The organism is Paenibacillus athensensis (assembly GCF_004514475.2).
In the GTDB taxonomy this organism is placed as follows: Bacteria; Bacillota; Bacilli; order Paenibacillales; family NBRC-103111; genus Paenibacillus_AL; species Paenibacillus_AL athensensis.
Map to the genome: position 1 here is coordinate 115,344 of NZ_MYFO02000015.1, position 57,671 is coordinate 173,014.

Sequence of the window (57,671 nt, forward strand, 5' to 3'; positions counted from 1 at the left end):
CCGTCCCACTACCTTCTCCTATAATGTCATCCAAGAGGGGATGGAACAATACTGAAGCAAATTGTTTTACTAAAGCCGTCTTTCCAGATGCTGTCGGCCCAATAGCGAGCAGACTCTTAACATACGGTGCCAGAAGCAACCCTTTTTCATTTACAACGTCCATTTCAGTTTTTTGCATTTTAATACCTCTTTCCACGTTTTTTAAACTGAAAAACCGCCCATACATTAAAAGTAGGGCGGTATAACGCGTGGAAATAAACTTCTGTATATTAAACCTTGAAGTTATTTTTCTCATCGTTGGCGCCTCCCCGACTGGTAAGTGACATTTCTGTCACCTACAGCGATGCTGTAGCGGACGATTATTCAGTTACCTTGATTATCCATAAAGCAGAAATGGATGTCAATATCTTTTTTTGTTGATTATCTGGACTCAAGGGCATCTAAGTATGCACTTCTTTCTTGTGATACTTCAAATATAAGTTTGCGATCACGAACTTATTTGTTGTGTTCACTTACATCTAGAATTATACTTAAGAGAAATGCCTATCCTGTGAGATTTTTTATTCTGGAGCTGATAAATAATGGGTGTTAGCTATAAGAGGCTTTGGAAGCTACTTATTGATAAAGACATTAAAAAAACGCAGTTAAGAGAAATGTCGGGAATTAGCGCAAGCACCTTTGCGAAGCTTGGTCGAAATGAGAATGTAACTACCGATGTTCTTGTTAAGGTATGTAGAGCATTAAGCTGCGATATTGGCGATATTATGGAAGTTACAGATGAAGATAACTAATACAAATGAAATAAGGCGATTTAAATGAGCAACTTCGTTAGAGGGGTTTTTATTGAAGAATGTAAGAATAGATTCCTATGCTTAGTGAAAATAAAAAAAGAAGAGCATCTTTGTTATGTTGCTAGTTCTGCAAGGTTATCTAATTTCGTTGATTTAGCTAACAAGAAGGTCTTACTAATTAAAAATAAGGGAATTAAAACAAGAACAGCATATACCTTATATGCAGTAAAGGGCGAGTTTGGCTATATTGTTCTTAATTTAAGTGAAGCTAATACTCTATTGCTTGAGGTTATTCGTAAAGAATACTCCTCAAATATATCGATTCAAAAGGAAAAATTTACGCTGGAGGGCTACAAAGCAGATCATTTGGTGGTGTCGGTTCCTCCAACGATAGTTGAGGTTAAAAGTATACTTGCGGATAAAACAGCTGTGAGGTTTCCGTCAGTAAATGGAGAACGCTCAATCAGGCAACTTGAAGCACTAGAAGAAGCCTTATTAAATGGCTACCAGGTACGTTACTGCTTGGTATTGCTCTCCTCTTACATAGATAATTTAACGTTGGATGTGTCTGCTGCGGATTTTAATACAAGGCTAAAAAAATGTGTTGATTTAGGCATGAGTTTAGAGACCTATAGATTGAAGGTAACTCGGAAGCTGCGTTTTTTTATAGAGCGTGATAGTCAACTAGAGAATAGCATTTTGAGAAACGAGGTCTTATTGAATGTTGAATAGAACAATTTCTTTCAGGCCCAAGATCGAAGGTCAGTTCAGAATGAGATTTTATAATGCTGTATCCCTTATTAATGAAAATACATCTGTTGCGAATATTGAGCAAATCGTGAACAACGAAATATCGTGGGTTGAGAATGAGTGCTTTGTTAATACGGCCCAGAGAAAAAAATATCGTGCTGTTTGGTTATTATTTAGAGATTTAATTCGGGCTTCGTGGAAGGCCTGCTACAGGGAAGGCGTTTTAGAAATGCGCCTTCCTAATCTGGACCAAAGTGAAATTCAGGATGCCTCCACTCCTGAAATAAAAGGTTTGCTTAGAAGTTGGATGCAAGAGAGTCGTCTTGATCGCTTGCTTTCTTATGTGGATTTTATTACCCGAATGGAGTCACCTTCATCGGGAAAAAGGGAGATTTCTTGCCTAATAGCTGATGGGAGCTACCTAGCAGACAAACTTGAGGATGTACTTAAACACAAGATTTCTATTGAGGATGCTGTTAGCCCTTACTTACAACTTGTAAAAGAAAATGAAAGGGATACCTTCACGGGGTTGAAGCTATCAGACATCTGGAGATATTTCAGATTAACTTGGTCTACTCCTGCGGAAACCACACCCGGTCGTACAATGCAGTATCTCATTCGAGATGCGGCTCATCCGATGCACGCTGTGATGGGTATAGCTTCACTTGAGAACAGCGCAATGCAAATAACCTGCAGGGATGATGATATTGGGTGGACGCCGAATTCATTTACAAGAAAGCTTAAGACATTAAAAGAAATGAAGGAAGTTCATAGGGAGTTTGAGAGGCTGCTATCTTTTCTAGAGGAAGGCATTCAAGGGATCGACTACCAGGATCTATGTTCTGAAGCAGAAATATTAAATCCCTCTGAGGAAACTATCAAAGCATTGCAATACAAGGCCGCAGCTGCGGAGGAAGAGCGTCAGTACTTACTGAAGCTTTCCCAAAGTGAGCAACGAAATGAATTAGAAGAAAAGAGCGAATTAGGTAGTATTTCTCGAGAAACAGAAAATGCTCTGTATCTTAGAAAAAGAGCGGAACAGTTATCTAAACTACTTCAATCCAAGAAGCAATTGAACGAACTGATACTCGGCTCAAATTTCGAGCGTATATGGCTTTCCTTTGCCGAAAGTGAGGCTGGTTATTCAGCAATTCGAACCGCATTAATTGCTCAAAAAGGGAAGCATATCGGCTCAAGCATGATGGAGCTAAATATATGTGGAGCTGTTCCACCGTACAATGAAATCTTGGGAGGCAAGCTAGTAGCTCTACTGGCAACCTCTCCTCAGGTAATATATGACTATTATAAGCGCTATGATTCACGCAGAAGTGAGATTGCAAGTCGCCTTAAGGGTGAGGATGTACGTCGATCTGCTGAATTGGTTTACGTTGGTACTACATCTCTCTATTATGTTGGCTCTAGTCAGTATAATAGATTAAAGATTCCCAAGGAGATACTAGAAACTGATTTTGATATTCAGTGGCGTAGGTTAGGTAAAACCTATGGATTTGGAACAATGCATATCAGCAAGGCCACTACAATGAGCTTGACAGAAGCAACCAGTGATGTTGGATTTACACGCATCAATCACGTTTTTGGCGAAGGTGCAAGCCCAAAAATGCGCCTGATGAATATGTCCATTCGTGAATTGCTTGAAACTAACCAAGATGAAGCAAGGGAACTTTCTAAGCATGCTATGTCGCGTATTGTTTATGGCGCTGCGTTAGCAAAGAATACTAAGGAATACCTTTTAGGTCTTGATGAGAAACCAATTTATGGCTTTGACATAGAGGATTACGAATCGGGGACCCAAAAAATAATTAAATATTGGCAGCGGAGATGGGTTTTAAGCCGATTGAGGTTTTCTCCCATTTTTGACCGGCTGCGGTCCTTTGATAAGTCTGCCTTCTTAGTCAGTAGTGATGTTAAAAAGCAGTCGGATTGGAAATTTGAAAGGCTAAAGGAGGCTTTGATTATGCACTACCCAGATAGTGATCGGTCTGTCTTCAATTTCATTAGTGGATTTTACCGCGGCAGCAGTGCATATGCAGATAATATAGATAACAAGTATCTTTCCCAAATCCATGTTGTTACTGAACTTGATGCTGCCATAGTAAATGCAGTTTCTGAGGGCAAGGACGTAGTGCTAACCGGTAATCCTGGAGACGGCAAGACTCATATTATTCGTATGCTTTTACCCAAGCTATCTGAGCTTCCGAGACCACCGATAATTGAAATTGATGCTAGCACTTTATCCAATGAAGAGATTTTCGAACGCTGGAATGCAGCTAAGCAATCTGGTGTTCCTTTCGTTATTGCAATTAATGCAGCTGTTCTTTTTTCTATTTCACTAGAATACCCAAATTTTAGACCGATTGCTGAAGCGAAAAAACAGATGATCAATTCAACCATTTTTCATAATGAAAGCTATGATTTTAAAGAAGCAGTTGTTTTTGATCTTAGTAAGCGAGAGGCGTTATCTCCTAATATTATTAAACGTGTTATTGACAATTTAACAGATAAAAAAAATTTCGAAGGATGTGGTATTTGTCAATTCACCTCATCCTGTGAGGTATTAAGGAATGCAGAACTCTTACAAAATCCATTGTTCCAAGATAGACTTTCAAGGATATTAACTAGAGTCGCACTCAAGGGGCATCATGCTACCTTACGAGAGTTACTCGGGTTTATATCATATCTCCTGTTTGGTAACCGGACATGTGAAAAAATGCATGCAACCTTCGGAGAAAATGAATTTGATTTGACAAATTTGATCTATAGCGGAAAGGGCGCTTTGTTTGACGCTATTCGTCAATCCTTTGATCCATCGCAAGTTTCGCATCCTATTTGGGATGAAAAGTTGCTCCAGAATACAATAGATAAGGATACATGGGCAGAAGGGATATCGATTTCTTCTGAGGCAATTGATGTAAATAATATAGAATTGTTCAAATTGAGAAAACGGCAGTTTTACTTTTTTAATGTACACGGCGAGGCATTATTAAACATTAGCGATGATGACGTATCAAAATTTCAAGCTTTCTTAGGGCAAGACAATAAACGAACTATCAAAGAACTCATTAAAAAATTAAATGCCTTTTTTGGAATTACAAAACCTGGAACGGAACTGGAAATATGGTCAGGGCATCGCTTTAATAATTCTTCTCGTCGTATACTTATTTCCTTAGGAAAGCTTTCAGGCTCACAGTTGTGCATTGGACGCCCTCAACTTAATTCCGCTATGAGTCAAGGAATAGAAATGACGCAGAATTATTTGAGGCTTGAAAAGATTAATATGCCTTCTGTTTATTTAAAGGTTGATTTCTCTCTCTATTGTTTACTCTTAGAGGCTGAACGAGGAGTGCCTGTTCTTTTTATGGAAAATGATAACGTAAAAAAGGTTTGGCGGTTCATTGAGCAACTACAAGCAAATGATAAAATTAAAGAAGAGGACGAGATTAAAGTTACTCTTTTAGATGTCCAAGGAAAAAAAGAGATTAGCGTTACAATTGATATGGACAGCAAAAAATATCTGTCCATTCAGAGTAGTGGCAAGCATTAAATAGGGGGCCGGTTATAAATGGAAAAGCTCTATTTAAAGAAATTAAGAGATACAGTGGACAAAAGGTTTGTTGGGTTTAAACCAAATGGCTCTAGTATTAAGCCAGTACATGTATTTAGCGGTGCAACCCGTGTTATATATGGGAAATCGGCAGATACCAGCGGAATTAAAAGGCTTTCTTATGTGGCAAATGCTAAAGGGAAAACACCAGCAGCAAATACTCCTGAGAAGGTACTTAGCTTTTTAAAAGAAATGAATGCTATTGAGGAAGAGGATATTCGAATTGAAGAATTAACCACCTTCAGAAATTTGCTTCAAAAGCTTCTTGCTGCCGATGACGGGGTGTTTTCAGGAACTGATGATAGTATGGTCTCATATAGTTCAGGCTCTAGGTATTTTATTACACGCTTCGCAATGTATGAAGATGCGGGGGAATTCATTGGTGGAATTATTAAAGAGTATTGTCCAGAGTTATCACAGTATATTTCCAAACTGCTTGAGGATAATAATGATCCCATTACGCTTCTTTTTACTCCAGTTTTGATTGAAGAGCCGGATCGACTGTATGCGGATAGCAGACATACTGATATTGAGGCCTTTGCCCAACAGTCCGTGGCATTAAAAAAATATTTGAGGGAGCTCAAGGTGTCGGGTGAATGTCTACTAGCACATTTTAAACAACATCCCAACACACTGACTCAACTCAGGCTGTTTAATTTCTTCTGTATATTTAATCTAGTCCGCTACTTGTCGCTTCTTGAAGCATTCTATTGTGGGGAAAGCATCCGACCATTCCTATTGGATTTTTCGGATGATAGTCAGTCTAGTATCGCTCGTGCTTCTGTGATGTCCTATACTCAGGTTCATCGATCTATATCGAGATTTTATGCTTGGGGATATGCACAAGAATTAAAGGCTTTTAGTAAAGAGGAACTACTTTCTTCAGAAACACCTGAATATGAACCAAATAAAAAATCAAAGGCTGATGAGAGGGAGTTAGCTCGAATTTGGGAACTGGCAAAGAATGATGCTGCGGCAGTTGAGGAAGATGAAGCTAGACTTATTTTTGGTACTACTATATATGATATGCTGGCTTTGCAGGCCTCTTCCCATCCAGTAAATTATCTTAGAGCAATTGGTATTTTGTCGGGAATTTTGTATCCTCCAACTAATTTTCATGTTAACAAGCGATTTGCGCTTTCTCAGGATGTACTTGAGATGGTAATCAGGACTTGTGTGGCTCCTTCTGAGACACTTTCCGGCACTGAATTGAGAGAACGTCTATGGGAACGAATGGGTGTTCTAATAGGTGGAAGTGATTTTGAAATGAGAAAGCTGCATGAGTCTGGGAGTATTCTTCAAGCAGACTCGGATTCGTTGAATCAAAATTTTGATCGCTTTGCGGATACTTTAGAAGCAATGAACTTTGCAGAAATTATGGCTGATGGGATATTGCAGATTAGATTGGGAGGGACTACCGAATGAAAAACAAGCAGGAGCTATTAATAGAACTGCTAATAAATAGACTCTCCGAGACAAAGGTTGGCATATTAGTCAAAGGTATTAACGATATTTCTCCCGATGCTATTTCAGGGGCCGTTGCTAAAACTCTTAATAAAAAATTATTTATAACGGCAGTTGGTTACGAAAATACACAAGAAATAGAAACTAACGATTTAATTGTAGCCACAAGAATAGAGAAAGCTGTTATGTGGAGAAGTGAATCTGATAAGGCGGGGGCAATTATCACCTTTGTAAGGACAGATAGTGATAAACTGCATTCTTTAGCAGAGTTTGACCTTGTTTCTCCACGAGATCTTTCAAAGTATTTACTTGAGAGTTGTATGAGACAGGAAACTAACACACCAACAATGAATTTTTGGAAGGCCTTGCTCGAAACCTCCTCATATTACTCCTACGAAACACTTTATGAGTTCGTTGAGGCAGTCTCTGCTGAACCGGATTTAAATGCTGCCATCCCTAGTAACATGTGGATATTAGGCCTTTTGTGTGATTTTGACATTTTAAGCACGAGTATTAAGCCTGCAGAGCGGCTTCAGCGAAACAGAGAACTAATTGTGGCGATCGGCCAAATGAGCGAGGAGTCGCGAAAGAAACTAAGCCGTTCCTTAGTGAAGGCGACCAAGGATGATAAAGATAACCTGCAGGCGGCATACAAGCATCTACAGAATTTTTACAAGTACGGTCGTAAGGATACCCTCAGATTACTAAGCTTTGAAATTGTGCAAAGACTTTTTGCGGCAACAAAATCAGAAAAGAAGTCCATAGACAACCCTGAGGGAGACCACCCAAAGGAGGAAAGCAATTCTATAATTAACGGTAGAGAGTTAGAAAGCTTAATTACAAATTCAATTATAACGCCCACTGAGGAAGAACTTGATGACTTAAAGGAACTTTTGGGGGATATCAAAAAGCATTTTGATGATAAGCCTGATGATAGTAAGAGCGCCTATACTAGCATAGGGGGCATATTTGAGGATCGAAAGATTGTTTTTGAGGCATATAACCCTGCATTGCGAAAACTTGTCGGAAGGGCTTGCAATGAAACTAATTGGGGGGGAATTCTTGAAACCTCTGAAATTGTTTTAAGAGATGTGGTTGCTGCAGAGATTGAAAATTTTATACCTTTTGTTCCAGACAGCATCGACATGAAGACTAGCTTTGATAATTCCTCACTCTTCTCATTTATGTCTAGATTTGATGATCAATTTTCCGAGAAGAAGTTGGATTCGGCAGAGTTTTTTATGCCAATTATAAAAAATCTAATAGAGTCAAGGAAGGTGCTTCTCGATAACATTGATTTAATAATGTATTACCCTGTTTTGTCATTCGGGGTGGACCTTACTCTTCAAGAAGCCTTGAAAAAGTATGTAGAGGCTTGGGCTAGCTTACTGCGCGCCTATTGCAATAATGAGCTTTCAATGCATGAAATAAGTCAAAAGGGTAGCAACTTTGTAGCTCGAGCTCTTTTGCTTTTAGATGTATTGTACATAAAAACACCGGTAGAATGGAAAGGAATGCTTATGCCCCTGCATCCGCTCTACCTCTGGAGATATTATGAGGTGTTCAAGGAGCTTACAAATAACAGGGAGCAAATGAGTGAGGAAGATGCAAAGAATTTAACTGCGGTTTTCTCATCTCTACCTCAAATAGTAAATTTTTTGGTAGTCGATAAGCTAATAACAAATTCAATTAGTACTGAGTTACCGTGCTCTGGAAGCATTGAGATGCTACCCACCTTTGAAAACAAAACAAACCGCTATTTAGGCTATGATGGGACTCAATCTGTTGAAGAGATACTGTCGCGTTGGGTAGCCTTTGCTCCATACACTAGGAGTGAAGTTAGAATATGTACAGTGGATGCTCCTGATTTACCAAGCATCTTAAAGTCGTTAAAATATTTTATTGATAATAACGGCTGCGAGCGAATAGTGTACTTTGCCTATTTAACACGAAATCAAAATGGGAATAGTGAACTTGCCAAGTTAGATTATTCATCTAAGGATTACGAAATTGGCGATTTGATTAAAAGTGGTAGGATTTCAATTAGTATTAAAAATGTAGCTTCGTCTAATGATGTAAAGCAAGAGCTGCAAAAAAAGCCGGTGCATCTTGCCTTCTATTTCGATCAGGCTGCCTATTCAATCGAATATGGTCCGAGCACGAAAAGTCTTTATATTAATCCATTAGTTGTAACCTATGATTATGAGTTCGACGACATAACCCATCGTGGAGACATTTTCCCTTCATCGGATATGGATTCAGGCTTGATTGGAGACTATCACAAGGTTATGCGTCATGCTGAAATAGTAACCGCGAATAGAAATCCGAGGCCTACGTATAATCCAGATGCCGACATTAGTAGTGTTGTTTCTACTATTGAGAATGGGGAAACACAGTGGTTAATCGCTGCGGATAGAACGACTAATAATTACTTACCACGTAACACAATTCCAATTGGAGAAAAGCAATATGGTAGACGGATGGTAAGTATATGGGCTTCTAAGGATTCTAGAATTATTGGGCAATATTTAAGTCTTTTGCGGCAATATAACCTATATCCAGATAAAGAGGTGTTAATTAATATTCTCTCTCAGTTTGGGCATATTTCATCTGAGGGGTTAATCAGCATCCCGCGATCTGGAGCAGATGCCCAAGCAATTGCCAATAGAAAAAAAGGGCTTATCGGTACCGTCTTTGCTGCCGCGTGGTATACAAAAAAATATCAGAATTCTTTGGTAGCCTCATTGGATACACCAGATGCTCGTCTTTGGCTAAACGACAGCAGCATTGGAAATGAACGAGCCGACCTTATTGGTCTGCGCTTTGATGAGAGCACTAATTCATTGTATGTTCAGCCTATTGAGGTGAAAACAAGAGATGACTCACCGGATGCTAGGCTTTCCGTCGATGAACATACAGGCATTAAGTTAGTTACAGGACACGCAGCAGATCAGATTGCTTCTGTTGTTGGAATGCTAAAAGAAATCTTCAATTTGGTTGAAACAGACACCCTTAACATGTTTGTAGCTGCGCGGCGAGAGGTTCTTAAGTACCAGGTGGTTTCGGAGTGTTTTAGACATATTCATGAGAGCAAATGGCAAAAGCAATGGAGTCAGGTATTGAAAAAAGCTTTTGGTACGGGGAAAACAGGTAATATAAATATTTATGTATCTGGCATGCTTCTTCATATCAAACTTAGTGAATCAAATGGTGGGAGAACAGTACATGCTGTACACCCAGAATTTGATGATTGTCCAATTGAATTTGTCGAGCTAACCGCTAAGGAGATACAGGTTGATATTTTCGGAGGACCATCCTCGGTGACTAGATCAGCAAAGGAGATTGATTTTGACGAAACCACAGAGGACACTACTGAGCCGGAAATCGAAATTGATAACGATGGCGTTAAAGAGTATGAGACAACTGGAGATAATCAACAATCGTTAGAAACAGAGCCGATTGAATACAACCAGTCTCCTGATAATGTCATTGAAGTAAATGAGGCGGCTGCTTCAAAGGAATATGAATCGAACATTACTAAGACTGAGTCAAATGCTTTGAAAGCCCCTGTAGATGAGATTTCAAGGGAAGAGATTGAACAACTTGCTCGGGACTTTACGAGGTCGTGTTCAGATTACCATATAAATTTAAAAGAGTGCGATCCAAGTAAGGCAGTAGTTGGCCCAAGTATAATTAGGCTTTATTTCAAGCTTTCAAGAGGACAAAGTCTTCAATCAGTTGAAAATCATCTAGAGGATATCGGGCGTGAAATGAAGCGAACAGGAATTTTAATTCAAGTAATTCATAATTCCGATGAGATTATTTTGGATATTCCGCGCCTTCACAGAGAACAAGTACTGTATTCAGAGGTTGTCAGCAAACTTCCAGTTACAGCATCACCTGAGAAGTTATATTTTCCAATTGGAAGAACTCCAGATGGAAGAGATATTATAAAGGACTTGGGGGAAATGCCTCATATTCTAATTGGTGGAAGCACGGGTTCTGGAAAAACGGTGTTTTTATTTACGATGCTCGCATCGCTTATAAAAACTCATCCGACTGAAAAAGAGCTACAATTAGTGCTTTCTTCCTCAGGTTTAGAGGACTTTGTCCATTTTGAAGGAATACCACACCTTGTTGGAGGAAAGATCATCTCAGACGCCCAAGAGGCAACCGAGGTAATTAAAAATGTAGTATTTACTGAGTTTGAAAGAAGAGAAAAGATTCTTGCTGATGCACGAGTTGCAAACATTATTCAATACAATCAGAAATTTGACGAAAAGCTAGCTCCGATGGTGGTTGTTATTGATGAGTTCGCTGACTTATCTGACCAACTTGAAAAGAAAAAGGATAAGGAGGCATTCTTCACTCCAGTAAAGCGAATCGCACAGATTGGAAGAAAGAGAGGCATCCACTTAGTACTGTGTACACAGCGCCCAGCAGCCAATCTGGTTCCTTCCAATATTAAATCGCAGTTGAATGGAAGACTTGCACTGAGAGTAAATGATGCCAATTCATCACGCATGATATTAGAAGAAGCAGGTGCACAGCATTTACAAAAGCACGGGGATTTAATATATAAAAATAGCTCGGAGATTGAACGTGCGCAAGGATATTATATTTCAATTGAAGAGTTGGATGAAATAGTGAGCCAGGTTGTCTCAAAAACAAAAATATAGTACTCAAAAGAAATTTATTGGAATAATGGGTTTGTCTAGGAAGTCATTTTTTGATTTTTAGGCCGCCACTTTGATATGAGTTTGTATGCAAACCCAGTTAATGTTTGACAAGTGTTCGGCTTGGTTGAATTTGAAAATGCTGATATATACTTTCTAGGTTACACAAAAACCTTTATTAGCGCGATTTTTTGGATAAATATGGGTTTTGTGGTTTGGAGGGCTGATCTCTACTCAGGATGGGGTAGATGTGATTGAGGAACTTGTTGGCGCAAGCGATCACGACCACCTTGTAGGGCTCACCCTCTTTTCTTTTCAAAGTAATCCCGAATCCTGACGAGGGTACTTCTCTGGATTCCATATTGTGCGGTCAGATACAAAGAACTTCGCAACCTCTTGGAACCTCGTTTGGTAATCCGCGAACTTGTCGCTTTAAACCTCCCCCGAGCTAAAAACCCCGGGATCTAGACCCGCGTAAGCCACAAACTGCTTGACATCTCCAAGTTCCGCCACAATTCGCTGCAGTAAGCTTGTCTCCAATTCTCGGGATGCTTTTCAGCAGTTCTACCTCACGCAGGCTGGACACCAAACTCCTTCATTTGCATTTCCAACTCACTTAGTTATTCCATGAACGTCAGCAACAACGACACCATGCCTCATAACGCTGCCGTTTGAGATCGGCCTCCCTGGATGTTCCCTCCAGCCCAACAGACTTTTCTCCAAATTTTCCGCTTCGTTCTCCACCCACTTTCTCGAATGGGGTTCCCCCCCCTTCTTGAAATGTTTCCCGAACGTCATTGACGCTGCCATCAACAACGCAGCAGCACCTCCAGAGATGTGCTGTCTATCGTAAAGTAAAAGTACCCCGAAAAATCGTCGTACCGTACCCCAAAAAATCGCGCAAAATTACCCATCATGATCGACCGAGGTAAACCGAACGACGATTGAAAAACCGATACCTTTCGTAGTGAAACAACGAAGGGTGCGGGGACGGGAGATGCTGAAGATGAGCCAGATTGAGACGATTAAAGAATTGCAGGCGAAGGGGCTAGGGCCGGTGGCGGTCGCCGAGCGCCTGAACCTTACACGGAAGACAGTTAGCAAGTATATGGCGGCAGAGGGTTTTCAGGAAAAACCGAAAGAGCCCAAGGAAGCGTTGCCTTCCAAGCTGGATCCGTTCAAGCCGCTCATCCAGCAGTGGCTGGAGGAAGATCGCAAAAACCGGTACAAGCAGCGGCACACCGCCATGCGGATTCACAACCGCCTCAAAGCGGAGTGTGAAGGTTATGACGCTTCGTATCCGATCGTCCAGCGCTACGTGAAAAGCCTCCGGGAGCACCGATACCAGGAAGGGACGCTGGAGCTCGACTGGCAGCCGGGCGAAGCACAGGTGGATTTCGGCGAAGCCGACTTCTACGACGCCAGCGGCGAGAAGCGGATGTACAAGTACCTATGCGTGAGCTTTCCCTACAGTAATGCCGGCTACGCGCAGCTATTCGGTGGAGAAACGGCAGAGTGTGTCGCGCACGGCCTGCAGGATATCTTCCACCGGATCGGAGGCGTGCCGACACGCCTCATCTTCGATAACGCCAGTGGCGTGGGCCGCCGCGTCAGTGAGCAGGTACGGCTTGCCGAAGTCTTCCTGCGCTTCAAAGCGCATTACGGCTTCCAGCTCACCTTCTGCAATCCGTACGCCGGCCATGAGAAAGGAAACGTCGAGAACAAGGTCGGCTACATGCGGCGCAACTTCTTTGTTCCCCTTCCGACGGTCACCGACGTGCAGGCGTTTAACCGCGAGCTGCTGGACCGCTGCGAAGCCGACTGGCATCGTGAGCACTACAAGAAAGGCGCTCCCCTTCATCTGCTGTTTGAAGACGACAAGCAAGCGTTTCTTTACCTTCCGAAGCAGTCGTTTTCCGCCTGCCGGTACACACGTGTGAAGACCGACGGCTACGGCAAGTTTCTGGTCGACGGCAAGCATTTCTACTCATCCGCTCCGGAATGGGCCGGTCGCGAGCTGGTCGTCCGAATCGGTGCTCATACCGTAGAGCCGCTCGCGCCGAGCGGCGAGCCGATCAGCATCCATATCCGCATGTTCGGCAAGCAGCGGACGGATAGCGTCGATGTCCGGACCACGCTGAGCCGCTTGCTGCAAAGCCCGGGCGCCTGGCGGAACAGCCTGATCCGCAAAGCGCTTCCCGAACGGCTGCGGGAAGAAATGGACGGGCTTGATCGTGTCGAACTGAAGGAAGCGCTGCGCACCATGCAGAACCTCTCCAGCCGCTATGATTTGGAGACGGCGCTCACGGCGATGGAGCAGGCGACGCAACTGGCGCGGCTGACCAGTGCGAACAGTGTGGTGCTCGCAGCGCGACTGGCCACGTTTGAACCGGAGGAAGCGAGTCGGGTTGATCTGGGTGTCTATGACCAGCTGCTGCAAACGACGGGCGGTGCGCTACAGTGAGCCTGACACGTGAACGCGACACGCTCCGCGGGGAAATCTCCGTCTTCTGCAAAAAGCTTGTGCTCAGCCAGCGAGCGGTGCAGCTCTGCGAAACCGAGGCCACCCCCAAGCAAGAGGAGTTTCTCCACCGCGTCCTCGCCGAGGAGATGGAGAGCCGGGAGCGCAGCCGTCGGGCGAGACTGCTCAGCCGCGCCGGATTCCCCGTCTACAAAACGTTGGATGGTTACGACCGACATGGCGTGAAACTGCCGTCGTCGCTAGCGTGGAGCGACCTGACCGAGGGTACGTTTATTCAGGGCCGACGCAACCTTGTGCTTTACGGCCCGGTGGGTACCGGCAAGACGCACCTGGCGATTGCGACGGGGCTTCGCGCTTGTGAGCTCGGCATGACAGTGAAGTTCTACACGGTCGCTGATCTGGTCATGCGATTAGCCCAAGCCCGTCGTGGCGGCACGCTCGAACGGCTCATGAGCGAGATCCAGCGCTGCCAGCTCCTCATTCTGGATGAGTGGGGGTACATCCCCGTTGACAAGGAAGGTTCGCAGCTTTTATTCCGCGTTATTGCTGATAGCTACGAGAGCCGCAGTCTTGTGATTACGACGAATCTGGAATTCTCCAAATGGGGCTCTGTGTTTACGGACGACCAGATGGCGGCCGCGATGATTGACCGACTCGCGCACCACGGGCACCTGCTTGTTTTCGAGGGAGAAAGCTACCGAATGAAGCACGCACTGATGAAGGAGCGCTGAGAAAATTACCCCTGACGATGAGGGGTAAAAATGCACGATTTTTTGGGGTAATTTTGCTTGACGAAATACAATGTGCCTGAAAATACGTCATAAAGGATGTTCTCATAGGCCGGAAACACTTGATCCAACAACGTTCTCGCGTTCCACAAACTCGGGCTGCCTCATCACATACTGCAGTTTCCTAACCCCCTCGTCCCCGTGTACGATTCTCATGGGCGTCTCAGCGGTATAGTACATGTACAATAAGTGCCATGCATCCGGCATCCGTTTTCACTTTGCGCAATTGCGTCCCTTCGCCCGTTCGACTGCAAGGGTTCACAAAGAAGCGTCCATCCGCCGCGTTCCAAGTAGAATACCAATTCCTGATGGTAATGTCCGGTTTCTTCTACTACCACCACCGGAGCCGTCTTGGTTTTTGCCTGTAGTTCCGCCAGGATTTCTCCTAATCGTTCAAATTCGCTTTTTCCATGAGCAATACTCTCCCACTTCTCATAGGACTCATTCCTCCCTAAAACGCTTGGAGAGTGATGCATCCTTATGCCACACTTACGCCTACGACTGGCTCCTTGACTACCTCCCACCCACCTACATATTGCCGGCGTTTCTACAATTATTCTAAACCCGTAGCTTTGCTTGTGATGCGAGATCTACCCCACTACTAGCTCAAACATGCTCATTGAAGATAGTGAGAGAATTGTTTTTGCAACGGGGTCGTGCCCCTAAGACGCTTACGTTCTCCCGGCTACCACCATCATAAAATGATTAGAAAAAGGCCAACCAGTAATTTCCGGTTAACCTAATAATACAAAGGACGCTTCCAGACCCATTGTCATGGTGGTTATGGAAGTGTCTTTGCACATAATTGGAGTTGTTCTACTCGTTGCTATCCTTTTTGGACAACTCCACTATTTTTTTCTTCAATGTAAAAATTGGGTCCGAAATGATCCCGAAAATGTAACGGATAGTAGAGAGACAAAATCGTCGCTCTACAACTCCTTGACAACCGCATACAAACTTATCCGGTACGTTCCCCGCATGCACATGAAGGATAGCCACGATGCAGGCGCGCCACGACCATTTTGCCGGTTCTTGCTTTTGCATGCCTTGTTAGCAGAACCGGAGAAATGCGAGCGATTTTTCCATGCAATCAATGAATGGCGGTTCCATTTAAGGCGAGGACCCATGCGGAGGGATAATGATACTTCCGTCCAGCCATAGCTCATCGCAATGGGGGCGGCTTGCAGCGATCCTGGGAGAGGCTTGAAGCCTATGAGGACGGCCAACCACCGTCCGCCGGATAAGTTTTTTAGTTATGCAACCCAAACAGAGGCGGAAATGGAGATGCGTTCGTGGTATTTCGCGCATTGCGCATCTCTGCTTTTCGTTATATCAAAATAATTGGGAGGTCTGTTATGAATGAAAAGCTGATCCGGTATAGCATGCAAATTGCGATGATCAAGCAGTTGCTTACACTCTCGTTAATCACCGAAAGCGAGTTCCAGCAGATCAAGAACAAAACCATGCGAGAGTACGGCATCATTTCGGACCTGACTTCTTAATTTGCACATTTGTCGGTCCGACCAACTCTTATTATACTGATGGCAAGTTAATAAGAATGGAGGACATATCTATGGCGCTTGCAGTAGAAGTGATAAAAGCAAGTCGAAAAATGATTGATCGGAAGGGCGGAAAATTATCGGATGTTCTTCGCGTTGCCCCCTATGCTCGCGTAAGTACGGACTCTGAAGACCAGTTGAATAGCTACAAATCGCAGGTTTCCTATTACACCGATCTCGTCAACAATCGCAGCGACTGGGTGCTGGTTGACATGTATGCGGACGAAGCGATTACCGGTACACAGGTGACGAAGCGCGAGGATTTTCAGCGGATGATTAACGACTGCATGGACGGGAAAATCGACATGATCATCACGAAATCCATCTCTCGCTTTGCCAGAAATACGCTTGATACCCTTAAATACGTCCGTATGTTGAAGGAAAAGAACATCGCTGTATTTTTTGAAGACGAGAATATCAATACGCTGACGATGGACGGCGAGCTACTGCTCGTTATCCTAAGTTCCGTAGCACAGCAAGAGGTCGAGAATATATCCGCCAACGTCAAGAAGGGTTTGAAAATGAAGATGAAGCGCGGCGAGCTGGTCGGCTTCAAAAGCTGCTTGGGATATGTTTATGATCTGAGCACGAAGGAGATTTCCATCAATCAACAAGAAGCGGAGCTTGTCCGCTATATTTTTCAGCGCTATGTGGACGGGATGGGCGCTTACGTGATTGCTAAGGAGTTAACCGAAGCAGGCATTAGAACCCCAAACGGAAAAATCGAATGGCAGGACACGACCATTCTTGGTATCATCAAAAATGAGAAATACAAAGGCGACCTGCTGCAGGGTAAGACATTTACCGTTGATCCGATCTCCAAAAGAAGACTTGAAAATTATGGAGAGGAAGATCAGTTTTATGTCAAAAATCACCATGAACCGATTGTCAGCGAAGAAATCTTTGAGCGGGCGCAGGCCATCTTGCATAGACGGGGCGAAAATCGCCGCCGCGGTATAAAAGGTAAGCGTGACAAATACAGCAGGAAATTTGCATTCAGCAGCATGCTGGAATGCGTGTTTTGTAAAAGTAACTTCTCGCGGCGGAACTGGCACAGTGGAACCCCACACGAAAAGGCGGTTTGGCAGTGCGTCACTTCCACAAAAAAAGGAAAGAAGCTCTGCCCTCACAGCAAGGGATTGGATGAGAAAATCATCGAGGACGCTTTTGTGGAATCGTACAGGTTGGTTTGCCGCAATCATACGGACATTATTGATGAGCTGATTAAAAGAATGGAATCCATGTTCAGCGACCAGAACAGTCAACGACGACTCAATAAATTGACCAACGATATTCAAGTATTGGAACAAAAACGCTGCAAGCTGATCGATTTGTGTCTGGATGAAAAAATCGACCGGGCCACTTACGAACAGAAGTATGCGGAACTGGATACGTCGCTTACTGCATTGCTCGAAGAAAAGGAACAGTTGGAGCAATCCGCACAAGAAGAAATTGACTTGGGCAAGCGTCTGGAGCATTTTCGTAAAGTGCTCCGAACGAACGAGCTGCTGCCATCTTTTGATCGTAGCGTATTTGAAAGCATCGTCGATAAAATCATTATCGGTACGGATGCCGATTCCGGGAACCCCAACCCGTACAAGCTTACCTTCGTATATAAAACGGGTTTTCATAATACCGTCCAAAGTAAGATACACAAACAAATCCAAAAAAAGTCGTTGAAAAATGAAAGGGGTGAATTGTGTTCCTATTCCGCATACGACACATAACAGGTTTGATGTAAAGCTGATGTAAAAATCGAACAGAAATCAACCCAAATGAACCGAAGACGCCAGGAAACTCCTTGGCGTCTTCGTGTTGTCTTTGTGCAGCTCTAGAATGTAAAGAATGATTCGAATTTATCAGCAGCAGCTTGGTCGGCAGTCCGGAGAGCGCGAGCAAAAATGTTCGTTGTTGTGGTAATGCTTACGTGTCCAAGCCGCTCAGAAATGATTTTGGCATGAACACCTTGGATAATCGGAATTGTAGCCGAGGTGTGACGAAGATCATGGAATCGGATGTACCGGGCATCTCCGATGTATTTTTGTTTTCTGTCAAGACCTAAGTCAGATTTGAACATCCTGAGGATTTCAAAACAGACAGTGTCGCTGAGGATTTTCTGAAGCCATTCATCGAATACTACCGACTACAAGTGTTTTCCTTTGCTTCAGAGTGGAAGAACACGTTCGGGTACAAAGTGAAGGAAGCAGGGCTGTATTTTGCTGGACTCGGGCATTATGTGATGTTGTAGATCGACTCGGGATTGTTATCTAATTAACAATTAAAAGAGGGAATCCTTGTAGGATTTTTTACAGTGCACGTGCCTTAGACGCATTAAATCTCTGGCGCGCTCCCCAATAGTATACATCCAAAACTGTTCTTTTGATCAACTTTTTTAATACCTAAAAAAGTGATACCATTTCCAACATGTAAGTCCTTACATTTACCGGGCCGAAGGTTTATTTTTAAAGGAGAGATCAGATTAGAGGTGAAATCTCAAGTGAAAAAGCACAAAATGATCATTGTGGATGACGAAGTGGAGACGAGGGACGCCCTTTTTCACTACTTTCCTTGGGATGAGCTGGGCTTCGATATTGTCGAACGGTTCAAGAACGGCAGGGAGGCGCTCGAATATCTGGTCAGCTGCCCCGATGAGATCGACGTCGTATTCAGCGACATCAAGATGCCCGTCATGACGGGGATCGAACTTGCCAAGGAGCTGTTCGAGCGAAAGTCGAAGGCCAAAGTCATCTTGCTGAGCGGCTATGCGGATTTTTCTTTTGCCCGGCAGGCGATGATTTACGGAGTCAAAGACTATATCCTAAAGCCCGCCAAATACGCCGAGTTGATGGAAGTGTTCGGCCGGATAAAGGCCGAAATGGATGCGGACGCCTCCGAACCTCCGGCCGAGCCGCATAAAGACGACGCCGAACCGAAGGAGTATAACTACGATGAAGAAGTGATCGCCGCGGTGAAGGCGTATCTCGAAACGCACTATAAAGACGCCACCCTTAAGGAAGCGGCCCGATTGGTACGGATGAATACCAGTTACCTGAGCAATTTTTTCAAGCTGAAGACCGGACAGAACTTTTATCAATATTTATTGGCGGTGCGGATGAATAAAGCCTCGGATCAGTTGAAGGATATCCACAATAAAATTTACGACGTCAGCTACAACGTGGGCTACAGCAATCCGAAAAACTTCACGCGGGCGTTCAAGAGCCACTTCGGCATAACGCCGATGGAATTCAGGAGGGGTTCGGAACATGAAAATTGAGAACTACAACCGAAACCGGATCCTGATCCAGAATCTGAAGAACCTGCTTGTGATCATCCTGCTGCCGCTGGTCATTCTGGGCTCCCTTTCGATCTTTATCACCCAGCGGTACATCAAGGACGAGGTCAATAAAAACAACGAGATTCTGCTCAAGCAGGCCAGCGACAAAATCGATCTCATCATCGCCGAACTCGATACGCTGAGCCTGAATTTCAGCGTGAATCCGAACACCATCGTGCCGCTGAAGCGCATCTTCAACCAGCCGACGCTGACTTACGATGACAACAATATTTTTACCATCATCAAAAGCTATATCGAATCGTCTTCCCATGTGAAGCCGTATATCCATTCGATCTTCATTTATTATAAAAACGACCAGAACCGGCTCATCTCCTCGATCGGGATGGGCCTCGTCGACCTTCAGAATATTTACGAAACGGCGTGGTACAAAAGCTTCATCGCCAACCCGTCGACGCAGGGAATCTGGAGCGAAGTCGGCTTTCTTCAGGAGGATATGCTGGGCCGGCAGGAGAAGGTTCTGACGCTTTACAAGAACTTGTTTACGGCCGGAGTCGACGAATCCGACGGTGTCATCATGCTCAACATCAAAACCGATTACATGGAGCAGATTTTGAACAGCGCCGCGAGCTACCCCGATCAGGGGCTTGTCGTCATCAACGAGAAGGGCGTTCCGATCGTAGCCAACAACATCCCATCGTCCATCCGAAGCGGGGATATCGCCAATTTTCAGAAGGACAACCGTCCATTCTTCACCTATAACGCTAACGGCAAAGCCTATACGATCTCCAAATACGGTTCGGAAAAATACAGCTGGAATTATCTGTCGATCATGCCGAACAATGTGCTGTTCGAGGTGCCCCAGAAGCTGCTGGAGATTTCCGTCGCCCTCCTGATTGCGTCTCTGCTGCTCGGGGTCCTGCTGGCCGTGTATGAAACGCGCCACAATTACCTGAGCTTTATGAAAATAATAAAAATTCTGAATTCCGCAAGGGAAGGAGAGACCATCCCTTCGGCGATTTCCCGGGTGAAGGACGAGCACGGCTATCTCATCCAAAGCATTATCAAGACTTTTATCGAGCAGAACTACTTGAAAATGCAGCTGTCCGAACGCAAATACAAAATGAAGGTCATGGAAATGCTCGCTCTGCAAGCCCAGATCAACCCGCATTTCCTATACAACACGCTGAATACGATCAGCTGGAAATCGATTGCGCTCACCAAGAAGCCGAATGAAGTCAGCTCCATGATCGAGAATCTGTCGACGATTCTGAAGTATTCGCTCAGCAACTCCAACCAGACCGTGACCGTGGAAGAAGAGATCTATTATACGAAGTGCTATCTGGATATTCAGTCCGTGCGGTACCGGAACCAGTTCGAGGTGCGGTGGGAATACAAGGAGGACATCAAGCACCTGCACATCATGAAGCTGCTGCTTCAACCGCTCATTGAAAACAGCATTTACCACGGGATCAAGGAGAAGGAAGGACCGGGCACCATCGTCATCAAGCTTGTCATGGATCGTCCCTATTTGAAAATCTGGCTGCTGGACGACGGATTGGGAATCCCGCCCGAAAGGCTGTCCGAGATCCGGACCATGCTCAGGAAGGAAGAGGATTACACCAAAACCGAGCATATCGGGCTTTTCAACGTGAATAAAAGATTGATCCTCACCTACGGCGAAGATTACGGCGTCAAGATAAGGAGCGTTTACCGCAAGGGGACGGCGATCTACATCCGCATCCCGATCGACAGCTTTATCGAGATGAATCAAGAAGCCGCCGAAAAGTACCAGGAAGCGCTTGCCCGGAACCATTATTTTTAAAATCCAAATTATTCATACCCCGCAGCCAAGATGGCGAAAAAGTGATACCCTTTACAAATTTGCATGCCTTTTTTGTTGCCGGGAGACTACCTATAATAAAAAAGTACCCAACGGAAGCGCTTTCAAAATTATGAAAATGAAGGGGAGAAAAAGATTGAAAAAGAAAAAGTTTTCATTCTCGCTGACGATTGTTCTGGTTCTGATCGCTAGCCTCATTGCCGCATGTTCTAACGGCAGCAAGGGAGCGACGAACACCGCTGCACCGACTACAGGAGCAACAACGGCTACGCCGAGCTCGAATAATCCGAAAGACGTAACACTGCGGTTCAGCTGGTGGGGCGCGCAGGACCGCAACAAGGCGACACTCGAGGCTATCGACCTGTACATGAAGAAGAATCCGGGCGTCAAAATCCAGGGCGAATACATGGACTACAACGGCTTCTATGAAAAATTGGTAGCCCAATTGTCCGGAGGCACCGCTCCCGACATCATCCAGATCGTCGACCGCTGGTTCCTCGACCTGGCTGGCCAGAAGCCGTTCCTTCTGGATCTGGATACGCAAAAGAGCATTGATTTTAGCACCGTCGATCCTGAATTCATGAAGACGCAGTTGTTTAACGGCAAGAAGGTAGGCTTCCCGACCGGTCTTCAAGGCGGCGTTCTGCTTTACAACAAAGCCTTCTTCAAGAAATTCGGCATTCCGGAAGATACGGTTTGGACCTGGGATAACCTGATTGAGTGGGGCAAGAAAGTACAAGCTCAGGATAAAAACTCCTACTTGTTCTCCACCGACTCCGACGAGCTCGACACTCTGCTAAGAACTTACCAGAAGCAGCTGACCGGCAACCAGTGGATCAAGGACGATTACTCGTTTGGCTGGACCAAGGACGACATGGTCAAAATGCTTACGTTCACCAAGTCCCTGTTCGACCAAGGCGTAACCGAGCCGCTGGCCAAAGCAATCCTGTACAAGAACAAATCGAACGAAAACCCGGCCTGGATCAAAGGCACCCTGGGTATGCAGTACAAATTCATTTCCCTGATTCCGAACTACCTGAAAATCAAGGAACACGAGCTTGGCGTTGCCGCGCTTCCTGTCGGAAACGGCATGAAGGATACGGGCGTATACACCGGTTCCACGCTTCTTCTTTCGATTAACGCAGCCAGCAAGAATGCGGAAGAAGCGGCGAAGTTCATCAACTGGATGAGCAACGATCCGGAAGCCATCGGCATCCTTGGCACAACCCGCGGCGTACCGGCAACGCAAAAAGCCAGAGATCTTCTGCTGAAGGATAACAAGATCGATCCGCTGGTCAACCAAGCGCTTGAAACCGCTTTGAAAACCTCCAGTAAAGTACTACCGGACAACGCAGTCAGCCAGAACCAGGAGCTGTACAAGATCTGGACGGATACGCTGGATCAAGTCGGTTACGGCAAAATGACTCCGGAGCAGGCGACGGACGAACTGATCAAGCAGTTTGACGCGAAATTAAAGACGCTTAAGAAATAAAGGCTTAACAGATCTAACCATACAAAAAGCAAACGCGTAAGGGCGTTCGATCAGGCCGCCCTTGCCCGTTTGTGATATTCAATCGCGATAGGAATGAACATTAACCAAAAAGTAGGTGCTGTATGTGAAAACCGAAGAGGCTTTGCAACAACCGCACACCATTACACATCTGCACAAAGCTGCCAAGAAAAACTACCAATATGTAGGATTTTTATATATTGCGCCCTGGCTGCTGGGCTTTCTTATTCTTGAACTATACCCGCTGCTGGCTTCGCTTTATTATTCGTTTACGGATTTCTCGCCGCTGAAGGCCGCAAGCTTCGTAGGTTTGGATAATTACAAGCATATGTTTACGGATGACAGGGATTTCTGGAATTCCGCCACGGTCACCCTGAAGTGGGTTATTATCGCTGTACCGCTCAAGCTGCTTGCCGCGCTGGCGGTCGCGATGCTGTTAAACCGAAACTTAAAGCACATCAATTTTTATAGAGCACTTTATTACCTGCCTTCCATTTTTGCCGGGAGTGTGGCGGTTTCGATATTATGGCGTTTTCTGTTTATGTCGGAGGGCTTGGTCAACCAGATTCTGGCCGTCGTACACATCGATCCGGTCAACTGGCTTGGAGACCCGAAGTACGCGCTTTATACGGTCGGCCTGGTCAATATGTGGCAGTTCGGAACGTCCATGGTTTTGTTTCTGGCCGGCTTGAAGCAGATTTCTCCGGAATTGTACGAGGCGGGAAAAATCGACGGCACGAATGTATTCCAAAAGTTTTTCTCGATTACGCTGCCGATGCTGACTCCCGTCATTTTGTTTAACCTGATCATGCAGACGATCAACGCGTTCCAGGACTTTACGACGCCGTTTACGATCACCAAGGGCGGTCCGGCGAAAGCGACCTATCTGTTCTCCATGCTGATTTACGACAATGGCTTCCGTTTTACCAAAATGGGCTATGCGTCCGCCCTGTCGTGGGTCTTGTTCCTTGTCATTATTATTCTGACGGCAATCGTGTTCAAGTCATCCCGGTACTGGGCACATTACGAGGATGGTGACAACCGATGAAATTACGCACGCTCGGGCTTTATGCCATTCTGACCGTGATCGGCGTTATTCTTATTTATCCGCTGATCTGGATGTTCTTCGGCTCCTTTAAAACGACGATGGAGATTCTGACTTCCATCCGGCTGTTTCCTTCCAAGTTTATTCTGGAGGGCTACAAGCTCGGCTGGGAGGGCAGCGGCCAATTTACCTTCGGCCATTTTATGAGGAATACGTTCACCATGGTGGTGCCGACCGTTGTTTTTACATCATTTTCCAGTATCATCGTCGCTTACGGATTTGCCCGGTTCCGCTTTCCTTTGAATAAGCTGCTCTTCGCCATGATGCTGGCGACGCTGATGCTGCCGCCGACGGTGGTCATTATCCCGCGGTATTTGCTGTTCCAGAATCTCGGATTCCTGGATACGTACCTGCCCTTCATCGTGCCCGCCATCCTCGGGGGCTCGCCCTTCTATATCTTTATGCAGTACCAGTTTCTGCGCGGCCTGCCGAAAGAGCTGGACGAGTCCGCCGTTATGGACGGCGCGAACTCCTTCATAATCCTGACCCGCATCCTGCTGCCGTTAAGCGTTCCTGCGATGATTTCCGCCGCCCTGTTCAACTTCATGTGGGCGTGGAACGAGTTCTTCAGCGTTCTGATCTATATCAGCAGCGTGGAAAAATATACGGTTTCGCTCGCCCTGCGCATGATGATGGACATCGACGCCGCGACCACCTGGAACCAGATCATGGCCATGTCCGTGGTAAGTATGCTTCCTTGCCTGTTGTTTTTCTTCTTCGCTCAGCGGTTCTTCGTCGAGGGAATCGCGAAGACGGGGATCAAGGGCTGAGGCTCAATACAATAAATTCAGGATGAGGTATCGGAATGAACGTAATGGACTTTAGAGGCTTGGAGTTCCACCATCGCCGGATGTGGAGCTGGAAGGACGTCGATCAGGCGCTGGATTTTATCGAGCGGTTCGACATGAATGCCCTGATTTTTCACCAGACGAATTTATCGGAATACATCGTGCTACCGAAGGCCTATTTCAGCGAAGAAATTTTGTGGGAGCGTTGGCCGGTCTGGTATGTGACGGTGGCGACTTACCGGTCCTTTATAAAGGAAGTCACCCGTAGGGCCAAGAAGCGGGGCATTCAATTTTTTCTCGAAATGAAGGAAATTTGGTACCCGGAAGGACTGCTGGAGGTTTACCCGGAGCTTAAAAACGCCAGAGGCCAGATCTGCCCGACGGATCCGTTCTGGTTCGATTTCCTGCGCGTCAAAATGGAGGAACTGATGGAGTCGTTCCCGGACATTTCGGGGGCGATCATCAGTCCGGCTACGAGGGAAAGCAAGGTATCCATCTCTAAAAAGACCTGCGACTGCGAACGCTGCCAGAACGCCGATCCGAATGCGTGGTACCGGGAGTTTATCGATTCCGTCTATCAGCCGCTTGCCAAACAGGGAAAAACGCTGGTCATCCGCGACTTCGCGTATTCGAAAGAACACCAGAATGCGGTCATCGAGGCGGCGGGAGCCGTTTCCCGGGATATCGTGATCGGCCTCAAGAACGTGCCGCACGATTTCTGGCCGACGTATCCGCACAACCCGAAGCTCGGCAACACCCAGGGCTTAACCCAATGGGCGGAGTTCGACTCATGGGGCCAGTACTACGGCCAAGGGGCATTTCCAGCCAGTCTCGTCGAAGACATGCAGAACCGCATCCGGCACTGCCGCAGCAAAGGCGTAACCGGCACCTGGTTCCGCACGGACCTCGAGTGGATCGACGAAACCAACAATTTCAACAATTTCAATACGCTCAATCTCATTGCGGCCGCGATGCTGAGCTCCGATCCCGACCAGGATCTGGACAACGTCTACCGTGCCTGGACGGAATACGGCCTGTACTCGGGCTTTACTCCGTCGACGGAAACGGGAGCGCCTGTCGTGCCGGCGGCGCCGGATGCGATGGAGAAGCTGAAAGCTTTTATGAAGGCGGGCTCGTCGGTGATGGAGAAGGCGCTGTACGTGAAGGGGCACGTGTTCAACTACAGCAGCCAGTATTCGCAGTCGATCAGCAGCATCCACAATATCATGCATGTGTGGCATGAGCGGGAGCAGTGGGATCCGGGCTCGTCGAAGAACCTGGAGCCGACCGAGGAGAACTTGAAGGCGATATTTGCCGAGAAGCGGGAGGCCGTAGAGGAGGCCGAGTGCCTGCGCTCGATTCTTCAGCCGGAGACGCTGGGGCTGCCGGACGCTTTTGTCAAGGAAATCGGGGAGATGCTCGACTTGTACCCTTACTATGCAAAGGGCTACGAGCTTTCGGCGCACGCCTATTTCATGGCGAAGCGGGCTCTGCAGACCAGGAATGCGGCCGATATCGAAGCCGCCATAGAAAACGCGAACAAGTTGGACGCGTTCCGTAAGGAACTTGAAAGCCGCTTCGAGGGTACCTATTATCCGCATTACGTTTACTGGATGATGGATCCGGACCGCCTGCGCCAGCTTGCCGAGGATGTCTGCAGCAAGATGAACCAGGCGATCAAGGTTTGAAGTCGGACGGGAGGAGAGCTGCTTATGAATCGAATCGTCAATCCGGTACTGCCCGGGTTTAACCCGGACCCCTCCATCCTTCGCGTCGGAGACGATTATTATCTGGCGACGTCCACCTTCGAATGGTTTCCCGGCGTGCAGATCCATCACTCGAAGGATTTGGTGCATTGGCGGCTGCTGACGCATCCACTGAACCGGGTTTCCCAGCTTAACATGATCGGGGACGACAATTCCGGCGGGGTGTGGGCGCCTAGCCTCAGTTACGACGACGGGATATTTTACCTGATTTATACCGATGTGAAATCGCGCAAGGGTGCTTTCAAGGACACACATAATTACCTGGTCACGGCAGCCGACATCATGGGGCCGTGGTCGGAGCCCGTTTACCTGAACAGCAGCGGGTTCGACCCCTCCCTGTTTCATGACGACGACGGCCGCAAATGGCTGCTCAACATGATCTGGGATTTCCGCAAGGGGCGCAACCGCTTCGCCGGGATCGCCCTGCAGGAGTACTCGCCTGCGGAAGAGAAACTGATCGGGCCTGTCACCAACATTTATCAGGGGACCGAGCTCGGATTTACCGAAGGCCCGCATTTGTATAAGCAGAACGGCTTTTATTATCTGCTGACCGCCGAGGGCGGGACCAAATACGAGCATGCCGTCACGATGGCGCGGTCCTCTTTTATTGCCGGCCCGTACGAGACGGATCCGCAGAATCCGGTCATGACGAGCTATGGAAACATGGAACTTCCGCTGCAAAAAGCAGGTCACGCCTCCCTGGTCGAAACCCAAACGGGTGAGTGGTACATGGCGCACCTGTGCGGGAGGCCGACCGTCGGCCGTTTCTGCACACTCGGCCGGGAAACCGCGATCCAGCGCTGCTACTGGAGCGAAGACGGCTGGCTCCGCCTGGAGGGCGGGGGAAGAAGCCCGTCCGTTGAAGTCCAGGCGCCGGACCTGCCAGCGCATCCGTTCGGGGCCGTCCCGGGAAGGGACGATTTCGATCAACCGGAGCTGCAAATGCAGTGGAACACCCTGCGCATCCCTCCGGATCCGTCTTGGCTCTCGCTGACGGAGCGCAAAGGGCATCTGCGCCTGAAGGGTAAGGAGTCGATGAGCTCCTGGCACCGGCAAAGTCTGGTGGCCCGCCGGCAGCAGGCTTTCCACATCGAAGCGGAAACGGCCGTCGAGTTTGAACCGGAGCATTTTCAGCAGATGGCGGGGTTGATTCTCTACTACGACACCGACGATTACGTATACCTGCGGATTACCCATCTCGAGGGAACGGGCCGGGTGCTCGGGATCATTCAAACAATCCAGGGGTACTATGACGAGCTGCTCGAGTCGGATCTTCCTCTACCGGCGGCCGGACGCATCCGGTTAAAAGCAAAGGTTGACCGCGACCGCCTGCAGTTCTCGTATGCCGCGGAGGGAGCCGATTGGATCCCGGTCGGGCCGAATATCGACATCCACCATCTGTCGGACGATATCGCCAACCCGCTCCGGTTCACTGGCAGCTTTGTGGGGGTATGCGTGCAGGACTTGAGCGGTACGCGCAAGCACGCCGACTTTGACTATTTTGAATATAATGAAAAATAGGACCCCGGCAAGCCCTTATTGCCAACTTGCCCTCTCAATAGCGGTACCCGGGTTCCTTATTCATCCCCAAACCCGTTAAAAACCACAAATAGCGACCCCAGGGTACCTTATTCGCCCATTCTTGATGTTAGACTCTTGAGTAGACACACCCTAAGGAACAACCCTTGCCTGTGTTCGAAAATGTCTTAAATCGCAATTCAACGTGCTAGCCCCGAATAAAGCTTGGGTAACGGATATCACTTACATCCAGACAGGTGAGGGCTGGTTGTATTTGGCGAGCGTAATGGACTTATTTTCCCGCAAAATTGTGGGATATTTCATGGGAGCGCAAAGTTACAAGAATACAAAATGATTGGCAGCATGAGCCGTAAAGGAAATGGTTACGACAACGCTTGTATCGAGTCATTCCATAGCACGTTGAAAAAAGAACTTGTGTACCAAACAAAATTTAAAACCCGAAAACAAGCTGTAAGCGCACTCTACGCTTACATTGAGTTTGACTATAATCGCCTACGACCGCACCCTACGTTAGGGTACGAGACGGCTCATCGTTTTGAGCAAATTTACAAAAAAAATCAAGTGGCCTGATGCTATGGTTGTTCCTTGATTTTGTGTCCCAGAAGTACATCTTAACTGTAAATGCGGAATTTACTGGGAATAACGGCGCGTGGGTTCGCTATTTTTGCAGAATGCTTGAAATCCCATCGAATAACGCACCCTCATGCCGCTATTTCAGCAAAAACAAAATCGTAGGAGGATGAGAATGACATGGCAAATCGCCTGTTGATCGGCAGCTCGACGCATACGTATGAAGTGCAGGAGGGCTGGGGCCGGCCTCCCGAGGGAATGGAATATGGCTTCACGCACGGCATTTGCGTGGATTCGCAGGACCGCGTTTATGTGCATCATACCGGCAAGCAGTCGGTTGTCGTGTTCGACCGCGACGGGAACTTCCTGACGTCGTGGGGCGACGAGTTTGAAGGTGGCGCGCACGGGTTTTATCTGCATACGGAAGCGGACGGCCGCGAGTATCTTTATTTTGCCGACATTGAACGGGCCATGGTTGTCAAAACAACGCTGGACGGCGAAGTGCTGCTCCGCATCGCGCCGCCGGATCGGCCCGACATGTACGACGCCGAGCGCCGATACATACCCACCGACGTATGCGTGGCCCCGAACGGGGACATTTATGTCTCCGACGGCTACGGCCAGTACTATGTGCATCACTACGACGCCGCCGGCACGTACATCCGCAGCTGGGGCGGCTGGGGATCGGAGCCGGCGAGGCTGATCCAGCCGCACGGAATCTCGCTTAACCCGCGCAGCGCAGAGCCGGAGCTCTATGTGGCCGACCGCCGCAATTACCGCATCCAGGTGTTTACACTGGAGGGCGAGCACAAGCGGTTCATCGACCACAACCTGGATATGCCCTGCAGCTTCTACTTCCATGGAGATGAAGTGTTCATCCCCGACCTGCACAGCCGGGTAACCATTCTCGACGGGCAGGACCGCCTGATCACGCATCTCGGCGAGGACCAGCAGGCATACAAGACGGAGGGATGGCCGAATTTGCCGAAAACCTTTTTCCGTCCGGACAAATTCAGCTCCCCGCACGGAGTATGCGTCGATTCGCGTGGAGACGTTTACGTTGCGGAATGGATCTCGTACGGCCGCGTAACGAAGCTGGTCCGGCAGCATTAGCACTAATGCAAGGTGAAGAAGCGCAAGAGGACAGTGGCGGACGCGGCTTGGTCCTAGTTATCCTCGGCGCATCTCCGTGAAGCTGCTTTTTAGATTAGGGAGGCCGTCCGGATGAAGTTCAGACTCTCGGTCAAGGATGAGCAATACGCGATCGACCATATCACGACGAACCTGATGAAGGGGCGGCTGAACAATCACGTCGCCATGCACAAGCACCCCGTGTTCCATCTCATATACATTTTGGAGGGGCGGGGAACGGTGACCGTGGGCGGGACGATGACGGCTGCGGAACCGGGCATGCTGTACGTGATCAGCCCGAATGAACCGCATTCCTTTCTGTTCGGCGACGGCGAGCCGCTTACCAACCTGGAGAGCACCTTCCGGCTTCTCGACGATCACGGCGAGGCGGCGGAAATCCAATTCTCGGATCTGATCGACGTCTTCAGGGAGGAAGTTCTCCCAGAAGCGGACCTGTTCCAGCCGCTGTCCGTTCCGGCGAGATTGAAACCGCATCTGAGGGAAGGCTTCAACCGCATTCTTGAGCTCTATGACACCCCTCTGCTGCGGCATCATTTCAGCTTCATGGTGGCCGATCTGATCGCAAGGGTTGAGATTATCGCGCACAGCGCCACGGAGCCGGTCGAACCCGTAGAGCCCGCTATGCGCACCATCTCGGACGTTAAGCAGTTCCTCTATACGAACCGGGGCCGTCCCGTAACGCTCGGGGAGGCGGCCGAACATGCCCATTTGACGCCGAATTACCTGTGCCGGATTTTCAAGGAGCATGCGGACGAGACGCCGATGGGGTATTTGCAGGCGATCCGCATGGCCGAGGCGGAGAAGCTGCTGGCGTTCACCGACCTTCCCGTGTACACGATCGCGGAGAAGCTCGGCTACGAGGAGCCGTCCTATTTTGCCAGGGTGTTTCGGAGTGTGTACGGGGAGTCTCCGCAGGCCTACCGGAAAAGGCTTGTGATCGAAAACAGGATAAAATAGTGCGCATAGCGGCGAATTTTCTGCCTTCAGGCAGGTGGTTTCTTATCCTATACTTAAAGTATCAAATGGTTAGTATCCAAGGAGGAGAACAAAATGAGCTTAACCCTTAAACAAATCGTGGACTTTCAAACGTACGGCTATCTGATCGCGGAGGACATCTTCACAGAAGCCGATATGCAGCCGGTAATCGACGAGTTAAACAAATTGATTGACGAGCGTGCGCGCGCTTTGCTGGCGGAAGGCAAGATTACGGACCTGCACGAGAACGAGCCGTTCGAAAAAAGAATCGCTCTCCTCAGCAAGCAATCCCGCGAGATCAACCGGAATATCGACATCATGGAATACCGCGGACCCGCGATGTTCGAGTTTCTCAAGAATGAGAAACTGCTGAACGTGGTCGAATGCCTGCTCGGACGGGAGCTGTCGTGCAATCCGATCCAGCATCTGCGTGCGAAGCTGCCTTGGAGCGGAACGGGTGAACAGCCGCCGGAAGAAAATGTGCCTTGGCATCAGGATGCGGCCGTCACTCAGGCCGACTCGGAGGCTTCGGAGATCATTACCTTCTGGATGCCGCTGGTTGACGCTACCGCCGCGACCGGATGCATGGAGATTATGCCGGAAGTGTTCAAGCTCGGCTACCTGGAGCATCAAGGCGAAGGCGGAACGACCATCGTTCCCCAGCTGCTGCCTCATGTGAAGACGGTGGCCGCAGAGTGCCGCAAGGGCGGCATCGTCATGATGAACAAATACACGCCTCACCGCGGAACCTCTAACCGTTCCGACATCGTACGCTGGTCGCTCGATCTGCGCTTTCATAAAACCGGAGCCAAATCCGGCCGATCCTTCCATCCTTCCTTCGTCGTCCGCAGCAGCGCCGATCCAGGCAGCGTGCTGAACGATCACGCCGAGTGGAACCACATGTGGGAAGAAGCGCTGTCGAAGCCCATGCAGAATCGCCACCGGGTGGAAGAAACGGTCAAGTAAGCAGAATGAAGCGCAAACGCAACCCTGCCGGCCATCGGGTAACTACCCTGGATCTTGCCAGCAGGCTGGGCCTCTCCATCGCTACGGTGGACCGGGCGCTCAACAACCGCGGCAGCGTATCGGCCAAAACCCGGGACCGCGTGCTTCGGGCGGTGGAGGAGCTGGGTTATTTGCCCAACCGCAGCGCCAAGTATCTCTCCCAAAAAGTCCGGTGCACCGTGGGCGTTTCCTATATGCTTCCCCCGTGGCTTGCCCGGCAGGTGGACGAAGGACTCAGGCGGGCGGAAGAGGAACTCTGGGATTATGGCCTTAAGCTCATCATTCGCAGCGATGCGGGCAGCAGCGAGGAGCAAATGGAGCAAATCCGCGCCATGCTGCCGGCCATCGACGGACTGGCGGTGGCCCCGCGGGAAACCGGCGGCTTCACGGAGTTCATCGAGGGATTGACGGCGGACGGGCTGCCGGTGGTTACCTTCAACAACGACTTGCCGATCAGCCGTCCTCTGCTTTACGTAGGATCCGATTACGAGGCGGCGGGACGGCTCGGCGGCAGGCTGATGAGCCTGCTTGCCCGGCGATCCGGAGATTTGGGAATCGTGGTCCGAAACGGGTATTTACCCAACATGGAACAGCGCATCGCCGGGTTTCGCGGCTATTTCACCGCAAACCCGGATCTCCATGTTCTCGGTCCTTTTCAAGTGCCGGGTACACAAAGGGATACCGCGGAGCACATCTATCAAATGCTTCAACGGCATCCTAACCTGATAGGCCTGTTTGCAGCCAGCGACAATCTAGCCGAGGCGGCCGAAGCGGTCAAACGCTCGGACCGCGGCGGCCAGGTGGCCCTGGTGGGCTTCGACATGAACGAACGTTACGCGGAGCTGATCCGGGAAGGAACCGTGAGCGCGGTCATCTGCCAGGAACCTTTTTACCAGGGATATTATCCGATCAATGCTTTATTCGATTACATAGTGGAAAAGCAACGCCCCAGGCACGCTCGAATAATTACCCGCCTCGAGGTTGTCCTCAGGGAGAACGTGGACCACTACAACCGTTTTACCTTGTATTAAGCAGGCACGCGCTATTTTTTTTTTTTTTTTTTTTTTTTTTTTTTTTTTTTTTTTTTTTTTTTTTTTTTTAAAAAAATTTTGAAAAAAATGAGGTACGTACATCAATTTAAAAATCCCAGGAGGAATTACAATGAATCAGAAATTTTTAGAACGCAGCATTGAAGTTCACGACACCGCAACCATGTGGAACCCGGAGAAGATCCAGAAGATCGTCGACTTCATGGTCCGCCATGACATGAACAACCTGATTTTCCATGAAAATGATATCGTCGACAAGCTCGTATTCCCGTCTCTGCTGTACAAGGAAAACATCGAGGACCGCAATATCTACAGCATTTTTGAAAACATTTACCAGACGATCTACGACAAGACCCCGAGCCCGTTCGTGTTTATCGATGAAAAAGCCATTCTCGTCGAACTCATGCGTTCCATCGCCCGCATAGCGTCCCGCGCCGGCATCCGTTTCTTTTTGCAGTCCAAGGAGCTTTGGTTTGCCGACCTGCTGTTCCGCGACAAGAAGCTGATGAAGGACGGGGTCATGTGCCCGAGCGACCCTTTCTGGTGGGAAACCTACCTGCCGGCGAAGTATGAGGAGCTGTTCATCGCGATCCCCGAGCTGAGCGGAATCGTTACCTCCACCGGCACCCGGGAAAGCCGCGCTTCCCTTGCCCACGGGATCTGCAAATGCGACAGATGCCGCAATTTCGATCTGCAGGAATGGCAGAAGAACATCATTATGTCGATTTACAAACCGATCAAGGAAACGGGCAAGCAGCTGGTGGTCCGCGACTTCACCTATTATGCTGACGAGCAGAGCGGCCTTCGCGCCGGCGTGCTGAGTCTTCCTGACGACATCGTCGTTTCCATCAAAAACACGCCGCAGGATTTCTACCCGACCTTCCCTGACAACGCGCTTATTGGCAATGTCGGCAACCACGAGCAGTGGATCGAATACGAGGTAATGGGCGAATATTTCGGCTTTGGCGCCGTGCCGAGCATCATGATCGAAGACATCCGTGCCCGCATGAAGTACGCCTTGTCGAAGGGCGCCAAGGGCTTTACCGCGCGTGTGGACTGGGAAGCGCTGCCGAACCATTCGGCTTTCGATACGGTTAACATTTTGAACGTGTATGCCACGGCCATGCTTGCCAAGAATCCGGATCTTCCGGGAGCAGAAATTTACCGCGCCTATTTGACCGAGCATAACCTGTTCGCCGACGGATTGACGAAAGAGCAGCAGGACGCCTGCATCGCGAAAGTCATGGAAATCCTCGAGCCGACCTGGCCGATCATGGCCAAGACGCCTTATATCAACGATTTCCTGTTCAGTTCCAACAGCAAAATTCCGGCCAACATCGAGCACGGCGAATTCCTGGCCAAAGAACATCACGGTTTGCAAAAATGGTTCCCGGAGCGCGCCAAGGACCATGACATGACTCCCGAGAATGTGGCACTTTTCCTCAATGAGAAGGAGCAGGCGCTTGACGAAGTCAATGCCGTTTATAAGCTGATCATTGCCGGAAACCCGGGGCTGAAAGAGGACTATTACAAGCTGCTGACCGCCCAGATTGAAATGTATCGTTTATACGTCGAGCAGTTCCGCGCCGTGGCCAACGTGTACATCCTGGTTAAAGCGGCAGCTCCAAAAAGCGACGGCAGCGCAATCGCCCAAGCGATGGAAGAGCTCCGCCGCATGGAAGACCGGATCAAAAACTACCGGTTCCCGGCATACGAGTACCCGGCCAGCGTGCTGATCTGCTATGAAAAAGTTCGCTACTTCCGCCTGAACGCGCAAAAAGTCATCGCCGAAATGAAATTGAAGTAATTCGAACGGAGGGTTATAGAGTGGGCTCAGAATTGCTTAATGCTTCGATCGATGTAAGCGAGTCTTTCCGCAAGCAGGATAATATCTATTTCAACCTCTCCCGCGTCGCCGAACTCGATGCCGGGAACGGGAGAGGCCGGCTGGAGTGGCAGAGGCACGCTTATAAAGTAAGAACTTCTTTCAACCAGGTGATGCTTCCCTTCGAAAGAACGACCTCCTGGGAATTCCCGCCGGAATATGAGCAGGATAAAGTGCTGCCGTTCGATATCTCTTTCATTTCGGAAAATGTGATGAGGATCCGGTTCTCCGGATCCGGCGCCCTGCCGGATTTGCGTGCTGCTTCGCCGATGATCGAGCAGCTGGATCAGGGAAAGTGGACGGTAAAAGAAGACGGGGAGCATACCGTTTATGAGAGTCCCTTCGGCTCGCTGACGATTGAACACAATCCGCTGCGCATGATTCTACGGGACCGCTCGGGCAAGGTGCTTACCCAAACCAAACAGCTCGCCGATCAGGCGGGGATCGTCAACTTCGAACCGATGCCAACCTCCATCGCGCGGAGCTCGGCCGACCTGAAGCGCAACATGGCCCTTTCGCTGTCGCTTGCGCCCGGCGAGGCGATCATCGGCGGCGGCGAATCGTTCAGCGGCATGAACAAGCGGGGGCAGAAGCTGAAGCTGTGGATGAACGATCCGAAGGGCATCATGAACAACGAAATGTACAAGCCGGTTCCCTTTCTCATGAGCAGCAGCGGGTACGGTGTGTTCGTTCACACCTCCGCACCCGTGACCCTCGATATTGGCCAAAGCTACACCGGCGCGCAAACGATTTATGTCGGGGACGACCTGATAGACGTTTTCTTTTTTCTCGGCAATGCGCATGAGATTCTCGGAAGCTATACCCGGTTGACCGGGAAGAGCCCGGTTCCGCCGCTGTGGTCGTTCGGCCTGTGGATGAGCCGGATAACTTACAATTCCCAGGAGGAAGTGCTGGACGTTGCGCATAAGCTGCGCGAGAACCGCATTCCCTGTGACGTGATTCACCTGGATACCGGCTGGTTCGATGTGGAATGGCGGTGCAATTACGAGTTTTCGCCGCCGCGTTTTCCCGATCCGAAGGCCATGCTCGATCAGCTGAAGGAGCAGGATTTCCATTTGAGCCTTTGGCAGCTGCCTTATTTTACCCCGACCAATTCCTTGTTCGCGGAAATCGTCGAAAAGGGCTACGCGATCAAGGACGGCGACGGCAAGCTGCCGACCGAGGACGCGATCATCGACTTCAGCAACCCCGAGGCAGTCAAGTGGTACCAGGAGTTGCTTTCGAAGCTATTAGATCTCGGCGTTTCCGCTTTCAAGGCGGACTTCGGCGAAGGCGCTCCGCTTCATGGAGCCTATGCATCCGGCAAAAGCGGCCGTGTCGAGCACAACCTGTACCCGCTTCGTTACACCAAAGCCGTCTATGAAGCCGGCAAGCGCGGCAGCGGACGCGGCGAGAACCCGGTAATCTGGGCGCGCAGCTCCTGGGCGGGGGGGCAGAAGTATCCCGTCCACTGGGGCGGAGACGCGGAAACGAGCGACGCCGGCATGGCGGCCACCGTGCGCGGGGGGCTATCCCTCGGCAATTCCGGCTTCACCTTCTGGAGCCACGACAACGGAGGCTTTGTCACCCGAAGTCCGGAAGAGCTCTATCTGCGCTGGCTGGCTATGGGCATGTTTACCTCGCACACGCGCAGCCATGGACAGCCGCCCAAGGAGCCGTGGGAATTCAGCCCGGAGTTCATGGAAGTATTCCGTAAAATCGTGGGCGTCCGCTATGCGTTGATGCCGTACATCTATGCGCAGTCCGTCAAAGCGGCGGCCGAAGGCCTGCCGATGTTCCGCGCGCTGTGCATCGACTATACGCAGGACCCGATTGCCTGGCTGCTGGATGATGAGTATTTGTTCGGCGACAGCCTGCTGGTTGCTCCTTTGTTCCATAAGGGGCTCTCCTCGCGCAAGGTCTATGTGCCGGAAGGGATCTGGATCGATTACCAGACGCACAAAGCTTACGAAGGCGGCCGGTACTATGAAATCGAGGCGGGACAACTACCGATTATCGTTCTTGTCAAGGAAGGTGCCGCGATTCCGCATGTGCCGGTAGCCCAATCCACGCAGGAAATCGACTGGAACGCGCTGGAGTTTGTCGCTTACGTCGCAAATGCGAATAAGGCTGAGGGCTACGTATGCCTGCCGGGCGGCGAACTGGAGCAGCGGTCGTTTGATGTGGGGCAGGGCTCGCAGAGCGGTCTGCGGGTTGTGCGCGCGTAATTGGCTGGAATAGGCAAAGCAGCCCAAAGAGAATGAAGCAATAACAAAGCAAGGGGCTTTCCCGTAAGGTCTTGGATGACCGGAGGGAAGGCTCTTTTTTTTCAAAGTCAGTCCGAAAGGGCAGGGAAATGTCGTTGGCGTTGGGCTGGCGTTTCCTTCATAAACTCAGCGGTTAAACTGATATGAACGGCGGTCAATACCTCTTTTAAAATCTTGGCACGAAGGCAAAGACGTTGACGGTGGTTAACAATCTGATATGCGCGGGGTGAGTACCGCATTTCAATCCATCCGTCGTGGAGCTGCCTCGGACTAACGGCGCACGTTCGGCTGTCAATTAGTACTTAGTACATAGCTTAACATGAGGGTTCTCCTTACTGGTTGTTTGCCTCCGAGCCAAGACTTCAAATTCCCCTTTTTAAAATGTAATTGTTATTCAGTACAAACTAAGCGATCAATACTGTTTCCGACTGCTTCTTCTCAATAGCACAATCAATAGCCCATACGAACCCTATGAGTTCTCTGATTCAAGTCCCAGGCAATTGATGTCGTATGCTGATCTTGTTCCTAAAGAATATTCAAGTGGCACTAGCCGTTGGCAAGGATCCATCACGAAAGTGGGAAATGCTCACAGTCATGTCATCGTAGAATTTGCCTGGTCTTATCGGCACTCTCCTCGGCTCGGTCTTAGTAATCTCCAGCACATTTTTGGTATAATATTCATCTAAAACAGACTTGTGTTTTGGCTTGAAGCACTTTGCGCATACACATTATTCTTATAGCTCGATATGCAATAATATTATTACTTGCACTTCAAGGAGGTCTCGTTATGAAGAAAGAAACAAAACCTCATGTAACCAACGAAGTTCTAACTACGAAGCTAGAGAAACCGCCCTCACGGCAGTTGATGGTTGATCGAAACCATTTGATTGATCTACTTCATAGAGGTCAGGATAAAAGGCTAAGTCTCGTTTCAGCGCCTGCGGGCTTTGGAAAAACAACCGTAGTGAGTCAATGGGCATCCATTTGTGACCGGCCTGTTGCATGGCTTTCGTTAGATGAAAGAGATAATGATGTTATACGTTTTCTCACCTATGTAATAGAGGCAATTCGCAAGGTTTTTCCAAACTTAGGAAATGGGATTCTTATTGCGCTAAGCTCCCCTCAATTGCCACAAATTAATGCCGTCCTAAGCCAATTAATCAATGAACTACACACAATGCAAAAGGCTTTTACGATGGTCATTGATGATTATCATTTAATCAATAACCCTTCTATTGAGCAAGGTCTAAGCTTCCTAGTCGCACAAATGCCTTCTCATATGAATGTAACGATCGTATCACGTGACATGCCCGATCTACCGTTATCCAAGCTGCGTGCTAAAAATCAGCTGATGGAGATAGGTGTTAAGGATTTGCGTTTTACAGACATCGAAACGGCATGTTTTCTAAATCAAGTCATGGGGCTTAGCCTAACCAAAAAAAATATGATCGAGCTTGAAAAAAGAACGGAAGGATGGGTCACAGGTCTTCAACTCGCAGCACTTTCCATTCAAGGGAATAAAGATGTCACCTGTTTATTGGAAAATGACTCCTTTGCGGGCAGCCATCATTTCGTTATGGATTATCTATTCGATGAGGTTCTTGTCCAACTGCCCGAAAACATACTAAATTTTTTAATGGTTACTTCCATGCTGGACCGGTTTTCTGCCCCTCTTTGCGATGCTATATTATCGAACGAATGGATCCCTTCTGGTTGGAATAGCCAAAAAACGATTGAATATTTGGAAAGGAAAAATTTGTTTATCATTCCCTTAGATCAGGAACGGCGGTGGTATCGTTACCATCATCTTTTCGCTGAGCTATTAAAAATGAGATTTAAAAAAAATAGAGAACAAATTGCCGGCGATCAGGATATTATTTCCAAGCTACATAAGCGTGCAAGCCTTTGGTATGAGAACAATCATTTCACACTTGAGGCTTTTTATCATGCGGTGGAAGCAAAGGATACTGAAGGTGCTTCCAGACTGGTAGAAGGAGGCGGCGTTCCTTTACTTTATCGTGGCGCAGCAACACCGGTTCTGCATTGGCTTGAATCGCTGCCTTTATCTGTCTTAGATGCCAACCCCTCGTTAAGAGTGCTATATGCCACAACGCTATTGTTTCTGGGTAGAGTTGGGGAAGTAGAAAAAATATTGGTCACAGCGGAAAATACGCTAAGCTCACTCCCTCAAAACGAAAAAAATAATAATCTAATGGGACATATTTCCGCGACCCGAGCAGCGGTGGCTGTTTCGCAAAATAATTTATCTCGCATTATGGAATGCTCTCAACATGCTATCGAAAACCTTAGTCCTCTAAACCTGCCGGTACTTACTGCTACGAAATGGACATTGGGCTTCGCTCACCAGATGCAAGGCAATCATAAATTGGCACGCGAAGCTTATGAAGAAGCGCTGAGGAGTAGTGAAGCTATTGGACATTTTATTATCACAATCTTGGCTTCAATTGGATTAGGCAATATTTATGAAATGGAAAATCAACTCCACTTGGCTAAAAATAGCTACATGAAAGTTCTGAATTTAGATGGACACTTAGCTTTTCCGGCTTCCGCTGTCGCTTATCTCGGTCTATCACGTATCGCTTACGAACAAGATCACATGAAGGAAGCGTTAGATCTCATTCAAGAAGCCATAAAATTGGCGCGGCACTTGAACAATATGGACACCCTTACAGTTTGCGAGCTATTGCATGCTAAAATAAACCTTGCTCAAGGAAAAATAGGAGAGACTTTGAAATTACTCAAACAAGCAAGCCAGTCTCTTCAAAAAAATAACTTCTCCATGAACATGTACAAGGTTGCACAAGCTGAAGTGCTTACCCGACTTCACTTACATGATATCCCATCAGCACAATATCTTGTTCAGAAATACAATCTGCCCAATGAACAAATTCGTGTGCACTTGGCTGCGGGTGAAACAGATCAAGCACTATTAAAAATAGAATCGTTGACTCAAGCTTCAATAGAAATGCTGATTCTGCGTGCATTAACCTATTTCCAGGCAAAGGAAATAGAAAAAGCTGTTTTTCCTTTATGGGAGGCCATTGAGATCGCTAAAACAGAAGGTCACCTGCGTGTTTTTTTAGATCAAGGAGCTCCGATGGAAGCACTTTTAAAAGCTGCTCTGCGATTTGAAATTATGACAGATCATATAAACACGTTACTTTTACATTTTTCAACGAAACATCCATCTATGGCTCCCTTAACTCAAAGAGAACTGGAGGTTTTACGCTTAATTGCTCAGGGGTTTTCCAATCATGAGATCAGCAAGATGCTTTTCGTCTCTCTCAATACCATCAAGGGGCACAATCAACGTATTTTTTCTAAGCTGCAAGTTAAAAGCCGCGCCGAAGCAATCTTACGCACACATGAGCTGCGTTTGCTATAAGATATTGTTCTTGTGAATTTAAAAAAACAACACTTTAGTGTCTAGGTATCCATTCTCCCCTCGTGATATATTGTTTCTAAATTCCTCACAGGTATTTTGAAGCATAAAAACACCGATGGAGAGAGGATAATGGATATGAACAAATAACACCCCGCTTTTTATTATTAGCTGCGGTACTCGTTGAAGTCCCGATCGCAATGGTTCTTTTATCAAGATTTTTGAAGCAGGGAATCCATCGATGGGCGAACATCATTGCCGGTGCATTCACAATTCTATATGTTATTGGAGGTGGGTCTGTAGCTCCGCCCGGGCTAATCCGAGAGGTTGGATCGTTTCACAAATTATGATGGTCATCGTAAATGACGTGGAAATAGGGATTACAACTTTTGATTTATGAAGGGGAGATTAATATGAATACGCAAAATAAAGCACAAAGTGCACTAGAAGACATCAAAGTCAATTTGAAGCTGAAGATTGCTGCACTGTGGGCGAGTTTTATGTTTCTCTATGTTTATGTTGATTATTTTCACTTATATATGCCTGGCAAAATCGAAGATATACTGGCAGGAAAAGTATTTACATTTGACATTTCATATGTCTTTCTATTGATAGCACTTGTTTTGGTGACAATTCCAGTTCTTATGATTTTCCTTTCTGTTGCCCTGCCGGCTAAGGTAAATCGCCGGGCAAATATCATTATTGCCGCGGTGTATATTCCATATATGTTGTTTAATTTAGCAGGAGAGGCTTGGGCGCACATGGTGTTTGGCGCTGTTGTAGAAGTTGCTCTTCTTTGTCTAATTATCAGGTATGCATGGAAATGGCCATCTTCGTTATAATGATCATCCAGTTCGCCATCGTTTGGCGAGACAGCGCATAAGAATCTCGAGGACCCTCGTTATGTTGCATTCGATAACGGGGGATTTCTATTTGTTCGGTGGCCTACTGTTTGGCATCGGTACGCTTCTTTTCCGCATTCTGTGGCAGTGGGCGCCAAGTTTGCTTGTGTTTTTTACAACTCATTATATAGGAGGCTGTATGAAAACCATTCGACTAGCAATCATAATATATCTTATGGTCACTGCGGCGGCATGCAGCAATGCGAGCGACAATGTTAAGAAAGGGCCGACGGCAAGTTCCGCTGTTTCCTCAGTGGAGTCGCCAAGCGGCAATACAGGATCCGCTGAAAAAGTCGAAATCACGAAGGAAAAATACGATAAAATTAATAATGGAATGACCTACAAAGAAATCATCAAGATTGTCGGTGGCAAAGGAGAAACAATAACGGAAACGGGCGAGGAAGGCAGCGACTTGCATGGCATCGGTGTGATGTATAGAGGCAAGGGCGAGGTTGGGGCGAGTGCCACCTTCATATTCGTGGGCGACAAATTGCAGGCCAAATCGCAATTTGGGCTCCAATAGCTAAGATCATCAAATTTGCTCGACGCTTGATGTCAAACTGAGGGCTATTCGACGCTTATGGTTACGAGCATTGTTGCGACGTTCCGCATATCACTGCTTTAATTTGGATTTAGAAGGGATGGTTTACATTGTGATAATTTCCGAAAACGAGCCTCTCGCGGTCACCTTGCTCGAGGTAATCCGCACCGGCGATATCCCGGGATTGCAGAAGCTGCTCACCGAGAATCCGGGACTAGCTACGGCGAGAATTATCGAAAGCGATATGCACAACGGTAACGTATCGCGTACGCTGTTGCATGTGGCTACCGACTGGCCCGGCCATTTTCCAAACGGTGCGTCGACTATAGCCACATTGGTCAAAGCTGGCGCTGAGGTGAACGCTCGAATCGCCGGCCCTAATATCGAGACACCTCTTCATTGGGCCGCGAGCAGCGATGATATCGAGGTGCTTGATGCGCTTCTCAATGCCGACGCTGATATTGAGGCGTCGGGTGCGGTCATCGCCGGGGGAACGCCGCTGGACGACGCAGTGGCGTTTGGGCAGTGGAGGGCTGCACATCGTCTGGTTGAGCGCGGCGCAAGCTTCGCTCTCTGGCATGCGGCCGCGCTCGGACTGTTGGATGACATCGAAGCCCACTTTACCGGGACACCACTTACACAGCAATATCCGTGGGGAGCCGGGCACAATCCACCTCCAGATGAAGTTACCGTCGCCTTCTGGTGCGCTTGCCACGGCGGACAGCGGCACTCTGCCGAGTATTTGCTCGAACGAGGGGCCGAACTGAACTGGATTTCCGTGTGGGACGGATTGACCCCTTTGGATGCAGCACAACGAAGCGCTACTGGCGATTTGGTTCAATGGTTGCACAACCGGGGCGCTAAATCCGCCAAAGAACTACATCGTTAAGACATTGACTCTTGAAGGTTTTTCTCATCAGTAGATGACAGCACTTGCCTTGGCTCCGCGGGGCGTATTCGAAAACATCCAGTTCTTTTCGGCCAATGAGGAAGGGCATGCTAGAATGTGCTTTTTGTAAAAGCCATTTCTCGCGGCGGAGTTGGCACAGCGGAACTCCACACGGAAAGTCAGTTTGGCAGTGCGTCACCTCTACCAAAAAGGGAAAGAAGCACTGTCCTCACATGTTGAGAGTGTTTGTCTGTTGATATATAAGGGTTTTGAATAAGTGTAGGTAAAAAAGTGGGGGCGCGATGGTATTCGCGTCCTATTTCATTTCTATTTTGAGTTTGCCGAGTTCATCTGCATCTGATCGAGGTCGATGATCATTTTGCCGCTTTTCAGAATATCCAAACCGATCAGTCCGTTTATGCTGCTGATATCGTCATGGAACACTCCAAAATCTAACGCGATATGGTGAAGGATGAATTTCCCAAGTTGGATTCGATCCACTTGCTTACGAAAGGAATACTCGTCCTCTCCGATTCCAAAGCTTCGTACCAATCTATCTCCGTTTTCAAACTTGATGCCGAGCTCTGATACGACATCAGAGGAAAGAGCGGAGTGCGCCGCACCAGTATCAATTACCAAGTTATCTATGGTAAGCGAGCGTCCTTTGTAGCCAATCGTCATGGAGGCTTGAAGCAAGTTATCAACCAATTGTATCTGCATCTTATCGGTTCCTGTAAAGAGGATTGTTCCTAAGCTCAATAGCTATTTTTTCTTGACCCGTATGATAGACGATGTTGTTATCCCTGCATTTCAGTAGCTCCTTAGTTGCTTCATCCGGATCTTGAATCGCTTTGATCAAAGCTACTTCGTCAACGTATTGCGTGCTATCTTCTGTATGAGAATTCAAAATTTCAAGAAGGACATATTGATCTGGATACATATTTCGGACCTCCTGCCATTTCATGGGACAACACCTCGCTAACGGATATTATATCACAGTCCTTATATTTAATGAGCCGGGAGGAGTGCGATTTAATGATTTATCGCTAGTGTTGGTTTGAAGGGTTGCGGCATTACAAGCGCCCTTGCTTGGACTGCAAGGGCGTTTATCAATCCAAGCGCAAGCGGCGTGTATTCATTTTTAAATTGTTACGTACTGCGAAGTGCTTTGAATTATCAGGTTCCATCCTGCATGGCAAATCCCTTATAATACAATGGTAAAAATGTACACGACAGTAAAACGGAGGAGAAGCGCCGAAGTTAGCAAAACAATCGCTTGTATGGTCTTACCAATTACTTGGCGAAGCATTGAGCTAAAAAATTAGGCACTCATCGGAGAGAGGCCACGTAAATGTATAACTACATAAGTATCCATTCCAATGATTACACAGAGAAAATAAAGTCGGCGATTCTGGAGCAATACTTAACACGTAATCTGAATTTTGAAAAAGTCCGGCATTTAATATTTTGTAAAGAATTCCAAGGAGAGCGAATCTGGTTACGAGGCATTCTTGCTGATCGGGATGGTAACTATGCCTTTCATACACTAGACGGTGTTGAAGAGATAAATTTAATTGAAATCGATTTGCCTGTAAGCATTAGCGGCATGCTGGCACAGGAGATAGAAATCATCGCTGTCGCTATTGCTAGAGAGTTATCGTGGATTATTGACAAGGATCATGGATTAAAGTAGCGAACGATTGCTTTGAAATTGCCGATAGTACTAGCAATGATCTACACATAGATAGGGGGGATTCTTCTGCGTTATGGAGTGAGAGGGATCAGTTTCGAGATTCCAAACGAGTACGGAAAATGGCTTTTTGACGTTTTGAAGCCCTTTGATTGTAAGGATTACAATTGGTTAGTTGGGGCTGGAGAAGAATACAAGTGGCAAGAAAACGACTTGAAGCCGTTATTTGCAGACGACGTGGATATTTTAGAAGGTGAGGATTTGCTTCAGATCATTGACTCAGAGGAGCCTCAATATATCATTTTTGCTGACCTGAAAGCTTTTCCAATCGGAAAGCAAATATCACAAATAGATAAATACGAAGATTTTTTAGAAAGTGATTGCGAACTGATATTGCTCATTGTTGATTCCACCTATACCTCTATTTACTGCAAAGATGTCGAAGTTCTGAATCTACTATACGCTAATGCGAAAATGATTAAAGTCGATTCACTAGCATATATTACAGATGATAATGACTTTAGAAAGACATTAAAAGCTAGATGAGGCAGCAGGTGAACTGTACCCGGAACGGAACGGCTCCGTCCAGAAGATTTGCCAAGTGCTGGATGAATCCTTCTATGCTATACTCGCCATGTATACATTATTATCGTGTCAGGAGGGAAGATGATGGCGCTGATCCGACATTTAAGTAAAATATCGAGAAATTCAAGAGTACAGGCTGAGGCAGAGTCTACGTACAATATTGTCATTCAGAATGGACGGAAATACATCCAGATTAACACTTACGGTTCGAAAGATCGGGTACATACCAACATGGTGAGCCAGACGCTGCAACTAGATGAGCAATCAGCCAAGCAGTTATTCGATATCCTAAAAGCCGAGTTTGCTTTAACATGATTTCATTTCTAAGGTCTTAGCTGGAGGAACTAACATGAACGAACAAGACCATAAACAAGGGCTTCACGAAGAAATTTTACATAAACACAAAACCTATCCCCCGAATCAGCAAATCCACAAGTTGCATCCGGCTCAGCATACTAATTCTCTCATTCAGCAGGTTCTCCGAGATTTAACTCAAGCCTTTAAAGAACTTGAAAAACAGAACCAGCTGCAGGAAATGATGGAGTTAACGAGGCAAGTGAAACAACTTTTACCGAATAGCAAGCATGCTGAGCTGGATTTACCGCTGAAGGCGATTCATTATAGACATGATGATTTTCCGATTCCGATGTATCCGGAGTTTTTCCTGACGAATCCGCTACTCCTAACCAATCAAAACGCTATGCACTTGTTTCGAGCTTTGAAGTATGAGCTTATGACGGCAGATCAAGCTTTTTTTATGGTGAGCTTTGTTCGATGGTCAGGGTTACAGCTCTTGCTGAAGTCCATTGATCAATTTAAAAAAGACCAACCAAACAAAAAAATAAAAATTTTAACTTCTACTTATCTAAAGATTACCGAGCCTAAAGCATTAAAGAGTCTTCTTTTGCTGCCGAATGTGGAAACCAAGGTTTTTAACTCCGGTAAAGTCTCGTTCCATACAAAAGCCTACTTGTTTGAACGAATATCAAACTTGAACACAGCGATTATTGGTTCCTCGAATTTGACCTATTCTGCGCTTAAAACTGGGCATGAGTGGAATGTGAAACTGCCTGGAGATACACTGCAATCCGTGTTTCTGAATGCCAGGGATGCTTTTGAAACCTACTGGAATGATGCTAATGCGGTACCGCTAGATGCGGCTCTCATCGACACTTATGAAAAAGAATATAACAATAAAAAAATCATGCTGGTCAATCCCTATACGGCTGCGGAGCATGTCGATTTTACGGAAGCGACTGTCAAGCCTGAAGAAGATCAAGGACCTATTCAACCAAACAAGATGCAGGTTGAGGCGCTAGAGGCTTTGTCCAAGACGAGGAGTAATCAGCATACGAAAGCCGTAGTGATAGCAGCTACAGGAACAGGGAAGACGTATTTATCAGCGCTTGATGTTCACGCATTTCAAGCCAATACGATGCTTTTTCTCGCTCATCGTGATGAAATTTTGGAAAGCTCCCAAAAAACATTTATTCAGGTATTTGGCCAAAAAGATGGTTTCGGAAAGCTGACGGGTATTCATAAGGAAGGTTATAAACCTTATCTTTTTGGTTCTGTACGGACTTTATCGAAGGATGAGGTGTTATACCAATATTCGCCGGAACATTTTGACTATATTGTTGTCGACGAGTTTCATCATGCAGAAGCCGCAACCTATAAAAAGGTGCTTGATTATTTCAAACCTAAATTTTTGCTTGGCTTAACGGCAACACCAGAGCGGATGGATGGCCGAGATGTACTGGAGCTATGCAATCATAACGTGGTTTATGAGATTCGATTGCGCGAGGCTTTAGAGGAGGGATTGCTGGTTCCATTTCGTTATTTTGGCCTTAGTGACCCAACGGTCGATTATGAGGAAGTGGGAATCCAGAGCAACGGACAATTCAAAGAAAATGAGTTGGTGCGAGTATTAAACACACATGAGCGTGTGGACTACGTCTTAGAAATGATTCGTAAGTTTGGACACGACGGTCCCTTCATGAAGGCATTAGGTTTTTGTGCTACTATTGAGCATGCTCAATACATGTCGGATGCATGTAATCAACGCGGAGTAGGTGCGGGATATCTTACAGGGGACAATACGCCCGACCAGCGTCAAACACTGATTCGCCGCCTTGAAGATGACACTGATCCACTACAGATCATTTTTACGGTGGATATTTTCAACGAAGGTGTCGATATCCCGAGAATCAATCTCGTATTATTCTTGCGACCTACTGAATCAGCAACCATTTTCATCCAGCAGCTTGGTCGTGGGTTAAGGAAGGCACCAGGGAAAGAATATGCTACAATTCTTGATTTTATCGGGAATTACAAGAAATCGTTTATCGTGCCACTCGCTTTATCCGGCCAGTACAATCATAAAGCTTTTGACCGCGAATCCCTTCGGGTAGCTGTTGAGACTGATTTCGCGAATTTGCCAGAAGGCTGTTTTGTTGATCTAGAAGAAGTGTCGAGAAAACAAATTCTCGAAAAAATTGAAAGTATTAAGTTGGACCGCGACCTCATGCTCAAAGAAGTATACAATCAGTTTCGAAAAGAGCTAGGACGATCCCCAGAGATTGAAGACTTTTTATATGTCGAGGGTGCGCCTAGCTTTCATTCCTTTATTTTCAAGTATGGCTCATGGGTAGAAACCAAAAAGAGGATGAAGGATTTGAATGAGCTTGATCGTTCCATTTTGGCGAATGAGGTATTCTTGAAAGTAATACGGAGAGTAGAGGGGTTATTACCTGTCAAATGGCCATATGAGTTGATTATTTTGTATGTAGCTATATCAAAAGGAAAAGTGTGTCAAGAAGATGTGGTAAACGAGCTGCAATTCAGATTTGCCATTTCGATTTCTGCAGAAAACCATGCAAAGAAAATACACCGAGCAATGGAAAAACTCGCAGAAACACCGACTAAGAAAAGTTGGTCATTTGGAAAATTGAAGAATGGTGATTTTAGTTTATCTACAGTCGTCGCAGATACCATCCAATCGAATTCATTGTTTAAAGATTATCTAGGGGGAAGATTAGAATACGGTTTAGCTGAATTTAGACGCGTATATCGACCTGGGGTATTTTTTCAAAGTGAAAAGAATGTGGTCCTCTATCAAAATTATACTCGAAATGATCTGATCTATTTGTTTGAGTCCGATGTTCAGGAGGGTTCTTGGCGGGAAGGAGTAAGCCGGGTTGGTAGTCATTATTTATTGTTTGTGAACTTAAACAAAGAGAAACGGGTAGCAGAGCATTTAAAGTACCACGATTACTTCATCGATCAACAGCATTTCCACTGGCAAAGTCAAAATTCGACATCTCATAAATCCACGGTAGGGCAAAACTACGTTCATCATAAACAAAGAGGATTCCATATTCATTTGTTTGTGAGAAAGTTTGAGCGAATGCACGGAGTTACATTGCCATTGATGTATTTGGGCGAAGTTGATTATGTCAGCAGCCACGGGGATAAGCCGATGAATGTAACGTGGAAGCTACACCAACCTATCCCAGAGGCATTGTATATGGACTTTATTCGATAAATTCTCTCTTGAGCTCCTGAAGTGTAGGCAAATCAGCCGGTGCCCATTCCAACGTATCCACTTCAGTAAGGGGAAGCCAGATGAGCTTCTCATGCTCCTTAGGGGTTGGGATCCCCTCTGTAATCGTGGCTTTATAAGTAATCAGCCGAACGATTACATTAGGATACTCATGGGTAGCGTCAGCGACCAAGTCGCCGACTTGAATGGTACAATCCAGCTCTTCTTGAATTTCACGGGCAAGGCTCATCTGAGGAGTTTCACCAGCCTCAATTTTCCCGCCTGGGAATTCCCATAGACCGGGAAGCGACATCGTCTGAGAACGGAGTGCACACAGCACTTCGTTTTTTTCATTAAACATGACGGCGCCCACTACGTCGACTTTTTTCATTTACATGTCCTCGCTTACGGTATTTTTATTTAGGATACCAATGTTATCGTGGTGGGGCAAGTTTGGGTTCTTGATGTGCATGGCAAAGATCATGATAGAATCGAGATTTGGATTTAGTTAAAATGAAATGGAGTAACAAATTATCCATTAACAAGGAGCATCCCACAATGAGCGAATTCACCTCCGGGTGTTTAACCCCAAACACGAAAAAAGCAGTAGCTTATCTGACTAAACAAAGTTCAGTAATTCGAGTGGCGCCGCTAAATGAGGATTGGATTATTTTTCTAACCGAAGATACCTATGTGGATAACTCTGTATCCAGTGCTATTCAACACGTATCAAGCGAAATACCCGTTTTATATTTCTATAACTTTGAGGATCATTGTTGGGGCTATAAGCTGTTAGAAGCGGGGAGGACGTTAGCGGAGTTTGAACTGGACTATGAGGCGAAGCATAGTAGGGTAATCCAGTTAGCTCAACAACTTTACCCGACAAAAGACATTATTGAGTTCTTGTATATCGATATTGAAGGCCAAGCCGTGCGTGAGCAGTTGGAGCAGCAAGTCGAAGATCAGTATGTGAATACGGTAAGAATAGCCTATCAACAGGCAAATATCGACGCATTTCGTATTCTGGGCGTAAGTGGCGGCGTATTGCAAAATCTTGGGGAGATCATGAGTGTTGAGCATTTTGAAGCCCTTCAGAGCAAACACGACTTGGTCGAACAATTCAAAGTAGCGTTGGGGATTCCTGAAATGAGCTGGATTCGAGTAGATCGTTTGGAAGCTTTCGATGAGCGGTTTCCATCTCTGTTGTGAAATTAACGCTGGATTCTCAGTCGGGCTCCTTTCCCGCAACAAACAGGAACCACGACTTTCTTTGTGGAAATTACATATAGGTAGTTTACACGCGTTTTTTGAAATTCACCCCCAAAGGAGCCATCCCATGCCCACCTACAACAAACTCGTCCGCGACCTGATTCCGCAGATCATCACGGGTAGCGGCAAAGTCGCCAATACGCGTATTCTCGACGAAACCGAATACCGCACGGAGCTTCGGACCAAGCTGGCCGAGGAGCTTCATGAATATCTGGAAGCGTCCGACGACTCTAGTGCGCTCGAAGAGCTCGCCGACATACTGGAAATTGTACACGCGTTAGCGGCTGTACACGGCTCCACGGTAGAGCAACTGGAAGCGATTCGTGTGGAGAAGGCGGAGAAACGCGGAGGATTTAGGGAACGCATTTTCCTGATCGATGTACCCGATGCCTGATATCAAGCTGATTACGGAAAATCTGGCCGATGAGCTGATTCCGGGGATCGAGCGGGCGGCGGGCATTTATATCATGACTTCGTTTGTGATGAGGTCTGGGGTGCAGATGCTGGCTCCGCATCTCAAGGCGGCGGCTGAGCGTGGCGCGGATATTAAAATTCTGTGCGGCGATTATTTGTTTATTACGCAGCCGGAAGGTTTGCGGGCGCTGGTGCACATCGATGCGCGGATCGAAGCGAGGCTGTGGCACAGTCGCGGGGCTTCTTTTCACCCTAAGGCGTATTTGATGGACTACGAGCAGGGCGAGGGGCTGCTGATTGTCGGCTCGTCCAATTTGTCTCGATCGGCTTTTCGCATGGGCGTGGAATGGAATTTGGCGATGAATGCCGAGGCTGAGCCGTATACGTTTCGCGTGGCGTTGGATAAGTTTATGGAGCATTTTTACGATCCGTGTACGGTGACGCTGCATGAGGAATCGATTGCGGTGTACGAACGGGATTACATGGCGCATAAGCAGAAAAATCCCGAGCTGGTGCGGACGGTCACGGAGATCGAGGAGTCCGAGCTGATGCTGCCGCATAAAGAGCCACTCGCTGCGGACAGGGAAGCCGCCACGGAACGCTCTACCCAAGTACTGGAGCCGCGACCTGCGCAGGAGCTGGCGCTTGCGGCGCTGGAGAAAACGCGGGAGGAGCAATACGACAAGGCGATGGTGGTCATGGCCACGGGGCTGGGCAAGACGTATGTGGCGGCTTTTTTTGCCCGGCGCTATCGGAGGGTGTTGTTTGTGGCGCACCGCGAGGAGATTTTGCAACAAGCGTTGCGCAGCTTTCAGGCTGTGATGCCAGAGCGCTCCACAGGCTTGTACAACGGGCTGGAAAAGGAGCCGGCGGCTGAGCATCTTTTTGCCTCAATCTATACGTTGGGGATGAAAAAGCACCGCGAGCGCTTTGCAACGGATCACTTTGATCTGATTGTCGTCGATGAATTTCATCACGCTGCTGCTAAGACGTATCAATCGATACTGGCGTATTTCCGGCCGGCGTTCCTGCTCGGACTTACGGCGACGCCGGATCGGCTGGACGGGAAGGATGTTTTTGCGCTGTGTGACGGAAATGTGGCGTTTCAGCTGCATTTTTTGGAGGCGATTCAGAGGCAGTGGCTAAGTCCGTTTCGCTATTACGGGGTGTACGACCAAACGGATTATTCTGCGATTACGTGGCTCGGCTCGCGTTACGATGAGGAGGAGCTGCTGCGGGCGCAGCTGCGCGACGAGCTGGCGGAGCAGGTTTTTGAAGCGTGGCGCAAGCACAAGCAGACGAGGACGATTGCGTTTTGTTCGTCGATCCGGCAGGCGAATTTTTTAGCGAGTTATTTTTTGCGGCAAGGGGTTTCTTGCATTAGCTTGCATTCGCGCACGACGGAGATGGGACGGACGGAAGCGATCGAGCGGCTGACGCAAGGGCGTTTGGACGTGATTTTTACGGTCGATTTGTTTAATGAAGGTGTCGATATTCCGGCGGTGGATACGTTGTTGTTTGCTCGGCCGACGGAGTCGCTTACGATTTTCACCCAACAGATTGGACGTGGGCTGCGCCTGCATCCGGGCAAGACGTGCTGCACGATTATTGATTTGATCGGCAACTACCGTAACGCCGACATGAAGCTGGGATTGCTGGATATGAACCCTACTGACCTTGGGGCAAAAAAGCAAACGGCGTTCCGACTCCCGGTTCTGCCTGCAGGCTGTGAGCTGAATGTGGACGTGGAGGTCATCGATTTGCTGGAGGAGCTGGCGCGCAAGAAGCAGCCGCGTAAGGAGAAGCTGCGCCAGGCTTATCTGGAAGTCAAGCACGAGCTTGGCCGCCGTCCGAGCTATCTGGAGCTGCATTTGCATGGGCGGGCAGTCAGTCGCGAATATGTACAGGAATTCCGCTCATATGTCGGGTTTCTGGCCTGGGCCGAGGAGCTAAGCGCGAAGGAATCGGCTGCGTATTTGCGCTACGAGGCGTGGCTGAAGGAAGTTGAAAGCACGGTGATGGCCAAAAGCTACAAGATGACCGTGCTGCTCTACATGCTGGAGCGCGGCCCAGCCGACTGGATGCAGCCGATTACGCCGCGTGAGGCGGCAGCGTTTTTTCATACCTTCTATATGGAAAAAGAATTCCGCAAACGCATTGATTTCTCGGACGGCGAGACGAGCAGGCTCTGGACGTTTGATGAAAGCAAGGTGGCCAAGCTGATCGCTGGCATGCCGATGAGCAAGTGGAGTGGCAGCTCGAAGGGGCTGGTTGCTTTTGAGGATCAGGTGTTCCGCTTGAATATCGACGTGCTCCCGGAGGATGCGCAGCTGCTGCACGCGTGGACGCGGGAGATTTGCTTGTACCGGCTGCATGTGCATTTTGAGCGGCGGTCTGCGGAGCGGGAGTAAGCTCGATTCCCATGAAAAAGCAAGACGCCTTCACCCCTACATTGACGTGGAGCTGAAGGCGTCTTTGCTATGCATACGTCAGTCATCCCAAGGGGACGACAAGCAACAACGGTTGTCTAGGGCAACCGATGTTGACTCAGCCGGTAGCGGCGGAAGCGGGCGCTTATGCTGAATGATGTCTTGCGCCCAGGTGGCGATGTCCTGCTTGCGGGCTGCGTATTCGTCGCTTCAGATGCGGTGGTCGCTCAGCCCCTGATCCAGCCTAGCGGTCATGGCTTGAGCGGACAGCTCGTTCAGCGATTGGCGGTCTAAGCCGTGCGCATCGGCGAGGTCGGCCAGCGATTGCCCGCTGCGGAGAGCTTCGCTCAGCTCGTCTTGCGTGACGCTGAGGAGGGACAGGCTAGCGGCATCGTTCTGCTCCAGCTCAGGGCCGAGCGCCGGTCCTGCTAGGGTTGGGGGCGCTTCACCCGGTACGGGCCGTAGAGGAGTTTGTAGTATTTTGTTGAATTAGCAAGATAGCGATTTTTTAAGGGGATTTTGAGAACGTTCGTAAAAAGGAGTGATGTTGTGCTTTCAATCAATTTAGATAAAGTCCTTGCAGCGGTACTCAAAGATATGGAAGAGGCAACTACGGGATGGTTGAAGGGGGACCCCAGCAGTGAAGAAGCATTTCTAAACCGAATCACTGAGAAGCTGTCAGCCAGAAGGAGGTGCGACGTCGGCCTGTTAAGAAAAAAAAGTGTGGTGGTTGAATCTTATAATCTGCACAGGAAAGGGCCGCGTCAAACAGATAAGTTCGGCTCGGATTTTGCGATCACCGTCGACATTCCAAGTGATGCTTTTACCAAAACGGCGTTATTTCAAATTAAAAAAAGTCATAATTTTACATCTACGATCGAGAAACGTCAGCTGGAGCAAGCGCTGCTGAACAATCCAATAGGTAAACGGAGTTTTGTTCTATCTGTAGATGACCCCAAAGGAGCCATTCGAATACAAGAAGTAGAACATATATATGGACAATTTCCTAAGAACGTTCAGAGCAGCGCGTTTCATATTGAAGATTGGTATAGCTTGGGGGATTGGCTTGTAAGATGGATGGACTGCAAGGTAGGCGCAGGTAATAGACCGCAAGATCCGCCGCCAATTGAAGCATTATTGGAAAATGAAAAGATCGAGGGCATGCAAGCTTTTGATTTTGGGGGAACCTTCGATCTACCCCGGGGCTACAAAATTACAAGAAAATGGTTTAAATTTATTTTTGGCTAATTCAAGATGCTGGCCGCAGCTCCGATTCAACTGCAGCGCCATTGCCTGACGGTTTCATTTCACCGGATTCTCCCCTTGCCAAGCGCGCGTGGGGAAATCGACGCTGATCAATCGCTTGGATGCGGTAAGGCTCGACCTGCGCTCAGCAGGCGAAGCGGGTTGTTTGATTGACTGGCTGACAGCCTGGCCGGTCTTCAACAACCGGCTGTTTGCTCCAGACATACAAATAAGCGCAAGCAGCCGATCGTTCAGATCCGGCGCTTGCGTTTATTTGCTTATCTCTCAAGTGCCGATCGACTGTCCAAACGGCATGCCGAACAAGCGCCGGGCTTCCCTGACCGGCGCTTGCGTTTATTTTCTGCGGTACATCTTGGCCCAATATTGCAGCATGAGCGCTCGGGTTGGACTTTTCCTGAACCAGCTGTCAGGAGCTGTTTCCCATTCCTGAACGGCTTGTTCTCGGGTCTGGAAAAAACGATAATCGCAAATGTTCCATGAGCAATACAACTTTCTGTACCATTTGCCATCCTGCACTTCGCCGCGGAAGCGGCGCACGGCTTTACTGGCCCGGCGTTTGCTCCAGCGTGTGCCGGGTGTACGATGGTCTGTGTATACGGGTGATTTTTTGACGCTACGGCTCATTCGGGTATTCGAACCTCCTCTGGGGGAAGCTAGAGGCCGTCTAATTTTTTCATAGGTATCCTTCTGACAAGCGAATTTGCCTATATAAACGCGGACGTACCGCAAATGTTCCGGGCTCGAATGACTATAACGATTTTTTCCCGCTTATCCGTGCAGCGGCTGTGTTAGGATGAGGAAACTGGCGGATGGCGGCGCTTTTGCACCGTTCGATTCCGGCCGCCGAAGCCCTGTCGTAATACTTTTACCGTGTTCGAAAGCCCGCCGATCGGCGAATATAGGAGAAGATGAGCTGACAGGAGCCGACGGAGGTCTGCCGCCGTTACATCCGGTTGGACGATAATTGAGGTGAGAACAAACATGCTATTGTTTCATAAAAAAACGGCCCCGCCGTTGTGGGAGGGCAAAACCTCCCTATATGCATTTATTCGCGCGCAAGGAGAGAACGTCGACGGCTCGCTGCCTGACGACGGGGAGTATTGGGCGGGAAGCCGGATTCGCTGGGTCGCGGGCGGTCTGGACGGAGCGATGAGCCGTCAGGCGCGGCCGGGGCGGGCTGCCAACGGGCTGGAGGAGTGGGTGCAGCTGCTGGTGAAGCTTACGGGCAAAAGAGGGCAGGCAGCGCGCAAAACGCTGTATGCCAAGCTGATCGCCACTGACCTTGGCGACGTGATCGACGAGCTGCTTGGCCAGGTACGCGAGCATCCGCGCATTCGGCCGCAGGTACTGTATCGGGAGGCGCTATGGCTTGCCGAGACGGGCGCGCACCGTCAGGCGGTGAAGTTCGGACTGGCGCTGCTGGGGCTTTTCCGCAATGAGCAGGTGAAGGAGCTGCTGATGATGCTGGGCCGGCACGACGAATTTACGCTGTATGCGGCCGTGGCGATGCTAAACGGGATGGATGCAGGCAATGAGGCGTTGTGGGAGCTGGCGCAGCACGTACACGGCTGGGGCAAAATTCATCTGGTCGAACGTCTGGAGCCGACGCGTCCCGAGATGGCGGCGTGGCTGCTGCGCCACGGCTGCCGCAATACGATCATGCCGGAATATTCGGCCTATGCGTGCGCCAGCAAAGGCGATCTGCGGCAAGCGCTCGCAGCCGAACGGATCGACGCCGAACTGTTGGAAGGGGCGACAGATATTCTCGGTGCGCTGATGGCTGGCGGGCCGGCAGAGAACATCGATGATTACGCGCATGCGCCACAGGCGCTGGCCGATTTCGTCAGATTGGCAGGCGCGATGCCTGCTTCTGGCGTCAAGCAGCTGTTGCTGCTGCTGGAGATCGGCGAATTTTGCGCCGGGGATGCAGAGAGCTGGGCGCTCAGGCTGCGGGCGGTCTGGACGGAGCGGCAGCGCTGCGAGCTGGAAGCGGCGTGCCGTGCAGTGATCGCCGATAAGCGCTGGGAGCCGAAAGTGCTGGAGGCCGTGCGTTCGGGCGATGCCGATGAATTCCTATATGGAGCGATGTGTGCCGGAAAGCTCGGCATCGACATCTGGGAGCTGCTGTTCGGACAGCTGGAAGCCGATCCGCTTCAAGAAAGGCACTACATGTTGCTTGGACAATCGGCGGATCCGGTCCGCCTGCGCCGGTTGATCGCGTTCGCCGAAGAACGGCTGCCGCTGGAACGGATCGCGAACGGCCCCGCTCAGGAGAGCGGGCTGGGCCGCGAGCATGCGGCGCACCGCTGTCTCGATAACCTGCTGCTCGTTGCCGAGCGTCTGGAGGGGCTGGGAACGAGACTGGTCGTTGCCGGGCTGAACAGTCCGGTCGTCAGCAACCGCAATAAAGCGCTGCAGGTGCTGGAGAGCTGGGATGTGACGATGTGGGGCTTGCAGCTCGCAGCAGCGCTCGCCCGGCTGGCTGAGAACGAGCCGAACGCAGCGGTCAAGCAGCGAATCCATCGCTTGAAAGACAGCAAAGCAAAAGGGTACGATAAGACAACACGATACGGGAAAGAAGGGACCTAAGGAATATGGCATACCAACAAATGAACGGCGTGCGCGTCTGGGGCCGCCCCGACGAAGGAGCGATGAGGCAGGCTCAGCAATGCGCAGCGACGGGGCAGGTGGTGCAGACGCTGCTGATGGCCGACCATCACAAAGGCTACAGCCAGCCGATTGGCGGCGTAGTCGTCTATGACGGGCAAATTTCGCCGTCCGGCGTCGGTTACGATATCGGCTGCGGCAATAAAGCGGTGCGCACATCGCTGACCGCCGAGCAGATCAAGCCGCGGCTGGCGGCGATTATGGACGAGATTGCGCGCCACATTTCTTTTGGCATCGGGCGCATCAATGCGGAGAGATTGGATCATGAGCTGTTTGACGACAGCGATTGGGCCGTCTACAAGGCGGTAGGCAGGCAAGAGCATGACAAGCTGAAGGCGCTGGCTCGCGCTCAGCTCGGCACGGTGGGCAGCGGCAATCATTTTGTCGACTTGTTCGAGGAGGTCGGGACGGGGGCGCTGTGGATCGCCAATCATTTTGGCAGTCGCGGATTCGGGCACAAAACAGCCAGCGGCTTCCTCAATCTCGCGGCGGGCCGTGATTTTCTGGCGGGCGCTCCGGGCGAGAATATGGATCAACCGCCCGTGCTGCTGGATCTGAACAGCGAGCTTGGCGATATGTATGAGCGGGCGATGAAGCTGGCCGGCCGTTACGCTTACGCCGGGCGCGACTATGTCATCGCCCAGGTGCTGGAGATCCTCGGCGCGCAAGCCGAGCTGGAGGTACACAATCACCACAATTACGCCTGGCGGGAGACGCATAACGGCAAAGAGGTGATGGTGGTGCGCAAGGGTGCTACGCCTTCTGCGCCGGGCCAGACCGGGTTTGTCGGCGGCAGCATGGGCGATATTTCGGTCATTGTCGAAGGCAAAGACAGCGCGGAGAACCGCGATGCGTATTACAGCACCGTGCATGGAGCCGGTCGGATCATGAGCCGGACGCAGGCGGCAGGCAAAATGAACTGGAAAACCCGCACCCGCAGCGGCGGCCAGATCCGGCCGGAGCAGATGCTCGAAGCGGTGCGCGCCTTTGGCGTCGAGCTGCGCGGAGCAGGGACGGACGAAAGTCCGTTTGTGTACCGCAAGCTGCAGGAGGTGCTGGATGCCCACAGAGATACCATTGAAGTCAAGCATGTGCTCAAGCCGATCGGCGTCTGTATGGCCGGTGCGGACGAGCATGATCCGTACAAGGATTAGCCAGGGGATAACCCTCCCTGATTTTTCATGGGGAGGGATTTTC

At 48.5% G+C, this 57,671-nt stretch carries 46 protein-coding genes and 2 pseudogenes (1 of these 48 only partly in view); 41 read left to right on the forward strand and 7 right to left on the reverse strand.

What is annotated here, in order from left to right:
• On the reverse strand, positions 1-295 hold the beginning of the coding sequence (locus B5M42_RS21460) for a hypothetical protein (RefSeq protein WP_134753697.1). Its footprint begins 1,991 nt before the window's first position; 295 of the gene's 2,286 nt are visible here — the first part of the coding sequence; its start codon is at positions 293-295; its stop codon lies off the left edge, out of view.
• Between the two features lie 286 nt (positions 296-581).
• Between B5M42_RS21460 and B5M42_RS21465 the strand changes: the two genes are divergently transcribed.
• The 5 genes from B5M42_RS21465 to B5M42_RS21485 are packed head-to-tail and all read left to right on the forward strand — an operon-like array spanning position 582 to position 11,306.
• Positions 582-791: a helix-turn-helix domain-containing protein gene (locus B5M42_RS21465; RefSeq protein ID WP_134753699.1), complete on the forward strand. Its 210-nt coding sequence runs from the start codon at positions 582-584 to the stop codon at positions 789-791.
• Between the two features lie 24 nt (positions 792-815).
• A complete protein-coding gene (locus B5M42_RS21470; protein WP_134753701.1) occupies positions 816-1,523 on the forward strand; it encodes a DNA/RNA nuclease SfsA in 708 nt (235 codons plus the stop codon).
• Positions 1,513-5,103 carry a Druantia anti-phage system protein DruA gene (locus B5M42_RS21475; protein ID WP_134753703.1) on the forward strand — a complete coding sequence of 1,197 codons (3,591 nt, stop codon included), beginning with the start codon at positions 1,513-1,515 and terminating at the stop codon, positions 5,101-5,103. Before B5M42_RS21470 ends, B5M42_RS21475 begins: the two co-directional genes overlap by 11 nt.
• A gap of 18 nt (positions 5,104-5,121) precedes the next feature.
• Positions 5,122-6,588: a hypothetical protein gene (locus B5M42_RS21480; RefSeq protein ID WP_134753705.1), complete on the forward strand. Its 1,467-nt coding sequence runs from the start codon at positions 5,122-5,124 to the stop codon at positions 6,586-6,588.
• The gene (locus tag B5M42_RS21485) at positions 6,585-11,306 is read left to right on the forward strand and encodes an FtsK/SpoIIIE domain-containing protein (protein ID WP_134753707.1); all 4,722 of its coding nucleotides are present in this window, start codon (positions 6,585-6,587) and stop codon (positions 11,304-11,306) included. The genes B5M42_RS21480 and B5M42_RS21485 overlap by 4 nt, the downstream gene beginning before the upstream one ends.
• A 296-nt stretch (positions 11,307-11,602) precedes the next feature.
• Here B5M42_RS21485 and B5M42_RS21490 read toward each other — a convergent pair whose 3' ends face one another.
• Both B5M42_RS21490 and B5M42_RS25410 read right to left on the reverse strand, forming a co-directional pair.
• A complete protein-coding gene (locus B5M42_RS21490) occupies positions 11,603-11,695 on the reverse strand; it encodes a hypothetical protein (protein WP_230633115.1) in 93 nt (30 codons plus the stop codon).
• A 40-nt stretch (positions 11,696-11,735) separates the two neighbouring features.
• The gene (locus tag B5M42_RS25410) at positions 11,736-11,816 is read right to left on the reverse strand and encodes a transposase (RefSeq protein ID WP_329959348.1); all 81 of its coding nucleotides are present in this window, start codon (positions 11,814-11,816) and stop codon (positions 11,736-11,738) included.
• Between the two features lie 493 nt (positions 11,817-12,309).
• Here B5M42_RS25410 and istA point away from each other — a divergent pair, with 493 nt between their 5' ends.
• The 4 genes from istA (at position 12,310) to B5M42_RS21515 (ending at position 17,859) form a co-directional block, all read left to right on the forward strand.
• Positions 12,310-13,767, forward strand: a complete 1,458-nt coding sequence (gene istA / locus B5M42_RS21500) for an IS21 family transposase (RefSeq protein ID WP_209280727.1) — start codon at positions 12,310-12,312, stop codon at positions 13,765-13,767.
• A complete protein-coding gene (gene istB, locus B5M42_RS21505; protein ID WP_134753713.1) occupies positions 13,764-14,516 on the forward strand; it encodes an IS21-like element helper ATPase IstB in 753 nt (250 codons plus the stop codon). The genes istA and istB overlap by 4 nt, the downstream gene beginning before the upstream one ends.
• A 1,412-nt stretch (positions 14,517-15,928) precedes the next feature.
• Positions 15,929-16,075, forward strand: coding sequence for an SHOCT domain-containing protein (locus B5M42_RS21510; RefSeq protein WP_134753715.1), 147 nt, complete (start codon positions 15,929-15,931; stop codon positions 16,073-16,075).
• Between the two features lie 71 nt (positions 16,076-16,146).
• A complete protein-coding gene (locus tag B5M42_RS21515) occupies positions 16,147-17,859 on the forward strand; it encodes a recombinase family protein (protein ID WP_230633116.1) in 1,713 nt (570 codons plus the stop codon).
• Positions 17,860-17,963: 104 nt separating this feature from the next.
• Here the strand turns inward: B5M42_RS21515 and B5M42_RS21520 are convergent.
• Positions 17,964-18,155 (reverse strand): annotated as a pseudogene (locus tag B5M42_RS21520) (tyrosine-type recombinase/integrase); the annotation flags it as partial.
• A 474-nt stretch (positions 18,156-18,629) separates the two neighbouring features.
• Between B5M42_RS21520 and B5M42_RS21525 the strand changes: the two are divergent.
• The 21 genes and pseudogenes from B5M42_RS21525 (at position 18,630) to B5M42_RS25790 (ending at position 42,870) form a co-directional block, all read left to right on the forward strand.
• Positions 18,630-19,406, forward strand: a complete 777-nt coding sequence (locus tag B5M42_RS21525) for a response regulator transcription factor (protein ID WP_230633118.1) — start codon at positions 18,630-18,632, stop codon at positions 19,404-19,406.
• Positions 19,396-21,249: a cache domain-containing sensor histidine kinase gene (locus B5M42_RS21530; RefSeq protein WP_134753719.1), complete on the forward strand. Its 1,854-nt coding sequence runs from the start codon at positions 19,396-19,398 to the stop codon at positions 21,247-21,249. The genes B5M42_RS21525 and B5M42_RS21530 overlap by 11 nt, the downstream gene beginning before the upstream one ends.
• Positions 21,250-21,403: 154 nt before the next feature.
• Entirely contained in the window at positions 21,404-22,759 is a 1,356-nt protein-coding gene (locus B5M42_RS21535) for an ABC transporter substrate-binding protein (protein ID WP_167689982.1), read from the forward strand.
• Between the two features lie 124 nt (positions 22,760-22,883).
• Entirely contained in the window at positions 22,884-23,825 is a 942-nt protein-coding gene (locus B5M42_RS21540) for a carbohydrate ABC transporter permease (RefSeq protein ID WP_134753723.1), read from the forward strand.
• A complete protein-coding gene (locus B5M42_RS21545; RefSeq protein ID WP_134753725.1) occupies positions 23,822-24,652 on the forward strand; it encodes a carbohydrate ABC transporter permease in 831 nt (276 codons plus the stop codon). Before B5M42_RS21540 ends, B5M42_RS21545 begins: the two co-directional genes overlap by 4 nt.
• Positions 24,653-24,687: 35 nt before the next feature.
• On the forward strand, positions 24,688-26,358 hold the full coding sequence (locus B5M42_RS21550) for a hypothetical protein (protein ID WP_209280728.1): 1,671 nt from the start codon (positions 24,688-24,690) through the stop codon (positions 26,356-26,358).
• A 24-nt stretch (positions 26,359-26,382) separates the two neighbouring features.
• A complete protein-coding gene (locus B5M42_RS21555) occupies positions 26,383-27,957 on the forward strand; it encodes a glycoside hydrolase family 43 protein (protein ID WP_134753727.1) in 1,575 nt (524 codons plus the stop codon).
• Positions 27,958-28,121: 164 nt separating this feature from the next.
• Positions 28,122-28,545: pseudogene (locus tag B5M42_RS21560) on the forward strand (integrase core domain-containing protein); the annotation flags it as partial.
• A gap of 180 nt (positions 28,546-28,725) precedes the next feature.
• Positions 28,726-29,658 (forward strand): NHL repeat-containing protein, encoded by a 933-nt coding sequence (locus tag B5M42_RS21565; protein WP_134753733.1) that lies wholly within the window; start codon positions 28,726-28,728, stop codon positions 29,656-29,658.
• 111 nt (positions 29,659-29,769) lie between these two features.
• Positions 29,770-30,654: a helix-turn-helix transcriptional regulator gene (locus B5M42_RS21570; RefSeq protein WP_134753735.1), complete on the forward strand. Its 885-nt coding sequence runs from the start codon at positions 29,770-29,772 to the stop codon at positions 30,652-30,654.
• A 93-nt stretch (positions 30,655-30,747) separates the two neighbouring features.
• Positions 30,748-31,638, forward strand: a complete 891-nt coding sequence (locus B5M42_RS21575; RefSeq protein WP_134753737.1) for a phytanoyl-CoA dioxygenase family protein — start codon at positions 30,748-30,750, stop codon at positions 31,636-31,638.
• A 5-nt stretch (positions 31,639-31,643) separates the two neighbouring features.
• On the forward strand, positions 31,644-32,708 hold the full coding sequence (locus tag B5M42_RS21580; protein WP_134753739.1) for a LacI family DNA-binding transcriptional regulator: 1,065 nt from the start codon (positions 31,644-31,646) through the stop codon (positions 32,706-32,708).
• A gap of 130 nt (positions 32,709-32,838) precedes the next feature.
• Positions 32,839-34,533, forward strand: coding sequence for a hypothetical protein (locus B5M42_RS21585; protein ID WP_134753741.1), 1,695 nt, complete (start codon positions 32,839-32,841; stop codon positions 34,531-34,533).
• Positions 34,534-34,553: 20 nt separating this feature from the next.
• Complete coding sequence (locus tag B5M42_RS21590) at positions 34,554-36,839, forward strand: glycoside hydrolase family 31 protein (protein WP_134753743.1); 2,286 nt, start codon at positions 34,554-34,556, stop codon at positions 36,837-36,839.
• A 488-nt stretch (positions 36,840-37,327) separates the two neighbouring features.
• Entirely contained in the window at positions 37,328-37,564 is a 237-nt protein-coding gene (locus tag B5M42_RS25780; RefSeq protein WP_407946140.1) for a transposase, read from the forward strand.
• Positions 37,565-37,665: 101 nt separating this feature from the next.
• Positions 37,666-40,284 (forward strand): LuxR C-terminal-related transcriptional regulator, encoded by a 2,619-nt coding sequence (locus B5M42_RS21600; protein WP_134753747.1) that lies wholly within the window; start codon positions 37,666-37,668, stop codon positions 40,282-40,284.
• 143 nt (positions 40,285-40,427) lie between these two features.
• Positions 40,428-40,631, forward strand: a complete 204-nt coding sequence (locus B5M42_RS25785) for a DUF6326 family protein (protein ID WP_407946141.1) — start codon at positions 40,428-40,430, stop codon at positions 40,629-40,631.
• Between the two features lie 63 nt (positions 40,632-40,694).
• Positions 40,695-41,123 (forward strand): DUF6326 family protein, encoded by a 429-nt coding sequence (locus B5M42_RS21605; RefSeq protein WP_134753749.1) that lies wholly within the window; start codon positions 40,695-40,697, stop codon positions 41,121-41,123.
• A 199-nt stretch (positions 41,124-41,322) separates the two neighbouring features.
• Positions 41,323-41,706 carry a DUF3862 domain-containing protein gene (locus tag B5M42_RS21610; RefSeq protein WP_230633119.1) on the forward strand — a complete coding sequence of 128 codons (384 nt, stop codon included), beginning with the start codon at positions 41,323-41,325 and terminating at the stop codon, positions 41,704-41,706.
• A gap of 118 nt (positions 41,707-41,824) precedes the next feature.
• On the forward strand, positions 41,825-42,613 hold the full coding sequence (locus tag B5M42_RS21615; protein ID WP_230633121.1) for an ankyrin repeat domain-containing protein: 789 nt from the start codon (positions 41,825-41,827) through the stop codon (positions 42,611-42,613).
• Positions 42,614-42,720: 107 nt separating this feature from the next.
• A complete protein-coding gene (locus tag B5M42_RS25790) occupies positions 42,721-42,870 on the forward strand; it encodes a recombinase zinc beta ribbon domain-containing protein (protein ID WP_407946137.1) in 150 nt (49 codons plus the stop codon).
• Positions 42,871-42,940: 70 nt separating this feature from the next.
• On the opposite strand, the gene B5M42_RS21620 is transcribed toward B5M42_RS25790, so the two are convergent.
• Both B5M42_RS21620 and B5M42_RS21625 read right to left on the reverse strand, forming a co-directional pair.
• Entirely contained in the window at positions 42,941-43,333 is a 393-nt protein-coding gene (locus B5M42_RS21620) for a retropepsin-like aspartic protease (protein WP_134752237.1), read from the reverse strand.
• 1 nt (position 43,334) lies between these two features.
• Positions 43,335-43,553 (reverse strand): hypothetical protein, encoded by a 219-nt coding sequence (locus tag B5M42_RS21625; RefSeq protein ID WP_230633123.1) that lies wholly within the window; start codon positions 43,551-43,553, stop codon positions 43,335-43,337.
• Between the two features lie 411 nt (positions 43,554-43,964).
• On the opposite strand from B5M42_RS21625, the gene B5M42_RS21630 reads away from it, so the two are divergent.
• The 4 genes from B5M42_RS21630 (at position 43,965) to B5M42_RS21645 (ending at position 48,432) form a co-directional block, all read left to right on the forward strand.
• Positions 43,965-44,306 carry a hypothetical protein gene (locus B5M42_RS21630; RefSeq protein WP_134752233.1) on the forward strand — a complete coding sequence of 114 codons (342 nt, stop codon included), beginning with the start codon at positions 43,965-43,967 and terminating at the stop codon, positions 44,304-44,306.
• A gap of 78 nt (positions 44,307-44,384) precedes the next feature.
• On the forward strand, positions 44,385-44,849 hold the full coding sequence (locus tag B5M42_RS21635; protein WP_134752231.1) for a DUF2691 family protein: 465 nt from the start codon (positions 44,385-44,387) through the stop codon (positions 44,847-44,849).
• Between the two features lie 120 nt (positions 44,850-44,969).
• Positions 44,970-45,203, forward strand: a complete 234-nt coding sequence (locus tag B5M42_RS21640; RefSeq protein WP_134752229.1) for a methionyl-tRNA formyltransferase — start codon at positions 44,970-44,972, stop codon at positions 45,201-45,203.
• Positions 45,204-45,237: 34 nt separating this feature from the next.
• Positions 45,238-48,432: a DUF3427 domain-containing protein gene (locus tag B5M42_RS21645; RefSeq protein WP_134752227.1), complete on the forward strand. Its 3,195-nt coding sequence runs from the start codon at positions 45,238-45,240 to the stop codon at positions 48,430-48,432.
• On the opposite strand, the gene B5M42_RS21650 is transcribed toward B5M42_RS21645, so the two are convergent.
• The gene (locus B5M42_RS21650) at positions 48,422-48,820 is read right to left on the reverse strand and encodes a (deoxy)nucleoside triphosphate pyrophosphohydrolase (protein WP_134752225.1); all 399 of its coding nucleotides are present in this window, start codon (positions 48,818-48,820) and stop codon (positions 48,422-48,424) included. The two genes, B5M42_RS21645 and B5M42_RS21650, sit on opposite strands and share 11 nt — an antisense overlap.
• Positions 48,821-48,987: 167 nt before the next feature.
• Between B5M42_RS21650 and B5M42_RS21655 the strand changes: the two genes are divergently transcribed.
• The 7 genes from B5M42_RS21655 (at position 48,988) to B5M42_RS21685 (ending at position 57,628) form a co-directional block, all read left to right on the forward strand.
• On the forward strand, positions 48,988-49,638 hold the full coding sequence (locus tag B5M42_RS21655) for a hypothetical protein (protein ID WP_134752223.1): 651 nt from the start codon (positions 48,988-48,990) through the stop codon (positions 49,636-49,638).
• Between the two features lie 127 nt (positions 49,639-49,765).
• The gene (locus B5M42_RS21660; protein WP_134752221.1) at positions 49,766-50,092 is read left to right on the forward strand and encodes a nucleoside triphosphate pyrophosphohydrolase; all 327 of its coding nucleotides are present in this window, start codon (positions 49,766-49,768) and stop codon (positions 50,090-50,092) included.
• Complete coding sequence (locus B5M42_RS21665) at positions 50,085-52,523, forward strand: DEAD/DEAH box helicase family protein (protein WP_134752219.1); 2,439 nt, start codon at positions 50,085-50,087, stop codon at positions 52,521-52,523. Before B5M42_RS21660 ends, B5M42_RS21665 begins: the two co-directional genes overlap by 8 nt.
• Before the next feature lie 165 nt (positions 52,524-52,688).
• Positions 52,689-52,835: a hypothetical protein gene (locus B5M42_RS21670; protein WP_167689823.1), complete on the forward strand. Its 147-nt coding sequence runs from the start codon at positions 52,689-52,691 to the stop codon at positions 52,833-52,835.
• A gap of 255 nt (positions 52,836-53,090) precedes the next feature.
• Positions 53,091-53,789 carry a hypothetical protein gene (locus B5M42_RS21675; protein ID WP_134752217.1) on the forward strand — a complete coding sequence of 233 codons (699 nt, stop codon included), beginning with the start codon at positions 53,091-53,093 and terminating at the stop codon, positions 53,787-53,789.
• Between the two features lie 999 nt (positions 53,790-54,788).
• On the forward strand, positions 54,789-56,396 hold the full coding sequence (locus B5M42_RS21680) for a limonene hydroxylase (RefSeq protein ID WP_134752213.1): 1,608 nt from the start codon (positions 54,789-54,791) through the stop codon (positions 56,394-56,396).
• A gap of 5 nt (positions 56,397-56,401) precedes the next feature.
• Positions 56,402-57,628 carry an RtcB family protein gene (locus tag B5M42_RS21685; RefSeq protein WP_134752211.1) on the forward strand — a complete coding sequence of 409 codons (1,227 nt, stop codon included), beginning with the start codon at positions 56,402-56,404 and terminating at the stop codon, positions 57,626-57,628.
• Positions 57,629-57,671: the final 43 nt, after the last annotated feature.

Coding starts and splice junctions, on each gene's coding strand:
- B5M42_RS21465 (WP_134753699.1), top strand. CDS start 582: ATGGGTGTTAGCTATAAGAGGCTTTGGAAGCTACTTATTGATAAAGAC.
- B5M42_RS21470 (WP_134753701.1), top strand. CDS start 816: ATGAGCAACTTCGTTAGAGGGGTTTTTATTGAAGAATGTAAGAATAGA.
- B5M42_RS21475 (WP_134753703.1), top strand. CDS start 1,513: ATGTTGAATAGAACAATTTCTTTCAGGCCCAAGATCGAAGGTCAGTTC.
- B5M42_RS21480 (WP_134753705.1), top strand. CDS start 5,122: ATGGAAAAGCTCTATTTAAAGAAATTAAGAGATACAGTGGACAAAAGG.
- B5M42_RS21485 (WP_134753707.1), top strand. CDS start 6,585: ATGAAAAACAAGCAGGAGCTATTAATAGAACTGCTAATAAATAGACTC.
- istA (WP_209280727.1), top strand. CDS start 12,310: ATGAGCCAGATTGAGACGATTAAAGAATTGCAGGCGAAGGGGCTAGGG.
- B5M42_RS21510 (WP_134753715.1), top strand. CDS start 15,929: ATGAATGAAAAGCTGATCCGGTATAGCATGCAAATTGCGATGATCAAG.
- B5M42_RS21515 (WP_230633116.1), top strand. CDS start 16,147: ATGGCGCTTGCAGTAGAAGTGATAAAAGCAAGTCGAAAAATGATTGAT.
- B5M42_RS21530 (WP_134753719.1), top strand. CDS start 19,396: ATGAAAATTGAGAACTACAACCGAAACCGGATCCTGATCCAGAATCTG.
- B5M42_RS21545 (WP_134753725.1), top strand. CDS start 23,822: ATGAAATTACGCACGCTCGGGCTTTATGCCATTCTGACCGTGATCGGC.
- B5M42_RS21550 (WP_209280728.1), top strand. CDS start 24,688: ATGAACGTAATGGACTTTAGAGGCTTGGAGTTCCACCATCGCCGGATG.
- B5M42_RS21555 (WP_134753727.1), top strand. CDS start 26,383: ATGAATCGAATCGTCAATCCGGTACTGCCCGGGTTTAACCCGGACCCC.
- B5M42_RS21565 (WP_134753733.1), top strand. CDS start 28,726: ATGGCAAATCGCCTGTTGATCGGCAGCTCGACGCATACGTATGAAGTG.
- B5M42_RS21570 (WP_134753735.1), top strand. CDS start 29,770: ATGAAGTTCAGACTCTCGGTCAAGGATGAGCAATACGCGATCGACCAT.
- B5M42_RS21575 (WP_134753737.1), top strand. CDS start 30,748: ATGAGCTTAACCCTTAAACAAATCGTGGACTTTCAAACGTACGGCTAT.
- B5M42_RS21580 (WP_134753739.1), top strand. CDS start 31,644: ATGAAGCGCAAACGCAACCCTGCCGGCCATCGGGTAACTACCCTGGAT.
- B5M42_RS21585 (WP_134753741.1), top strand. CDS start 32,839: ATGAATCAGAAATTTTTAGAACGCAGCATTGAAGTTCACGACACCGCA.
- B5M42_RS21600 (WP_134753747.1), top strand. CDS start 37,666: ATGAAGAAAGAAACAAAACCTCATGTAACCAACGAAGTTCTAACTACG.
- B5M42_RS21605 (WP_134753749.1), top strand. CDS start 40,695: ATGAATACGCAAAATAAAGCACAAAGTGCACTAGAAGACATCAAAGTC.
- B5M42_RS21610 (WP_230633119.1), top strand. CDS start 41,323: ATGAAAACCATTCGACTAGCAATCATAATATATCTTATGGTCACTGCG.
- B5M42_RS21615 (WP_230633121.1), top strand. CDS start 41,825: ATGGTTTACATTGTGATAATTTCCGAAAACGAGCCTCTCGCGGTCACC.
- B5M42_RS25790 (WP_407946137.1), top strand. CDS start 42,721: ATGCTAGAATGTGCTTTTTGTAAAAGCCATTTCTCGCGGCGGAGTTGG.
- B5M42_RS21620 (WP_134752237.1), bottom strand. CDS start 43,333: ATGCAGATACAATTGGTTGATAACTTGCTTCAAGCCTCCATGACGATT.
- B5M42_RS21625 (WP_230633123.1), bottom strand. CDS start 43,553: ATGTATCCAGATCAATATGTCCTTCTTGAAATTTTGAATTCTCATACA.
- B5M42_RS21630 (WP_134752233.1), top strand. CDS start 43,965: ATGTATAACTACATAAGTATCCATTCCAATGATTACACAGAGAAAATA.
- B5M42_RS21640 (WP_134752229.1), top strand. CDS start 44,970: ATGATGGCGCTGATCCGACATTTAAGTAAAATATCGAGAAATTCAAGA.
- B5M42_RS21645 (WP_134752227.1), top strand. CDS start 45,238: ATGAACGAACAAGACCATAAACAAGGGCTTCACGAAGAAATTTTACAT.
- B5M42_RS21650 (WP_134752225.1), bottom strand. CDS start 48,820: ATGAAAAAAGTCGACGTAGTGGGCGCCGTCATGTTTAATGAAAAAAAC.
- B5M42_RS21655 (WP_134752223.1), top strand. CDS start 48,988: ATGAGCGAATTCACCTCCGGGTGTTTAACCCCAAACACGAAAAAAGCA.
- B5M42_RS21660 (WP_134752221.1), top strand. CDS start 49,766: ATGCCCACCTACAACAAACTCGTCCGCGACCTGATTCCGCAGATCATC.
- B5M42_RS21665 (WP_134752219.1), top strand. CDS start 50,085: ATGCCTGATATCAAGCTGATTACGGAAAATCTGGCCGATGAGCTGATT.
- B5M42_RS21670 (WP_167689823.1), top strand. CDS start 52,689: ATGCTGAATGATGTCTTGCGCCCAGGTGGCGATGTCCTGCTTGCGGGC.
- B5M42_RS21680 (WP_134752213.1), top strand. CDS start 54,789: ATGCTATTGTTTCATAAAAAAACGGCCCCGCCGTTGTGGGAGGGCAAA.
- B5M42_RS21685 (WP_134752211.1), top strand. CDS start 56,402: ATGGCATACCAACAAATGAACGGCGTGCGCGTCTGGGGCCGCCCCGAC.